Annotated in this window: 45 protein-coding genes and 2 pseudogenes (1 of these 47 running past the window's edge); 34 read left to right on the top strand and 13 right to left on the bottom strand. The window is 72.2% G+C overall.

The annotated features are described in order from the left end of the window. From ligA to gatB, 6 genes are all read left to right on the top strand, one after another. Positions 1 to 701: the 3' portion of an NAD-dependent DNA ligase LigA gene (gene ligA, locus ACIQ9E_RS03780; protein ID WP_403702868.1), read on the top strand. The gene continues 1,486 nt to the left of window position 1, outside the view; 701 of the gene's 2,187 nt are visible here — the last part of the coding sequence; its start codon lies off the left edge, out of view; the stop codon is at positions 699 to 701. 335 nt (positions 702 to 1,036) lie between these two features. Beyond that, positions 1,037 to 3,220 carry a putative bifunctional diguanylate cyclase/phosphodiesterase gene (locus ACIQ9E_RS03775; protein ID WP_403701479.1) on the top strand — a complete coding sequence of 728 codons (2,184 nt, stop codon included), beginning with the start codon at positions 1,037 to 1,039 and terminating at the stop codon, positions 3,218 to 3,220. Between the two features lie 232 nt (positions 3,221 to 3,452). Next, a complete protein-coding gene (gatC, locus tag ACIQ9E_RS03770; RefSeq protein WP_006346410.1) occupies positions 3,453 to 3,749 on the top strand; it encodes an Asp-tRNA(Asn)/Glu-tRNA(Gln) amidotransferase subunit GatC in 297 nt (98 codons plus the stop codon). A gap of 7 nt (positions 3,750 to 3,756) precedes the next feature. Then, a complete protein-coding gene (gene gatA, locus ACIQ9E_RS03765) occupies positions 3,757 to 5,250 on the top strand; it encodes an Asp-tRNA(Asn)/Glu-tRNA(Gln) amidotransferase subunit GatA (RefSeq protein WP_403701475.1) in 1,494 nt (497 codons plus the stop codon). Beyond that, positions 5,247 to 5,486: a hypothetical protein gene (locus ACIQ9E_RS03760; protein ID WP_006346408.1), complete on the top strand. Its 240-nt coding sequence runs from the start codon at positions 5,247 to 5,249 to the stop codon at positions 5,484 to 5,486. Before gatA ends, ACIQ9E_RS03760 begins: the two co-directional genes overlap by 4 nt. Positions 5,487 to 5,503: 17 nt before the next feature. After that, positions 5,504 to 7,015 (top strand): Asp-tRNA(Asn)/Glu-tRNA(Gln) amidotransferase subunit GatB, encoded by a 1,512-nt coding sequence (gatB, locus tag ACIQ9E_RS03755; protein ID WP_403701472.1) that lies wholly within the window; start codon positions 5,504 to 5,506, stop codon positions 7,013 to 7,015. Positions 7,016 to 7,603: 588 nt separating this feature from the next. Here gatB and ACIQ9E_RS03750 read toward each other — a convergent pair. Beyond that, positions 7,604 to 8,503 (bottom strand): hypothetical protein, encoded by a 900-nt coding sequence (locus tag ACIQ9E_RS03750; protein WP_403701469.1) that lies wholly within the window; start codon positions 8,501 to 8,503, stop codon positions 7,604 to 7,606. Between the two features lie 429 nt (positions 8,504 to 8,932). On the opposite strand from ACIQ9E_RS03750, the gene ACIQ9E_RS03745 reads away from it, so the two are divergent. The 5 genes from ACIQ9E_RS03745 to ACIQ9E_RS03725 all read left to right on the top strand — a co-directional run bounded on the left by ACIQ9E_RS03745 (position 8,933) and on the right by ACIQ9E_RS03725 (position 16,533). Further along, positions 8,933 to 11,227, top strand: a complete 2,295-nt coding sequence (locus ACIQ9E_RS03745; protein WP_403701466.1) for an MMPL family transporter — start codon at positions 8,933 to 8,935, stop codon at positions 11,225 to 11,227. A 2-nt stretch (positions 11,228 to 11,229) separates the two neighbouring features. Continuing rightward, positions 11,230 to 11,814, top strand: coding sequence for a GNAT family N-acetyltransferase (locus ACIQ9E_RS03740; protein WP_403701463.1), 585 nt, complete (start codon positions 11,230 to 11,232; stop codon positions 11,812 to 11,814). Between the two features lie 362 nt (positions 11,815 to 12,176). Further along, positions 12,177 to 12,944, top strand: a complete 768-nt coding sequence (locus ACIQ9E_RS03735; protein ID WP_403702865.1) for a GNAT family N-acetyltransferase — start codon at positions 12,177 to 12,179, stop codon at positions 12,942 to 12,944. Between the two features lie 242 nt (positions 12,945 to 13,186). Beyond that, the gene (locus ACIQ9E_RS03730) at positions 13,187 to 13,369 is read left to right on the top strand and encodes a hypothetical protein (RefSeq protein WP_366255284.1); all 183 of its coding nucleotides are present in this window, start codon (positions 13,187 to 13,189) and stop codon (positions 13,367 to 13,369) included. Positions 13,370 to 13,461: 92 nt separating this feature from the next. Next, positions 13,462 to 16,533: an AAA family ATPase gene (locus tag ACIQ9E_RS03725; RefSeq protein ID WP_403701460.1), complete on the top strand. Its 3,072-nt coding sequence runs from the start codon at positions 13,462 to 13,464 to the stop codon at positions 16,531 to 16,533. Between the two features lie 399 nt (positions 16,534 to 16,932). Here the strand turns inward: ACIQ9E_RS03725 and ACIQ9E_RS03720 are convergent, their stop codons facing one another. Both ACIQ9E_RS03720 and ACIQ9E_RS03715 read right to left on the bottom strand, forming a co-directional pair. Further along, positions 16,933 to 18,099 carry a PQQ-dependent sugar dehydrogenase gene (locus ACIQ9E_RS03720; RefSeq protein ID WP_403701457.1) on the bottom strand — a complete coding sequence of 389 codons (1,167 nt, stop codon included), beginning with the start codon at positions 18,097 to 18,099 and terminating at the stop codon, positions 16,933 to 16,935. A 178-nt stretch (positions 18,100 to 18,277) separates the two neighbouring features. Further along, entirely contained in the window at positions 18,278 to 19,291 is a 1,014-nt protein-coding gene (locus tag ACIQ9E_RS03715) for an aldo/keto reductase (RefSeq protein ID WP_403701454.1), read from the bottom strand. Positions 19,292 to 19,581: 290 nt separating this feature from the next. Between ACIQ9E_RS03715 and ACIQ9E_RS03710 the strand changes: the two genes are divergently transcribed. From ACIQ9E_RS03710 to serA, 6 genes are all read left to right on the top strand, one after another. After that, the gene (locus ACIQ9E_RS03710) at positions 19,582 to 20,529 is read left to right on the top strand and encodes a 2-hydroxyacid dehydrogenase (RefSeq protein WP_403701451.1); all 948 of its coding nucleotides are present in this window, start codon (positions 19,582 to 19,584) and stop codon (positions 20,527 to 20,529) included. A 513-nt stretch (positions 20,530 to 21,042) separates the two neighbouring features. Then, complete coding sequence (locus ACIQ9E_RS03705) at positions 21,043 to 23,880, top strand: putative bifunctional diguanylate cyclase/phosphodiesterase (RefSeq protein ID WP_403701448.1); 2,838 nt, start codon at positions 21,043 to 21,045, stop codon at positions 23,878 to 23,880. A 334-nt stretch (positions 23,881 to 24,214) separates the two neighbouring features. After that, positions 24,215 to 26,074, top strand: a complete 1,860-nt coding sequence (locus ACIQ9E_RS03700; protein ID WP_403701445.1) for an acetolactate synthase large subunit — start codon at positions 24,215 to 24,217, stop codon at positions 26,072 to 26,074. Positions 26,075 to 26,103: 29 nt separating this feature from the next. Further along, complete coding sequence (gene ilvN / locus ACIQ9E_RS03695; RefSeq protein WP_006346393.1) at positions 26,104 to 26,631, top strand: acetolactate synthase small subunit; 528 nt, start codon at positions 26,104 to 26,106, stop codon at positions 26,629 to 26,631. 149 nt (positions 26,632 to 26,780) lie between these two features. After that, positions 26,781 to 27,782 (top strand): ketol-acid reductoisomerase, encoded by a 1,002-nt coding sequence (gene ilvC / locus ACIQ9E_RS03690; protein ID WP_403701441.1) that lies wholly within the window; start codon positions 26,781 to 26,783, stop codon positions 27,780 to 27,782. Positions 27,783 to 28,217: 435 nt separating this feature from the next. After that, complete coding sequence (gene serA, locus ACIQ9E_RS03685) at positions 28,218 to 29,822, top strand: phosphoglycerate dehydrogenase (protein ID WP_403701438.1); 1,605 nt, start codon at positions 28,218 to 28,220, stop codon at positions 29,820 to 29,822. A 301-nt stretch (positions 29,823 to 30,123) separates the two neighbouring features. Here serA and ACIQ9E_RS03680 read toward each other — a convergent pair whose 3' ends face one another. Continuing rightward, positions 30,124 to 31,338: a PucR family transcriptional regulator gene (locus ACIQ9E_RS03680; protein WP_403701435.1), complete on the bottom strand. Its 1,215-nt coding sequence runs from the start codon at positions 31,336 to 31,338 to the stop codon at positions 30,124 to 30,126. A 190-nt stretch (positions 31,339 to 31,528) separates the two neighbouring features. Here ACIQ9E_RS03680 and ACIQ9E_RS03675 point away from each other — a divergent pair, with 190 nt between their 5' ends. The 3 genes from ACIQ9E_RS03675 to ACIQ9E_RS03665 all read left to right on the top strand — a co-directional run bounded on the left by ACIQ9E_RS03675 (position 31,529) and on the right by ACIQ9E_RS03665 (position 34,429). After that, complete coding sequence (locus ACIQ9E_RS03675) at positions 31,529 to 32,455, top strand: proline dehydrogenase family protein (protein WP_403701433.1); 927 nt, start codon at positions 31,529 to 31,531, stop codon at positions 32,453 to 32,455. A gap of 47 nt (positions 32,456 to 32,502) precedes the next feature. Then, positions 32,503 to 34,143, top strand: a complete 1,641-nt coding sequence (gene pruA / locus ACIQ9E_RS03670; RefSeq protein ID WP_006346385.1) for an L-glutamate gamma-semialdehyde dehydrogenase — start codon at positions 32,503 to 32,505, stop codon at positions 34,141 to 34,143. Positions 34,144 to 34,288: 145 nt separating this feature from the next. Next, a complete protein-coding gene (locus ACIQ9E_RS03665) occupies positions 34,289 to 34,429 on the top strand; it encodes a prevent-host-death family protein (protein ID WP_403701429.1) in 141 nt (46 codons plus the stop codon). Between the two features lie 125 nt (positions 34,430 to 34,554). Here the strand turns inward: ACIQ9E_RS03665 and ACIQ9E_RS03660 are convergent, their stop codons facing one another. The 5 genes and pseudogenes from ACIQ9E_RS03660 to ACIQ9E_RS03640 all read right to left on the bottom strand — a co-directional run bounded on the left by ACIQ9E_RS03660 (position 34,555) and on the right by ACIQ9E_RS03640 (position 38,012). After that, positions 34,555 to 34,869, bottom strand: a complete 315-nt coding sequence (locus ACIQ9E_RS03660) for an ArsR/SmtB family transcription factor (protein ID WP_403702862.1) — start codon at positions 34,867 to 34,869, stop codon at positions 34,555 to 34,557. Positions 34,870 to 34,972: 103 nt separating this feature from the next. Then, a complete protein-coding gene (locus ACIQ9E_RS03655; protein ID WP_403701426.1) occupies positions 34,973 to 35,485 on the bottom strand; it encodes an SRPBCC family protein in 513 nt (170 codons plus the stop codon). A 222-nt stretch (positions 35,486 to 35,707) separates the two neighbouring features. Then, a pseudogene (locus ACIQ9E_RS03650) lies at positions 35,708 to 36,262 on the bottom strand (lysophospholipid acyltransferase family protein); the annotation flags it as partial. A 314-nt stretch (positions 36,263 to 36,576) separates the two neighbouring features. After that, positions 36,577 to 37,440 carry a phosphatidate cytidylyltransferase gene (locus ACIQ9E_RS03645; protein ID WP_403701422.1) on the bottom strand — a complete coding sequence of 288 codons (864 nt, stop codon included), beginning with the start codon at positions 37,438 to 37,440 and terminating at the stop codon, positions 36,577 to 36,579. Further along, complete coding sequence (locus ACIQ9E_RS03640) at positions 37,437 to 38,012, bottom strand: phosphatidate cytidylyltransferase (protein ID WP_403701419.1); 576 nt, start codon at positions 38,010 to 38,012, stop codon at positions 37,437 to 37,439. Before ACIQ9E_RS03640 ends, ACIQ9E_RS03645 begins: the two co-directional genes overlap by 4 nt. A gap of 530 nt (positions 38,013 to 38,542) precedes the next feature. Between ACIQ9E_RS03640 and ACIQ9E_RS03635 the strand changes: the two genes are divergently transcribed. The 11 genes from ACIQ9E_RS03635 to ACIQ9E_RS03585 all read left to right on the top strand — a co-directional run bounded on the left by ACIQ9E_RS03635 (position 38,543) and on the right by ACIQ9E_RS03585 (position 51,005). Then, positions 38,543 to 38,674, top strand: coding sequence for a hypothetical protein (locus tag ACIQ9E_RS03635; protein ID WP_006346373.1), 132 nt, complete (start codon positions 38,543 to 38,545; stop codon positions 38,672 to 38,674). A gap of 106 nt (positions 38,675 to 38,780) precedes the next feature. Beyond that, on the top strand, positions 38,781 to 39,821 hold the full coding sequence (locus ACIQ9E_RS03630; RefSeq protein ID WP_403701416.1) for a 3-isopropylmalate dehydrogenase: 1,041 nt from the start codon (positions 38,781 to 38,783) through the stop codon (positions 39,819 to 39,821). 272 nt (positions 39,822 to 40,093) lie between these two features. After that, entirely contained in the window at positions 40,094 to 41,176 is a 1,083-nt protein-coding gene (locus tag ACIQ9E_RS03625; protein WP_403701414.1) for a branched-chain amino acid aminotransferase, read from the top strand. Between the two features lie 317 nt (positions 41,177 to 41,493). Continuing rightward, positions 41,494 to 42,174: an urease subunit gamma gene (gene ureA / locus ACIQ9E_RS03620; RefSeq protein WP_403701411.1), complete on the top strand. Its 681-nt coding sequence runs from the start codon at positions 41,494 to 41,496 to the stop codon at positions 42,172 to 42,174. Beyond that, the gene (locus ACIQ9E_RS03615) at positions 42,171 to 43,883 is read left to right on the top strand and encodes an urease subunit alpha (RefSeq protein ID WP_403701408.1); all 1,713 of its coding nucleotides are present in this window, start codon (positions 42,171 to 42,173) and stop codon (positions 43,881 to 43,883) included. Before ureA ends, ACIQ9E_RS03615 begins: the two co-directional genes overlap by 4 nt. Before the next feature lie 94 nt (positions 43,884 to 43,977). Beyond that, a complete protein-coding gene (locus ACIQ9E_RS03610; RefSeq protein ID WP_403701405.1) occupies positions 43,978 to 45,018 on the top strand; it encodes an agmatine/peptidylarginine deiminase in 1,041 nt (346 codons plus the stop codon). A 59-nt stretch (positions 45,019 to 45,077) separates the two neighbouring features. Further along, positions 45,078 to 46,094, top strand: a complete 1,017-nt coding sequence (locus ACIQ9E_RS03605; protein WP_403701402.1) for a hypothetical protein — start codon at positions 45,078 to 45,080, stop codon at positions 46,092 to 46,094. A 113-nt stretch (positions 46,095 to 46,207) separates the two neighbouring features. Beyond that, on the top strand, positions 46,208 to 46,906 hold the full coding sequence (locus ACIQ9E_RS03600) for a TetR/AcrR family transcriptional regulator (protein WP_403701400.1): 699 nt from the start codon (positions 46,208 to 46,210) through the stop codon (positions 46,904 to 46,906). Between the two features lie 104 nt (positions 46,907 to 47,010). Continuing rightward, complete coding sequence (locus ACIQ9E_RS03595) at positions 47,011 to 48,360, top strand: MFS transporter (protein ID WP_403701397.1); 1,350 nt, start codon at positions 47,011 to 47,013, stop codon at positions 48,358 to 48,360. Positions 48,361 to 48,653: 293 nt separating this feature from the next. After that, on the top strand, positions 48,654 to 50,258 hold the full coding sequence (cimA, locus tag ACIQ9E_RS03590) for a citramalate synthase (RefSeq protein ID WP_366255308.1): 1,605 nt from the start codon (positions 48,654 to 48,656) through the stop codon (positions 50,256 to 50,258). A 165-nt stretch (positions 50,259 to 50,423) separates the two neighbouring features. Next, positions 50,424 to 51,005, top strand: coding sequence for a DUF6309 family protein (locus tag ACIQ9E_RS03585; protein WP_403701393.1), 582 nt, complete (start codon positions 50,424 to 50,426; stop codon positions 51,003 to 51,005). Here the strand turns inward: ACIQ9E_RS03585 and ACIQ9E_RS03580 are convergent. From ACIQ9E_RS03580 to ACIQ9E_RS03570, 3 genes are all read right to left on the bottom strand, one after another. Continuing rightward, a complete protein-coding gene (locus tag ACIQ9E_RS03580) occupies positions 50,992 to 51,213 on the bottom strand; it encodes a DUF397 domain-containing protein (protein ID WP_403701390.1) in 222 nt (73 codons plus the stop codon). The genes ACIQ9E_RS03585 and ACIQ9E_RS03580 overlap by 14 nt on opposite strands. Further along, complete coding sequence (locus tag ACIQ9E_RS03575; RefSeq protein ID WP_403701387.1) at positions 51,210 to 52,031, bottom strand: Scr1 family TA system antitoxin-like transcriptional regulator; 822 nt, start codon at positions 52,029 to 52,031, stop codon at positions 51,210 to 51,212. Before ACIQ9E_RS03575 ends, ACIQ9E_RS03580 begins: the two co-directional genes overlap by 4 nt. Positions 52,032 to 52,183: 152 nt before the next feature. Next, positions 52,184 to 52,783 carry a YceI family protein gene (locus tag ACIQ9E_RS03570; RefSeq protein WP_403701384.1) on the bottom strand — a complete coding sequence of 200 codons (600 nt, stop codon included), beginning with the start codon at positions 52,781 to 52,783 and terminating at the stop codon, positions 52,184 to 52,186. A 232-nt stretch (positions 52,784 to 53,015) separates the two neighbouring features. On the opposite strand from ACIQ9E_RS03570, the gene ACIQ9E_RS03565 reads away from it, so the two are divergent. From ACIQ9E_RS03565 to ACIQ9E_RS03555, 3 genes are all read left to right on the top strand, one after another. Continuing rightward, positions 53,016 to 55,349 (top strand): polysaccharide lyase 8 family protein, encoded by a 2,334-nt coding sequence (locus ACIQ9E_RS03565; protein ID WP_403701381.1) that lies wholly within the window; start codon positions 53,016 to 53,018, stop codon positions 55,347 to 55,349. Between the two features lie 154 nt (positions 55,350 to 55,503). Further along, positions 55,504 to 57,087, top strand: coding sequence for an acyl-CoA carboxylase subunit beta (locus ACIQ9E_RS03560; protein WP_403701378.1), 1,584 nt, complete (start codon positions 55,504 to 55,506; stop codon positions 57,085 to 57,087). Positions 57,088 to 57,148: 61 nt separating this feature from the next. Then, positions 57,149 to 57,367, top strand: a complete 219-nt coding sequence (locus tag ACIQ9E_RS03555; RefSeq protein WP_403701376.1) for an acyl-CoA carboxylase subunit epsilon — start codon at positions 57,149 to 57,151, stop codon at positions 57,365 to 57,367. 139 nt (positions 57,368 to 57,506) lie between these two features. Here the strand turns inward: ACIQ9E_RS03555 and ACIQ9E_RS03550 are convergent. Then, positions 57,507 to 57,671, bottom strand: a pseudogene (locus ACIQ9E_RS03550) (ATP-binding protein); the annotation flags it as partial.

Below are 57,671 nucleotides of genomic sequence, written 5' to 3'. Positions count from 1 at the left end.
TGCTGCCGATCGTGGCGTACGTCCTCGACCAGGACAGCGGTCTCCCCAAGCGGGACCCGAAGACGGGGGAGGAGAAGACCGCCACCGTCTTCGCCAACCAGCAGGGCGAGGCCAAGAAGAACACCCTGGCGCTGCTGGAGAGCATCGAGGCGGCCAAGCAGCGGCCGCTCGCCCGGATCCTCACCGGACTGTCGATCCGCCATGTCGGCCCGGTCGCGGCGGAGGCGCTCGCCCGGGAGTTCCGGTCGATCGACCGTATCGAGCAGGCCGGTGAGGAGGAGCTGGCCGCCACCGAGGGCGTCGGGGCGATCATCGCGGCCTCCCTCAAGCAGTGGTTCGCGGAGGAGTGGCACCAGGAGATCCTCCGCAAGTGGCGGGCGGCCGGGGTGCGGATGGAGGAGGAGGGCGCCGACGAGGAGCAGGGCCCGCGGCCCCTCGAAGGCCTGACCGTCGTCGTCACCGGAACCCTGGAGAACTACACCAGGGATGGCGCGAAAGAAGCCCTCCAGAGACTCGGCGCGAAAGTGACCGGATCCGTTTCCAAGAAGACGGCGTTCGTGGTGGTCGGGGAGAACCCCGGCTCCAAGTACGACAAGGCGATGCAGCTCAAGGTCCCTGTTCTGGACGAGGGCGGCTTCGTCGTCCTCCTGGAGCAGGGGCCCGATGAGGCTCGTGAGGCTGCCGTGCCGCAAGAGGCGTGATACGGGGCGCGGGCCGGGGGCGCGCGCCGGGCGCTCACCCCCGGACGCACCGGGCGCACCCGGTGAGAACAAGACGTTCCGCACACGGCAGGAACGACCGGTAACAGTCACCCGTTCAGCGCATAGCAGATGGATAAGGGTGACCCGGTCGCATTCGGGCAAGAGCAGGAGAGCGCCGCTCGTCGGTGCCCGCCGCGCCCTACTGTTGAGAGGTGCGCCTGTCGTGCACGGCCGAGTGATGGGATTTCAGTCGTCGTGGCATGAGAACGGGTTCCACGGGAATCACCGGAACCATCGCGTAACGATCGGCACCGCCGGCTGTGAGAGGGACGGGAATGGAACCGACCGAGAGCGCCGCCCCGGTCCCGAGGCTGCGGGGGATCGCCGCCCTGTCGGGGGGTCCGGCGGGTCTGTCGCCCGGACTGCCCGCGGCCACCGTGGCCGGTGCCGGGATCGTCGTCTGCGCCGGGGTCTTCGCCGCCGTGCGGGACGGCCGGGCGCTCTTCCCCGGCTCCACCGCGGGCTGGTCCCTCGCGGTCCTCACCGGAATCGTCGTCGGCCATCTCGTCGCCCTCGGCCGGGACCGCTCGTGGGGCGGTACGGGCTCCGGCGCCGCGCTCACCCTCGCCGTGCTCCTCCTCTACGGCTGGGTCCCGGCCGTACTGGTCAGCCTCGCCGTCGTCGGGCTGGTCGGCGCGGTCCGGCGCAACCGGCGGCGGCCCGGTCTGCTCCACGGCGCGGCCGATGTCCTCGGCGTCGGCGCCGCGGGGTTCGTGCTCGCCCTGCTCGGCCGTCAACCCAGCGTGGAAACCCCCTGGTCACCGCTTGACTGGGGGATCGGGGCCGCGGTGGAAGTGGTCCTCGCGGCCACCGCCTATCTCGCCGTCACCCGGCTGCTGCTGTGGTATGCGCGGATCCCGCAGGTCCAGGGGATGCCGGGGGTGCCCACCGTCGCCAGGACGGCCCTGCTCCGCCAGGGTCTGCTCGCCGTCGCCCTGCTGGGCATCGCCCCCCTCGTCTGCGTGGTCGCCGTCGCCCGGCCCCTGCTGCTGCCGCTGTTCGCGGTGCCGCTGATCGCCCTGGACTCCGCGCTCCGGATCGCCCGGCTGCGGGCCGAGGAACAGCTCCGGGACCCGCTGACCGGCCTGCCGAACCGGCAGTGGCTGCTGGAGCGGACGTGGACCGCACTGGAGGACGCGGAGAGCAGCGGTTCCCGGGCCGCCCTCGTCCTGATCGACCTCGACCGCTTCCGCTCCGTCAACGACACCCTCGGTCATCTCGCCGGTGACCGGCTGCTCCTCCAGATAGCGCAGCGGCTCCGTCCCGCGCTGCCCCGCGGGGCCGAGGCGGCCCGGCTCGGCGGCGACGAGTTCGCGGTGCTGCTGCCGGCGACGGACTCCATCACCAGCGCCCAGCGGGTCGCCCGGCAGCTCGCCGCGGAGCTGTCCTCCCCGCTCGACCTCGACGGGCTCACGCTCGTGCTGGAGGCGAGCGCCGGGGTCGCCGTCTTCCCCGACCACGCGCGGGACGCGGAAGGCCTGCTGCGCCGCGCCGACGTCGCGATGTACCAGGCCAAGCGGGACCGGACCGGCGTCGAGGTGTACGAGTCCAAAAGGGACAGCAACACGCCCGACCGGCTGGGGCTCCTCGGTGATCTGCGCCGGGCCCTGGACGCCCGCGAAGTGGAACTCCACTACCAGCCCAAGGTCCGCTTCGACGGCCATGTCGCCGGACTGGAGGCGCTGGTCCGCTGGGTCCATCCCGAGCGGGGGCGGGTCCCGCCCGACGAGTTCATCGCGATCGCCGAGTCCTCCGGTCTGATGCCGCACCTCACGGAGTACGTCCTCGACACCGCGCTCGCGCAGGTGGCCAAGTGGCGGGCCCAGGGGCTGAAGGTCCCCGTCGCCGTCAACGTCTCGCCGCGCGACGTCCACAGCCCCGGGTTCGCGGGTTTCGTCGCCGCGCGCCTCGCCTGCCACGGAGTGCCTCCCGGGGCGCTCCAGCTGGAGATAACGGAGCATGTGCTCCTGGAGGATCCCCAGCGGGCCGCGGACACCCTCGCCGGGCTCACCGACCACGGGGTGCGGATGTCCCTGGACGACTTCGGCACCGGCTACTCCTCCCTGGTCCATCTGCGCCGGCTCCCGGTCAGCGAGCTGAAGATCGACCGTTCGTTCGTGGCCCGGCTCGCCGTCGACACCCAGGACGCGGAGATCGTCCGCTGCACGGTCGACCTCGCGCACTCCCTGGGGCTGCTCGTCGTCGCGGAGGGCGTCGAGGACGACGAGACCTGGGAGCGGCTGCGGGACCTGGGCTGTGACGCCGTACAGGGCTGGCTGGTGGCCGCGGCGATGCCGCCGCACGAGACCACGGCCTGGCTGCGGGCCCGAGGCGAGCGCGGCTGGCACCGCCAGCGCGATACCGCCGACCCGGCGGCCCCGCCGCCCGCCCAGCCCCCCGCCGAGGCCCCGGCGGCCGCGAACGCGGGCCGGCGCCCCGGCGAGCCCCTGGCGCCGTAGACCCGCGCCGCAGACCTGCGCCGTAGACCCGCGCCGGGGACCTGTGCCGGGGACCCGGCGCCACCGGGCCGGCGGGGCGCTCGGCCGGCCCCCGGCAGCCCGGGTGTGCCGCGGTGTCCGGCCGGGGAGACAGCCGGCTCACGCGATGCCCGTCAAACCGTTTCGTGAGCATGGGGCGCCGACCCATAGGATTGGGCCAAACACCCACACTCACCCTGATGAGGATCTCCGCATGCCTGGCATCACGCGCGAGGAGGTCGCCCACCTCGCCCGGCTGGCACGTCTGGAGTTGTCCGGCGAAGAACTCGACCACTTCGCAGGTCAGCTGGACGACATCATCGGCGCGGTAGCCCGTGTCGCCGAGGTCGCCGACCAGGACGTACCCCCGACCTCCCATCCGCTGCCGCTGACGAACGTCATGCGCGCGGACGAGGTCCGTCCGTCGCTCACGCCCGCGCAGGCGCTCTCCGGCGCCCCCGCCCAGGAGCAGCAGCGTTTCAAGGTGCCGCAGATCCTGGGGGAGGACTAGGAACGTCATGACGGACATCATCAAGCTCACCGCGGCCGAGATCGCCGCGAAGATCGCCTCCGGCGAACTGACGGCCGTCGAGGTCACCGAGGCCCATCTGGCCCGGATCGACGCGGTCGACGAGAAGGTCAACGCCTTTCTGCACGTGGACCGGGAGGGTGCGCTCGCCCAGGCCCGCGCGGTCGACGCCAAGCGGGCTGCCGGGGAGAAGCTCGGCCCCCTCGCGGGCGTCCCGCTGGCCCTGAAGGACATCTTCACCACCGAGGGCATCCCGACCACCGTCGGTTCCAAGATCCTCGAAGGCTGGATCCCGCCGTACGACGCCACCCTCACGCGCAGGCTGAAGGAAGCGGACGTCGTCATCCTCGGCAAGACGAACATGGACGAGTTCGCCATGGGCTCGTCGACCGAGAACAGCGCCTACGGCCCGACCGGCAACCCGTGGGACCTCACCCGGATCCCCGGCGGCTCCGGCGGCGGCTCCAGCGCCGCGCTCGCCGCCTACCAGGCCCCGCTGGCCATCGGCACGGACACCGGCGGTTCCATCCGCCAGCCCGCCGCCGTCACCGGCACGGTCGGCGTCAAGCCCACCTACGGCGGGGTCTCCCGCTACGGCATGGTCGCCTTCTCCTCCTCGCTGGACCAGGGCGGCCCCTGTGCCCGTACGGTGCTGGACGCGGCCCTGCTCCACGAGGTCATCGCGGGCCACGACCCGCTGGACTCCACCTCCATCGACGCCCCGGTGCCCCCGGTCGTCGAGGCCGCCCGCAACGGCAGCGTCGCGGGGATGCGCGTCGGCGTGGTCAAGCAGTTCCGCGGCGAGGGCTACCAGGCCGGGGTCGTCCAGCGCTTCGACGAGTCCGTCGCCCTCCTCAAGGAGCTGGGCGCCGAGATCGTCGAGCTGGACTGCCCCTCCTTCGACCTCGCCCTCTCGGCGTACTACCTGATCGCGCCGTCCGAGTGCTCCTCCAACCTGGCCCGCTTCGACGCCATGCGCTACGGGCTCCGCGTCGGCGACGACGGGACGAAGTCGGCCGAGGAGGTCACCGCGCTCACCCGTGAGGCGGGCTTCGGCGACGAGGTCAAGCGCCGGATCATGCTCGGTACGTACGCGCTCAGCTCCGGCTACTACGACGCGTACTACGGCAGCGCCCAGAAGGTCCGCACCCTGATCACCCAGGACTTCGAGAAGGCGTTCGAGCAGGTCGACGTGATCGTCTCGCCGACCACGCCGACGACCGCGTTCCCGATCGGGGAGCGCGCCGACGACCCGATGGCCATGTACCTCGCGGATCTGTGCACCATTCCGACCAACCTGGCCGGAAACGCCGCGATGTCCCTGCCGTGCGGACTGGCCCCCGAGGACGGTCTGCCGGTCGGCCTCCAGATCATCGCCCCGGCGATGAAGGACGAGCGCCTCTACCAGGTCGGCGCCGCCGTCGAGGCCGCGTTCGTGGAAAGGTGGGGACACCCACTGCTGGAGGAGGCACCGTCGCTGTGAGCGCATTCAGTAAGGCCAAGGGCTTCAAGAAGTCGAAGGCGGGCACGTACCTGTCCATCGGCACCACGGCGTTCGGCGTGCTCGGCGTCGTCAAGCAGGTGCGGAGCGCCCGCGACGAGCACGACACGCTGCGCCTGGTGGACGCCGTGATCACCGGCGCCGCCATCGTCACCGGCATCGCCCTGCTGGTGCGCGAGCTGAAGCGCATCGGCGACGACGACGTCCTGCTGGGCTGAGAGGGAAAGTTTCTCCTGTGACCATCACCGAACTGGTCTCGTACGACGCGGCCCTCGCCGCGTTCGACCCCGTCATGGGCCTTGAGGTCCATGTCGAGCTGGGTACGAAGACCAAGATGTTCTGCGGCTGCTCGACCCAGCTCGGCGCCGAGCCCAATACGCAGACCTGCCCCACCTGTCTCGGCCTGCCCGGCTCCCTCCCGGTCGTCAACGCGATCGGGGTCGAGTCGGCCGTCAAGATCGGCCTCGCACTCAACTGCGAGATCGCCGAATGGTGCCGATTCGCCCGGAAGAACTACTTCTATCCGGATATGCCGAAGAACTTCCAGACCTCCCAGTACGACGAGCCGATCGCCTTCAACGGCTATCTGGACGTCCAGCTGGAGGACGGCGAGGTCTTCCGCGTGGAGATCGAACGCGCCCATATGGAGGAGGACACCGGCAAGTCGACGCACGTCGGCGGGGCCACCGGCCGGATCCACGGCGCGTCCCACTCGCTGCTCGACTACAACCGGGCCGGTATCCCGCTCATCGAGATCGTCACCAAGCCGATCACCGGTGCCGGCGAGCGGGCCCCCGAGGTCGCCCGTGCGTACGTCGCGGAGCTGCGCGAGCTGATCCGCGCCCTCGGGGTCTCCGAGGCGCGTATGGAGATGGGCCAGATGCGCTGCGACGTCAATCTGTCGCTGATGCCCAAGGGCACCTCCGTCTTCGGCACCCGCTCGGAGACCAAGAACGTCAACTCGCTGCGCTCGGTCGAGCGGGCCGCCCGGTTCGAGATCCAGCGGCACGCCGCCGTACTGGAAGCGGGCGGGACGATCATCCAGGAGACCCGGCACTTCCACGAGGACGACGGCTCCACCACCTCGGGCCGGGTGAAGGAGGAGGCGGAGGACTACCGCTACTTCCCCGAGCCCGATCTGGTGCCGGTCGCTCCGGCCCGGGAGTGGGTCGAGGAACTGCGGGGCACCCTGCCCGAGCTGCCGCGGCTGCGCCGCAACCGGCTCCGTGAGGAGTGGGGTGTCTCCGAGCACGATATGCAGTCCATCCTGAACGCGGGCGCGGTCGAGCTGATCGTGGCCACGGCGGACGCGGGCGCCCCTTCGGACCAGGCGCGCAAGTGGTGGATGGGCGAGCTGGCCCGGAACGCCAACGAGTCGGGCCGGGCCCTGGACGAGCTGCCGATCTCCCCGGCGCAGGTCGCCCGGGTGGCCGCGCTGGTCGCCGCCGGTGACCTCAACGACAAGCTGGCGCGCCAGGTCATCGAGGGCGTGCTCGCGGGCGAGGGCGACCCGGACGCGGTCGTCGAGAAGCGCGGTCTGAAGGTCGTCTCCGACGACGGCGCGCTCGGACAGGCCGTCGACGACGCCATCGCCGGAAACGCGGCGATCGCGGAGAAGATCCGCGGCGGCAAGGTGGCGGCGGTCGGTGCCCTGGTGGGTGCGGTCATGAAGGCCACCCGCGGCCAGGCGGACGCGGCCCGGGTCAAGGAGCTGATCCTCGACCGGCTCGGTGTGACCGAGGGCTGACGGTCGCTGCCGCGCCGGAGCGGCTTTCCCGCGGAGGAGAAGGGCGGTCCCGCTCAGGGTCCGCCCTTTCGCCTGCCGCTGGGCGAGCGGGGGTACGGCGCCGGCCCGTGCCGGCCCGGCAGGCCCGCGCCCGTGCCGGCCCCGCGGGCCCGAGCCCGTCCGAGCCCGCAGGCCCCCCGGGCCCATGCCCGGGTCCCGGCCCTGCCGGGCCCGCGGGCCCGCGCCTGTGCTGGGATCCGCTGGTGCCGAGCCCGTGGGCTTGCCGGGCGCAGGCTCGCCGGGCCCGGCCCGTGCCGGGACCCGCGGGGGCCGGGCCCGGGGCCCCCGGGCCCGGCCGTGCCCGAGCCGGGCCCGCAGGCCCGCCGAGCCCCGCCCGTGCCGGGATTCGCTGGTGTCCGGTCCGCCGGGCCGCAGGTGTCCGGGTCCGTGGTGGCCCCGGTCCGATTCCCAGGTGCGCGGGTCGTCCCGGGGCTCGGGGAGGCGGGGCCGTACCGGCGGTGCGACGGTGCGGGCGGGGCGCGCTGTCCGCCCGCAGGCAGCGGGCCGTGCCCGCGCCCCGTGCGGCGGGGCCGGACCCGGGCGGGCCCGTCAGGTGCGGATGCCCAGGCCCGGGAGGAGGAGCGTGCCGCGGTCGCGGCAGCTCGCGTCGCGGACCCGGAGCTGGGACGGGGCCGAGGTGCCGCGGGCGTACAGCTCGGCGAGGACGGTTCTGGCCGCCTCGGCGGTCTGGGGGCGGTCCGGATCGGGGAACTCCGCCTGCCACCAGCCGCGGTCGTGGGAGTGCCAGCCGCGGGAGCGCATCACGTCGCCGCGCTCCGGGGAGTCCCCGCCGTCCCGGTCGTCGACGGAGACGAGCAGGCCGTCCCCGCGGGCGTACGAGAGATGGAACCGGCGGCCCCGGTCCGCCGAACTGGTCAGGGTGAACGCGGCCCAGTCGTCGCCCACCTGCACCGGGAGCTGCTCCACCCAGGCGGCGAGCAGCAGTTCCAGGGCGCTCGCGAAGTGGTCGAGCCCGGCGACCGGCCGCCCGGCCGGATAGTCGGCCGGGGGCTCGCCCGGACCGTTGCGGTCGAGGCGCCACAGATACGGCAGCAGTCCGACGCCGTGCGGTTCGGCCGGGGACCAGGCGCCACCCCAGTCGAACGAGCGCCGCTCGGCCGCTTCCAGCACGTCGGTGTCGTGGACGGACAGCAGGGCCCAGGTCCCCGCACCGCTCAGCAGCACCGTCCGCCGGGGGTCGCGCCAGCGGATGTCGGGCCCGCGCGCCGAACCCCCGTGGAGCGTCGGCTCACCGGTACGCGCCACAATCGCCCCGTACACCGCGCCGAAGGCCTCCCGGCGGTCCCGGAGCGACGCACCCGGCTCGAAGGAGAGCACCGGCACCGGATCGCGGCCGATGAACTCCCCCGGCGTCTCGTGCAGCGCACGGGCGAACGCGGCGGCCGTGCCCGGGTCCCGGATCAGCTGGTGGCCCCCCGTGGTCTCCATAGCACCCATCGTGCCAGCCGCCGCCGACAGCGGTGCCGCCGCGCCCCGGTTCAACGGGCACCGCGTGCCCCGCCGTTCACCGTCGCCGCCGCGGGGGCGGGTGGGCACCGGCGCCGTACCCCGGGGAAGGGAACCTCCCCGCAGCCTGCCGGAAGAGCGCCGAGGAGAGGCCTCGACAGCCACTGCGGAGGGGCCGAGGAAGAGCCCGGGAGGGGCCCGGGAGCGGTCAGGACGCGGTCAGGGACGGCCGGTGCTGTGAGGAAGCCCACGAAAAGTACCCCAAAGGGGCAAACGATCACGATTGGCTGGCAGAGTGCCCTCAAGGGCAGGGCCGTTGCCCCGCCCGGACTTCTGTGAGCTTCTTCGCGTTCTTTGCGGGCTGTTCCCACTCCCGGCCAAAGATCCACGAACCACCAGGGAGCACGTCCGTTGGCAGCCATCGCCCGGTGGTGCATCACGCACCGTCTCGCCGCCGTCCTCCTCTGGCTCACCGCCTTCGCGGGCGTCGCCGCGGCCGCCGCCGTCGCCGGAACCGCGTACTCCACCGATTACGACGTCCCCGGCACCGAATCGAGCCGGGCCGCCGCGCTCGTCGAGGAGGGCTTCCCCGGCTCGACCGGCGAGGGCGACACCGTCGTCTGGCACAGCGAAAGCGGCAGTGTCCGCGCCCCCGCCGTCCGGGAGCGGATGTCCGGTCTGCTCGACGAGATCTCCGGTCTCGACGGCGTGGCCGCCGTCAACAGCCCGTACGCCGCCGAAGGAGCGGACCGGATCAGCCCCGACGGCCGTACGGCCTACGCCGGGATCGTCTTCGACCGGCCCGCGGGCGATCTGCCCCGCTCCCAGATCACCCAGGTGCTGAAGGCCGCCGAAGCCGCGTCGGGAGACGGCCTCCTGGTCGAGGCCGGCGGCCCCGCCGCCGGGCTCACCGAATCGTCCCCCGGGCATCTGGCGGAGGCCGTCGGAGTCGCCGTCGCCGCGGTGGTGCTCTTCCTCGCCTTCGGCTCCCTCGCCGCCAGCCTGCTGCCCATAGCCACCGCGCTGGTGTCCGTGGGCACGGCGTACGCAGGCACCGTCCTGCTCGGCCATGTCATGACAGTGGCGGACTTCGCCCCCATGCTGGGCATGCTCATCGGCCTCGGCGTCGGCATCGACTACGCGCTCTTCATCGTCACCCGCCACCGCAGGGGACTGCGGTCCGGGCTGCCCGTCGCCGAGGCGGCGCGGAACGCCGTCGCCACCACCGGCCGGGCCGTCGTCTTCGCCGGGGCGACCGTCTGCATCGCCCTGCTCGGCATGCTGATACTCAGGCTGGGCTTCCTCAACGGCGTCGCGATAGCCGCCGCGCTGACCGTCGTCCTGACCGTGGCCGCCTCCGTGACCCTGCTGCCCGCCCTGCTGTCGTACATCGGACCCCGGGCCCTGAGCGGACGCGAACGGCGGCAGCTCGCCGAGCACGGTCCCCGTCCGGAGCTGCCCACCGGCTTCGCGGCCCGCTGGGCGGTCTTCGTGGAGCGCCGCCCCAAGCTGCTGGGGGCCGTGGCGCTGGTGGTGATGGCGGTACTGGCCCTGCCCGCTTTCTCCCTCCATCTCGGCACCTCCGACCAGGGCAACAACCCGGCGTCCTCGACCACCCGCCAGGCCTATGACCTGCTGGCCCACGGCGGCCCGGGACAGGGCGAGGGCGGCGGCTTCGGCCCCGGCGTCAACGGCCCCCTGACACTGGTCGCCCGGATCGACGGCGGCGCCGACCGGGCGGCCATGGACCGGCTGCCGGAGGCGCTGCGGGGCGCGCGGGGGGTGGCGTCGGCGGGCCCGGTCGCGTACAGCGGAAACGGCGGTACGGCGGTCCTCACCGTCGTCCCGGACTCGGCCCCGCAGTCGAAGGCCACCAGCGAACTGGTCGACCGGCTCCGCACGGATCTGCTGCCCCGGGCGACCGCAGGAACGTCCCTGTCCGTCCTGGTCGGCGGGGTGACCGCCGGATACGACGACTTCGCCGAGGTCATCGTCGGCAAACTGCCGCTCTTCGTGGGTGCGGTCGTCACCTTCGGCTGTCTGCTGCTGCTTCTCGCCTTCCGGTCCGTCGGGATCCCGCTGAAGGCCGCCGCGATGAACGTGGCGGCCGTCGCCTCGTCCTTCGGCGTGGTCGTGGCCGTCTTCCAGTGGGGCTGGGGCAGCGAACTGCTGGGGCTCGGCCGGGCCGGACCCATCGAACCCTTCCTGCCCGTGATCATGGTTTCGGTGCTCTTCGGCCTCTCCATGGACTACCAGGTCTTCCTGGTCAGCCGGATGTACGAGGAGTGGCTGGAGACCGGCGACAACCGGCGGGCGGTACGGGTCGGACTCGCCGAGACCGGCCGGGTCATCAACTCCGCCGCGGTGATCATGATCTCGGTCTTCCTCGCCTTCGTCCTCAGCGGCGAACGGGTGATCGCCATGTTCGGCATCGCGCTCGCCGTCGCGGTCGCACTGGACGCCTTCGTCCTGCGGACCCTGCTGGTGCCCGCGCTGATGCACCTGCTGGGCGGCGCCAACTGGTGGCTGCCGGGGTGGCTGGCCCGGGTGCTGCCCCGCATCACTATCGAGGGGCACGATCCCGGCCACCGTGCGAAGATCCCCGGGCAGTCGGATGCGCAGGCCGGAGCGGGGCGGCAGGCCGCGCGCCCGGTTCACGGCGCGCATACGGGCGCCCCGCACGACGTATCACGAGGGAATGGATGACCATGTTTGCGATACCCCTTGAGCCCCGGGACGGCGAGACGGCCGAACTGCGGCCCCTGGAGCCGTGGCAGGCCGAGGAGTTTCTCGCCCATGTCGACCGGGGGCGGGACTACATCGGCCGGTACATCGGCTTCGCCGACGCCGCCAAGGACCTGGCGGGCGCCCGGACGCTGCTCCAGCGGTACGCGGACCGGCAGGCGGCCGACGGCGGCCGGATCTTCGGCATCTGGCTGGACGGGACCCTCGTCGGCGGGGTGCTCTTCGTCTCCCTCGACACCGGTACGGGCGCCTGCGAGGCCGGCTGCTGGCTGGAGCCCGCGGCGGTCGGGCGCGGGCTGGTGACCCAGGCCGCGCGGATCCTCTTCGACTGGGCCGTCGACGTGCGCGGTATGCACCGCGTCGAATGGGTCGCCGCGTCCGTGAACACGGCCAGTGTGAACGTCGCCCGGCGGCTGGGGATGCAGCGGGACGGCGTGCTCCGCGAATCCTTCGTCCACCGCGGCGAGCGGTACGACATGGAGGTGTGGTCGGTGCTCGCTCCGGAGTGGCGCGAACTGCGCGCCGGGAAGGCGACGACGGAGGGCTGAGCGGGTCCGTCCCGGTAAACCCGGTGGAGGGGCGGCCGGTCCGGTGCTGCAATGGGCGGATGACGCGTACCGACCCCACCGACCCCCCAGGCCGCACCGATCGCACCGATCGCACCGATCCTGCCCATCGCACCGATCGCGGCGGCGTCGCGGCGGCGGAGGCGGCACGTCCCGCCGACCGCACCCGCCACCCGCGGGGGGACGGCCGTACGGACCCCGGCACCGGTACGGATACGGGTACGGACACGGATGCGGGTACGGACACGGATGCGGGTACGGATACGGATGCGGGTCCTGGCGGGGGCACCGGCGCCGACCGGGACCTCGATCCGGCCGCCCTCCTCGACCTCTTCGACCGCCGGATGCGCCGGGACGCCGTCGACGACACCCCGGGCTGCCGGATCGAACGCGTCGGGGGCGTCGTACGGAGGACCGGACCCGACTGGAACGGCATCCTCTGGTCGGCGCTCGACGAGACCACCGCCGACGCGGCGATCGCCGCCCAGGCCGCCCACTTCGAGGCCCTCGGGGTGGCAGCCGAGTGGAAGCTCTACTCCCACGACCGGCCCGCCGACCTCGCCGGCCGGCTGCTCGCCGCGGGCTTCGCCCCGGAGGACGAGGAGACCCTCATGGTCGCCTCCGTCGCGGGGCTGCCCCGGGCGGCCGTCCTCCCCGACGGCGTACGTCTCGTCGAGGTCACCGACCCCGAGGGCGTGGAGCTGATGGACCGGGTCCACCGGGCCGCCTTCGGCGGGTCCCCCCACGGGATGCGCGAGCAGCTCCTGGGGCAACTGGGCCGGGACACCGCGGTGCTGACGCTGGTGCTCGCCGGGGACGTACCCGTCTGTGCGGCCCGGATGGAACTCCACCCCGGCACCGGGTTCGCGAGCCTGTGGGGCGGCGGCACCCACCCCGACTGGCGCGGCCGGGGCATCTACCGCGCCGTCGTCGCCCACCGCGCCGGGACCGCCGCGGCCCGGGGCTACCGCTGGCTCCAGGTCGACGCGAGCCCCCGGAGCCGCCCGATCCTGCAACGCCTGGGCTTCCGGGCGCTGGCCACCACCACGCCCTTTCTCCGCCCGGCACCCTCCGCCCGGGCGGCCGCCACCGGGTCCCCGGCCGCCGGCTGAGAAGACCCGAGAAGACCCGAGAAAACCCGAGAGGGCCCGAGGAGAGCTGAGGAGCGCTGAGGGGTGCTTCTGAGGGGGTGCTTAGGCCCGGGACCCCCTCGGCCCGGGGCGGCAAGGGCCCTTCTAAGGCGTACGGCGCCCGGGGATACCGCAGTCGCCCCATGCGGCGGCACCGGCTGGGACCGGAGAGTAGTGGCACGGCGGAAAACCGCCGGAACCGCCACCCGCCGAGGGAGCACCCCGTGTCCGATCACCTCTTCCACACCCACCCCGCCCTCCAGGCATCGGCACTGCGCCGCGAGGAGCTGATCCGCCGGGCGAACGAGCACCGGCTCGCCCGCCGCGCCCGCCGCGCGGCCAGACAGGCCGCCAAGGACGAGGAGGGCCGGGTGACAGGGGCCGTCCGATTCACCGTCGCCGCCTGAGCGGCCGTCCGGTGACCGGGCGCAACGCCACCCCCGGAAGGCCGTCCACAGGGCAGCCCACCGGGGGTGACTCCGTATCGGACGAATGTGCGATGCTCGGCGGCGTGGAGACCAGGTACGTCAGTCCGGTGTTCGTAGGACGCGCCGGTGAGTTCTCGCTGCTCACCGGCGCGCTGAGCCGTGCCGCCGGGGAGGGCGGAGGGCCGCCCGGCGGAGATCCCCAGGCCCTGCTCGTCGGCGGTGAGGCGGGCGTCGGCAAGACCCGGCTCGTCGAGGAGCTGTGGGAGGAGTCCTGCCGCAGGGGAGCGGCCGTCGCCGTCGGCGGCTGTATCGAGATCGGCGCCGACGGACTGCCGTTCGCCCCCTTCTCCGCCGCGCTGCGCTCCCTGCGCAGGCTGATGCCCGAGGAGATGGCCGCCGCGGCCGCCGGCCATGAACAGGAACTGGCCCGGCTGCTGCCCGAACTCGGCGAGGCCCCGCGCACCGAGGGCGGCCGCCACGGCGACGAGGAGCTGGCCCGGCTCTTCGAGCTGACGACCCGGCTGCTGGAACGGATCTCCGCGGAGCGCACGGTCGTCCTCGTCCTGGAGGACTTGCACTGGGCGGACGCGTCCACCCGCCATCTGATCACCTATCTCACCCGCGCGCTGCGCCGGGGCAGGATCCTCTTCCTGGTGACGTACCGCTCCGACGACATCCACCGCCGCCACCCCCTGCGGCCGTTCCTCGCGGAGCTGGAGCGGACCCGGACCGTGCAGCGCATCGAACTCACCCGGTTCAACCGGGCGGAGGTACGGCGCCAGCTCACCGGGATACTCGCCGCCGAGCCCGAGCCCAAGATGGTGGACAGCATCTTCGAACGCTCGGACGGCAACGCCTTCTTCGTCGAGGAGCTGGCCCGCAGTTTCGCCCAGGGCAGCCCCTGCGGACTGCCCGACTCCCTCCGCGACATTCTGCTGGTCCGGGTCGAGGCGCTGCCCGAACGGGCCCAGCGGGTGGTGCGGATCCTCGCCGAAGGCGGCTCCACCGTGGAGTACGGACTGCTGCTCGCCGTCGCGGGACTCCCCGAGGACGATCTGATCGAGGCGCTGCGGGCCGGTGTCGAGGCCCGTATCCTCCAGCCCACGGCCGACGGCACCGGATACCGCTTCCGGCACTCCCTGGCACGGGAGGCCGTCAGCGACGATCTGCTGCCGCCGGAGCGTTCCCGGCTCAACCGGGCCTATGCGCTGGCCCTGGAGGCCGATCCGGCGCTGGTCGCGGACGAGGAGCGGGCCATGCGGCTCGCCGGTTACTGGTACCACGCGCACGATGCGGCGAAGGCACTGCCCGCCGTGCTCGGCGCGGCCGTCGAGGCCCGCCGCCGTCACGCCTACTCGGAGCAGTCGTGGCTGCTGGAGCGGGCGATGGAGCTGTGGGACTCCGTACCGGCCGCCATCCGGGCCGAACTGCGGCCCGTCGACTACGCGGAGGCGTATCCGCCGTGCGGCTGCGACCCCGAGACCACGCCCCTGCGCTTCCTGGACCTGATGGCGGAGGCCACCGTCGCGGGGAAGCTCGGCCGGGACCGCGAGCGGGCGCTGAAGACCGCCCGGCGGGGGCAGCGGCTGGCGCTCGACGAGGGCGATCCGCTGCGGGCCGCCTGGTTCTGCGTCCAGCGGTCGAGCCTGGTCTCGGCGGTCGGCCGGGGCAACGGCTGGGCGGAGCTGGACGAGGCCCAGGAGCTGGTGCGCGGGCTGCCGCCGTCGGCGGTGCACGCCCAGGTACTCGCGGAGGTCGCGCACTGGTGCCGGGTCCATGCGCCGGGACACGACGGTCTCGCCACCGCCGAACGGGCCGTGGAGTACGCCCGGATGGTCGGTGACGAGGAGACCGAGCTGTCGGCCCGGCTCTCCCTCGGTGGATTCCTCACCGACGCCGGGCATATCGAGGAGGGCCTCGCCGAGATGTACGCGGTCAAGGACCGCGCCCTGGAACGCGGTATTCCCAGGCTGATCGCCTCCAGCCATGTGAACCTGCCGTACGTCCTGGAGAGCGTCGGGCGCTCCGCGGACGCCGTCGCCCTGCTGGAGGAGGGGCTGAAGATTGCCTCCCGCCACGGGCTGCTGAGTTCCGAGGCGTGGGTACTGGGCAATCTCGCCGAGTCCTACTACACGCTGGGCCGCTGGGACGAGGGGCGAGCCGCGGCCGAACAGGCCCTGGAGGTCGGCAAGGGGCCCAAGCCCCGCGGCTGGGCCGCCTTCGTCCTCGCCCTGCTGGGGCTCGGCCGGGGCGACCTCGCCGCCGCGCGCTCCCTGATCAGGGAGGCCCGGGACCATTTCGGCACCGAAGGCCCGACCCCGCAGAGCGCGCTCGCCCTCGGCCTGGTCGAGATCGGAGTCGCCGCGGCGGAGGTCCGGATCGCGGACGCCCGAGCCGCGTTCCCGGACATCCCCGGGGAGGGGTTTCCGGCCGGGTCCTACCGCTACGCCTGGCCGCTGCTGCGGGCCGCGGCCACGGCGGAGGCCGATGCGCGCGGGCTGCCCGCCGCCGACGAGGGCCGGGAGGAGAGCCTCGGCCGGATCGGCTCACTGGCCCGGGGACTCGCCGCCACCGTCCCCCTCTGGACGGGCCATGACCGCTGGGTCCGCGCCGAGGTGCGCCGCGCCCGGGGCGAGGACACCCCCGGCGACTGGGAGGAGGCGGCCACGGCCTTCGAGGAGGCCGGCTTCCCCTACGGACTGGCGATGGTCCGCCACCGCTGGGCCGAGGCCCTGCTGCCCGCGGACCGCGACCGGGCCGGGCAGCTGCTGCGGGCCGCCGCCCGCACGGCCGCCGAACTCGGCGCGCGCCCGCTCACCGAGGATATCGCCCTGCTCGCCCAGCGCGCCCGGATCGGCCTCTCCCCGGAGCAGCCCGCCGGACCGCCGGGCGGTGCTCCCGCTCCCGGGCCGCTGCTGGGCCTCACACCCCGCGAGGAGGACGTCCTCCGGCTGGTCGCCGCGGGCCGCAGCAACCGTCAGATCGCCGAGGAGCTGTACATCTCCCCGAAGACGGCAAGTGTCCATGTCTCCAACATCCTGGGGAAGCTGGGTGTATCGGGCCGCGGCGAAGCGGCGGCGGTGGCCCACCGGCTCCGCCTCTTCCCGCCGGAGCCCGAGCCGGAGCCGGTACCGGTGGCCTGACCCTGACCCTGACCCTGACCCTGACCCTGACCCTGACTCGGACCCGGTACCGGTGACCTGACCCTGACCCTGACCCTGAGCCTGACTTGGGCCCGGTACCGGTGGCGTGCCCCCGTCTCCGGAGGCGGTCCCGGAGGACGCCGGTCCGGCCCCGGACCGCGGCGTCGCCCGGGGCCCGGCCTGCGCGGCCCGGCCTGCGCGGCCCGGCCTGCGCGGCCCGGCCTGCGCGGCACGGACGCCTCTCAGCGGCCGCCTCAGTGGGACGGCGGCGGGCCCTGGCGGTCCGGGCCCTGGCGGTCCGGGCCCGGGCTGCCGGGCTCCCCTGCCCGTCCGTGCCTGTTCCGCCGGGCCGGCGGATACCGCTGCACGGGTCACGCTCGATGCCCGTACCGACCGCTGTCAGCGCACCTCCAGTCTCAGCACGCGATCGTCCCCCGACTCCGGTGAACCCCGGCCGTCCGTCTCACTGGTGATCAGCATCAGCCGGCCACCGTCCGTCGCCAGAACGGTGCGCAGCCGGCCGTACTTCTCTTCGAAGAACGCCTGGGGATCGGCGGAGGGTTCCGCTCCGGCGAGAGGGATGCGCCAGAGCCGCTCACCCCGGAGCCCGGCCATCCAGAGCGAACCCCGGGCGTAGGCGAGCCCGCTCGGAGACGCCTCGTCCGTCTTCCACTGGGCGACCGGGTCGACGAACGCCGGGTCACCGGACTTGCCTTCGGCCTTCGGCCAGCCGTAGTTCTTCCCGGGCCGGATCAGATTCAGCTCGTCCCAGGTCTTCTGCCCGAACTCGGAGGCCCAGAGCCGTTTGTCGTCGTCCCAGGCCAGGCCCTGCACATTGCGGTGGCCCAGCGAATAGACCAGCGATCCGGGAGTCGGATTGCCCGGGGCGGGCCGCCCGTCGGGAGTCATCCGGAGAATCTTGCCGCCCAGGGACTCCGGGTCCTGCGCGAGACCCGTCTCCCCGATCTCGCCCGTGCCCGCGTACAGCATCTTGTCGGGGCCGAAGGCGATCCGTCCGCCGTTGTGCACGACGCCCTTGGGGATGTCCCGCAGGATGGTGTCGGGGGCGTCGAGCTGCTGGCCCGCAGGTCTGCGCTCGTCGTACCGGAGACGGGCGATCCGATTGTCGGACTCGGTGGTGAAGTAGGCGTAGACGCGGCGGTCCGCGGCGAAGGAGGGCGAGAGCGCCAGACCGAGCAGTCCGCCCTCGCCGCTGGCCGCGACACCGGGCACCGAACCGATCTCGGTCACCTTCCCCGTCTCCGCGTCGACCCGGCCGATCGTCCCTTGGTCGCGCGAGGCGACCAGCAGATCGCCGTCCGGCAGAGCGACCGCGCCCCACGGCGACTTCAGCCCCGTCGCGACCGTCGCGACCACGGTCGCCGACCCCTTGGCCGGGGGGCCGGACGGAGAGGCGCTCGCGGCCGCACCCGGTGACGAGGCGTCCGGGGATCCGGTCGCGCGTCCCTTCAGACCGTCCGCCGGAATGCCGCCCGATGAGGAGCAGGCGGTGCCCGCCAGCAGCACGGCCGCGGCCAGCGCGGTCCTCACACCAGCACGTCGCACGATTCCAATCCCTTCGACGGGCTCCAGCGGAGCGGGTGACTACCTTTCCTACACCGCCCGCGCCTCCGGGGTTCCCGATCGCCTCCCCCTTTTTCCTCACAGCCCCCGACCGGCCCCGACTACCCCCGGTCGCCCGGGTCCGGGCCCGCCGCCCCCTCACCCCACCGGCCCGGGAGGGTCAGTCCCAGGACCCCAGGGCCGCCGGCAGCCCCCGGATCTCCGCCTCGTCGCGTTCCGTGAGCCGTACCCCCACCGCACCGGCGTTCTCCAGCGCCCACCGCTCCCGCTTCGCCCCCGGTACGGGCACCACGTGCCGCCCCCGCGCCAGCACCCACGCCAGTGCCACCTGCGCCGGGGTCACCCCCGGCCCGTGCCGTCCGGCTATCCGCCGCAGCCCGGCCACCAGCGGCTGGTTGGCCGCCATCATCTCCGCCGTGAAGCGCGGGTGGCGGGCCCGCGGATCGTCCGGCTCGAAGCCGCCGCCAGGAGTGAGCGTGCCCGTCAGAAAGCCGCTGCCCAGCGGCCGCGCGGCCAGAAATCCGACCCCGCGCGTCTCGCACCACGGCAGCAGTTTGACCAGCGCCTCCGGCGACCAGACCGACAGCTCCGCCTGGACCGCGCCGACCGGGAACACCTGCTGGAGCCGTTCCAGCAGCCGGATCGTGCCCTCGTACGGGTCACCGGGCACCGCACCGCGCCGGAACCCGTACGCCGCCCGTGCATCCGCCGCGCACAACCCGAGCGCCCGCACCTTCCCGGCGGTCACCAGCTCCGCCATCGCGCCCCAGGTCTCGTCGACCGGCACCTCCGGATCGGGCCGGTGCAGCTGGTAGAGGTCGATCACATCGGTCTGGAGCCGCCGCAGCGACGCGTCACAGGCCCTGCGGACATATCCGGGACGCCCGTTGGCCACCACGTGCCCGTCGCCGACCAGCAGCCCGACCTTGGTCGATACGAAAGCGTCCGCCCGGCGCTCCCTCAGAGCCCGGCCGATCAACAGCTCATTGGTGAACGGGCCGTACATATCGGCCGTGTCCAGCAGGGTGGACCCCGCGTCCAGTGCCGTGTGAACCGTCCGTACGGACTGGTCCCCACGCCGCTGCGAAGCGGTGTACGCCCAGCTCATCGGCATACACCCCAGCCCCACCGCACCCACCCGCAACGCCGCCGCGCCGATCGTCCTGCGCTCCACCCGCCCGTGCCCTCCGCTTCCCCTCGTCCGCCGCCGGACGCCCACCAAACTAACCAACTCCCCTGCCGGTTCACCGCCCGCCGTCCCGGACCGGCCTCCCGGCGGCCGGATCCCGGCCCCGGCAGCGCGCCCCGTACCGCTCCGGAGGGCCACCGGGACACCACCGGATGACCATCGGGAGACCACCGGGCACCGGACCGGTCTGCCGCCGCGGCCGGCCGCGGCGGGCACGCGGTCCGGACCGCGGGCGGTCCGACGTGATCCGCCGGACCCGTCCTAACCTCGTGACCATGACTGCTGATGTGTGGCTGCCCATACCTGCCGACGAGATCGACGGCCTGCCGCCCGCCGGGTCCTCCGGCCTCGTCTACCGCCACTGGGACGGTGCACCGGACTATCCGGCGGACCCGGCCGACTGCGTCTTCTACACGGTCCCCTATCTGAGCGGGACGGAGGCCGCGGTCCGCCCGATGCCCGAGATGTCGTCCGTCCAGGTGGTCCAGACACTCTCCGCAGGGACCGACCATGTCGAGCCGGGGCTCGGAAGCCTTCCTTCCGGTGTACGCCTCTGCAACGCCCGAGGGGTGCACGAGGCGTCCACGGCGGAGCTGGCGCTCGCCCTGACCCTGGCGTCCCTGCGGGATATCCCCGGCTTCGTCCGGGGCCAGGACGCCCATGAATGGCGGGCGGGTTTCTACCCGGCACTCGCCGATCGCACGGTGATGATCATCGGATACGGGTCCATCGGCGCCGCGATCGAAGACCGGCTCGCGCCCTTCGAATGCGCGCGGATCCTGCGCATTGCGCGCTCGGCCCGCACCTCCGCGCGCGGTCCGGTGCGCCCGTTCACCGATGCGGCCGCCCTGCTGCCCCACGTCGATGTGGTGATCCTCTCGACCCCGCTGAACGAGCGGACCAAGGGCCTGGTGGACGCCGCCTTCCTGGCCGGGATGAAGGACGGCGCCCTGCTCGTGAACGTCGCCCGCGGCCGGGTGGTCGACACCGACGCCCTGCTGGCCGAAGTGCGGAGCGGACGGCTCACCGCCGCACTCGACGTCACCGACCCCGAGCCGCTGCCGCCGGGCCATCCGCTGTGGCAGGCGCCGGGAGTGCTGATCAGCCCGCATGTCGGGGGCTCCACCTCGGCGTTCCTGCCACGGGCCAAGAGGCTGCTGGCCGCCCAACTGACCCGGTTCGCGGCCGGAGAACCCCTCGACAACGTCGTCCTCACCCTCTGAAACTCCCCGTAACCCTCCAAATTCTCCGAAGCCCTCCCAGCTCGCTCAGAATCTCCGAATTCTCCGCACCGGCGCCCCGCCGCCGTCCCCGGCCCCCGGCCGGGGACAGCGGCGGCCGATGAGAACCCGCCACCCCCATCCGGCCCGCCCCCGCCGTACTTGACGTCACAGCCGGAAACACTGCGAAGTCATCCGATCGCCCCGCGCGTCCTCATCCCCATATGCGGTCACTGAGAGTAGAGGCACTATGTCCCTGAGTGACGATCCTGGTGTAAAGTCCCGACTTGGGGGCCGCACCCGCATGGGGTGGTGCAGCGTGACGGCCCGACTGCCGAACGGATTTCGAGGGGGGCGACGGGCGATGTACGGCCAATGGCGACAGACCACGGATCCAGCACGGCGAGGGCGCCGACGACGGCCTTCGGCAAGCGAACCGACCCGGACCCCGCTTCCGGTTGCGGGTCCGCTTCCGCTTCCGGCCGTGGTGCCGGTGCCGGTCCCGGGAGCGGGCCGGTGACCGCCGGGGAGGCGGTGGCGGCCCCCCGGACGGGCCCCGCCGCGGGCGGTGTCGCCGCCCCCCTCCTCCTCGCCGTCGTCTGCGCGGGATACGCGGTCGGCGCGGTCCTCGGCTGGGGCTCCCGGGAACTGGCCCTGTTCATGGGCGACTTCGGGCTCAGCGCCGCGGCGCTGGTCGCCGCGGTCTCCTGCTTCTGCTACGCCCGCCGGCTGCCGTCCCGGCTCCGCCCGGCCTGGCTGCTCTTCGCGCTCTCCTCCCTCATGGCCGCGATCGGAAACGCCGTCTGGGGCTGGTACGAGGTGGTCCTGGACCGGCCGGTGCCCAGCCCGTCCGCCGCCGATGTGTTCTTCCTCTGCTTCGCGCCGCCCGCGATCGTCGGCCTGCTCGTCCTGGCCAAACGGCCGGTCACCCGGGCCGGCTGGTTCTGTCTCGCCCTCGACGCCTGGCTCATCGGCGGCTCCCTGCTCACCATCTCCTGGAGCCTGGCCCTCGCCCACACGGCACATGTCCAGGGGCAGAGCGTGGCACCCGCCGCGCTCGCGCTCGCCTATCCGATGCTGGACATCGTCCTCGTCAGCATGGTCCTGGCCCTGCACTTCCGGCGCTCCGGCGGAAACCGCTCCGCGGTCAACACCGCCGTCGCCGCCTTCGCCCTGACCGTCGTCTCCGACGCGCTGTTCACCTCACCGCTGCTCCGGGAGACCTACCGCTCGGGCCAGCTGCTGGACGCCGGATGGTTCGCCGGTTCGCTGCTGCTCGCCTACGCGCCCTGGGGCGTGCGCAGACCGGCGGAGCCGCCGCGCCCGCCGCGCGGCCCGCTCCAGTCGACCCGGCCGGTCGCGGGCTCCCTGTCCGCGCTGACGCCTTATCTGGCCGCCGCCGTGTGCACGCTGGGGATCCTCTACCACGTCGTCGAGGAGCGCCGGGTCGACCGGGTCGTGGTCATCACCGCCTGCACGGTCGTCCTCGCCCTGGTGGTACGGCAGGGGATCATGCTCGTCGACAATGTCTCCCTCACGACCGAGCTGGCCCAGAAGGAGAACCACTTCCGCTCCCTCGTCCAGGGGTCCAGCGACGTCATCATGATTGCCGCGCCCTCCGGGGTGCTGCGGTACGTCAGCCCCGCCGCATCCGGTGTCTACGGGCGCGACGCCGAGGAGCTGATCGGCTCCGAGCTGGCCTGTCTGCTCCACCCCCAGGACCTCGGCCGGGTCGTCCACGAGGTGCGGCGCTTCCTCGCCGCCTCCCCGGCGGACGAGCCGACGATGCGCATCGAGTGCCGCTTCCGCTCCGGCGGCGGCGAATGGCTCCATGTCGAATCCACCGTCAACCGCCACCAAGGCGGACTGATCTTCAACTGCCGGGACGTCACCGAGCGGGTCAGACTCCAGGCCCAGCTGCAGCACAGCGCCGAGCACGATCCGCTGACCGATCTGCCCAACCGGGCGCTGTTCACGGAGCGGGTCCGCCGGGGCATCGGCGGCCGCCGCTCCGGTGATGCGGGCACCGCGGTGCTCTTCATCGATCTCGACGGATTCAAGGGCGTCAACGACCGGCTCGGCCACCAGGCGGGCGACGAACTGCTGATCGGCGCCGCGAACCGGCTGGCCGAGTCCGTGCGCTCCGGGGACACCGCCGCCCGGCTCGGCGGCGACGAGTTCGCCGCCCTCATCCTGGGCGACGGCGCCCGCGACCCCGCCTCCCGGGAGGCCCAGGTCCTGGAGATCGCCGAACGGCTGCGCCTCACGCTCTCCCAGCCGTACCGCATCGACGGCCAGGACGTCCGGGTCGCCGCCTCCATCGGGGTGGCTTTCGCCGAACCCGGTATCGGCCCCTCCGATCTGATGCGCAACGCCGACCTCGCCATGTACCGGGCCAAGGCGGGCGGCAAGGACCGGGTCGAGCTGTACGCCCCCCAGATGCAGGCCGAAGTCGTCCGCCGCACCGAACTCGCCGCCCGGCTGCGGACCGCCCTCCACGAGGGCGAGTTCGCCCTGCTCCACCAGCCCGTGGTGAGCCTGGCCAGTGGCCGGATCGAATCGGTCGCCGCCCAGGCCCGCTGGCGCTCGGCCCACGGCATCCTCTTCACCCCCGGCGAATTCCTGCGGGTCTCCGGCGACGCCGACCGCGCCGACGAGCTGGGCCGCTGGCTGCTGGAGGAGTCCGTCGCCCAAGCCGCGGAGCGGGGCAGACTCGGCCACCACACCCCGGTGACGGTCCGGGTCTCCAGCCGCCGCCTCCTGGACCGCTCCCTGCCTCCCGGCGGTATCGAGCGGATGCTGGCCCGGCACGGTCTGCCGTCCCGGGCGCTGATCGTCGAACTGTCCGACCCCGACCCCCGGCTCCGCCAGGACTCCCGGTCCTCCTTCGACGAACTGGAGCAGCGGCTGATGGCACTGCGCAGAATCGGCGTCCGGATCGCCCTGGACGGCTTCGGCAGCGGCCACGGCGCGATCGACGCCCTGCGCCGGCTCCCGGTGGACATCCTCAAACTGGACCGCGGCCTGGTCGACGGGATCGTGGAGTCCTCCCGGCTGCACAAGATCACCGGCGGGTTGCTGAGAATCGCCGGCGATCTCGGGATGGAGTCCGTCGCCGAGGGGGTGGACCTGCCGGAGCAGGTGCTCGCCCTGCGGGCGATGGGCTGCACCCATGGCCAGGGCGCGGCTTTCTCCGGCGCTCTGGACGAGTACCGGCTGCGCCGTGCCCTGGTCAGGGAGGACTGCCCGGTGCCGGGCGGGGCCGCTCTGCCGGTGCTGACGGGGGGTGCGGGAGGTGGCTCGTTCCGCATGCGCAACGGCTCACATAATGAGACGCGCGTCCCACCGGCTTGACAGTGGCAGCGCGTCGGGGAGAGGGTCAGTGCCATGCGCACCCGAATTCTCGTACTTGGACAGCGCGTCGGCTGAGCGGGTTCTCCACCAGAACCCGTGGACACCTCCCGACGCGCTCCCCTCGCTTGCCTCACGGCACGAGGGGTTTTTTGTTGCACAAGCACCGGGCGGCGAACCGGAGCCAAGCGGCAGAAGGCCGAGCAAAACACCCCCGATACCCGGCACCACCCCGAGACACCTCAGTACCCCGAGACACTCCGCACCACCGCCTCACCAGCAGTACTCCGCAGCACCCCGCAGCACCCTTCAGCGAATCCTCCGCTTCGAGAAGAGAATGCCGATGACCGAGCAGGCCACCGGGGCCCCCCATCCCCAGCCGCGCGCCCGTACGGGCGGACAGCCGACCGTCGCGGTCGAGCACGTCACAGGCGCGCAGTCCCTCATCCGCTCTCTTGAAGAAGTGGGGGCCGACACCGTCTTCGGTATCCCCGGCGGAGCCATCCTCCCGGCCTACGACCCGATGATGGACTCCACCAAGGTGCGCCACGTCCTGGTCCGGCACGAGCAGGGCGCGGGCCATGCCGCCACCGGATACGCCCAGGCGACCGGGAAGGTCGGGGTCTGCATGGCCACCTCGGGCCCGGGCGCCACCAATCTGGTCACCCCGATCGCCGACGCGCATATGGACTCCGTCCCGCTGGTCGCGATCACCGGCCAGGTCGCCTCCCACGCGATCGGTACGGACGCCTTCCAGGAGGCGGACATCGTCGGTATCACCATGCCGATCACCAAGCACAACTTCCTGGTCACCAAGGCCGAGGACATCCCGAAGACGATCGCGGAGGCCTTCCACATCGCCTCCACCGGCCGCCCCGGACCAGTCCTCGTCGATATCGCCAAGGACGCCCTCCAGGCACGGACCACCTTCTCCTGGCCGCCCGCCCAGGACCTGCCCGGCTACCGGCCCGTCACCAAGCCGCACGCCAAGCAGATCCGCGAGGCCGCGAAGCTGATCACCGAGGCCAAGCGGCCGGTGCTGTACGTCGGCGGCGGAGTCATCAAGGCCCGTGCCACCGCCGAGCTGAAGGTCCTGGCGGAGCTGACCGGTGCCCCCGTCACCACCACCCTGATGGCCCTCGGCGCCTTCCCCGACAGCCATCCGCTGCATGTCGGCATGCCCGGGATGCACGGCTCCGTCACCGCCGTCACCTCCCTCCAGAAGGCCGATCTGATCGTCGCGCTCGGCGCCCGCTTCGACGACCGGGTCACCGGCAAGCTGGACAGCTTCGCCCCGTACGCCAAGATCGTCCACGCCGATATCGACCCGGCGGAGATCGGCAAGAACCGCACCGCCGACGTTCCGATCGTCGGGGACGCCCGCGAGGTCATCGCCGATCTCGTCCAGGCAGTGCAGGCCGAGCAGAGCGAGGGCCGGCGCGGCGACTACACCGCCTGGTGGAAGGACCTCAACCGCTGGCGGGACACCTACCCCCTCGGCTACGACCAGCCCGGGGACGGCAGCCTCTCCCCGCAGCAGGTCATCCAGCGCATCGGGCAGCTCGCCCCCGCGGACACCATCTACGCGGCCGGAGTCGGCCAGCACCAGATGTGGGCCGCCCACTTCATCAACTACGAGCAGCCCGCCACCTGGCTGAACTCCGGCGGCGCCGGAACGATGGGCTACGCGGTCCCCGCCGCCATGGGCGCCAAGGCGGGCGCCCCCGACCGCACGGTCTGGGCCATCGACGGCGACGGCTGCTTCCAGATGACCAACCAGGAACTCACCACCTGCGCGCTGAACAACATCCCCATCAAGGTCGCCATCATCAACAACGGCGCCCTCGGGATGGTCCGCCAGTGGCAGACCCTCTTCTACAACCAGCGCTACTCCAACACCGTGCTGCACTCGGGCCCCGACGCCGCCCCCGGCGGTCCGAGCGCGGGCACCCGCGTCCCGGACTTCGTCAAACTGTCCGAGGCGATGGGCTGCTACGCCCTGCGCTGTGAATCCCCCGAGGACCTGGACAAGGTCATCGCCGAGGCCAACGCGGTCAACGACCGGCCCGTGGTGATCGACTTCATCGTCCACGAGGACGCCATGGTCTGGCCGATGGTGGCCGCCGGCACCTCCAACGACGAGGTCATGGCCGCCCGCGGGGTCCGCCCCGACTTCGGCGACGGCGAAGACGACTGAGCGACCAGAGAGAGACGGAAGACCCACCCATGTCAACCAAGCACACGCTCTCCGTCCTGGTGGAGAACACCCCGGGCATCCTCGCCCGGATCGCCGCCCTCTTCTCCCGCCGCGGCTTCAATATCGACTCCCTTGCCGTCGGCGTCACGGAGCACCCCGACATCTCCCGCATCACCATCGTGGTGGGTGTCGAGGACCTCCCCCTGGAGCAGGTCACCAAGCAGCTCAACAAGCTCGTCAACGTGTTGAAGATCGTCGAGCTGGAACCCAGCGCCGCGATCCAGCGCGAACTGGTCCTGGTGAAGGTCAGGGCCGACAACGAGACCCGCTCCCAGATCACCGAGATCGTCCAGTTGTTCCGCGCCAAAACCGTGGACGTCGCACCCGAGGCCGTGACCATCGAGGCCACCGGGTCCAGCGATAAACTGGAGGCCATGCTCCGGATGCTGGAGCCGTACGGCATCAAGGAACTGGTCCAGTCCGGCACGATCGCCATAGGGCGTGGCGCCCGGTCCATCACCGACCGGTCCCTGCGCGCCCTGGACCGTACGGCCTGACGGCCCGACGCCCGGTCCGATCCGGCCGGGGGCCCGCGCCCCCGGCCATAGCACCCGGGGTCCGCGCCCGTATCGCGAGACCCCCCACCGCACCTTCCCCTCCCCGCCGTACGGTGGGACGCACCATCAGCACTCAAGGAGACATTCCAGTGGCCGAGCTGTTCTACGACGACGATGCCGACCTCTCCATCATCCAGAACCGCAAGGTCGCGGTCATCGGCTACGGCAGCCAGGGCCACGCCCACGCGCTGTCGCTCCGTGACTCGGGCGTCGACGTCCGAGTCGGTCTGCACGAGGGCTCCAAGTCCAAGGTCAAGGCCGAGGAGCAGGGTCTGCGCGTCGTGACGCCCGCCGAGGCCGCCGCCGAGGCCGACGTCATCATGATCCTGGTTCCGGACCCCATCCAGGCCCAGGTCTACGAGGAGTCGATCGCCCCGAACCTCAAGGACGGCGACGCCCTCTTCTTCGGCCACGGCCTGAACATCCGCTTCGGCTTCATCAAGCCCCCGGCCGGGGTCGACGTCGCCATGGTCGCCCCCAAGGGCCCGGGCCACCTGGTGCGCCGTCAGTACGAGGAGGGCCGCGGCGTTCCGTGTATCGCGGCGGTCGAGCAGGACGCCTCCGGCAAGGCCTTCGAGCTGGCGCTGTCGTACGCCAAGGGCATCGGCGGCACCCGGGCCGGCGTCATCAAGACCACCTTCACCGAGGAGACGGAGACCGACCTCTTCGGCGAGCAGGCCGTGCTCTGCGGCGGTACCGCGGCGCTGGTCAAGGCGGGCTTCGAGACCCTCGTCGAGGCCGGTTACCAGCCGGAGATCGCCTACTTCGAGTGCCTCCACGAGCTGAAGCTCATCGTCGACCTGATGTACGAGGGCGGCCTGGAGAAGATGCGCTGGTCGGTCTCCGAGACCGCCGAGTGGGGCGACTACGTCACCGGTCCGCGGATCATCACCGACCAGACCAAGGCCGAGATGAAGAAGGTCCTCGCCGAGATCCAGGACGGCACCTTCGCCAAGAACTGGATGGACGAGTACCACGGTGGTCTGAAGAAGTACAACGAGTACAAGACGCAGGACGAGAACCACCTGCTGGAGTCCACCGGCAAGGAGCTGCGCAAGCTCATGAGCTGGGTCGACAACGACGAGGCCTGAGCCCGGTGCGAGGGGCCGGGACGCGGCGCGGAAGCGCGGTGTCCCGGCCCCTCGCCGTTGCGCGCAGCGAAGCCCGCGGTGGCCGGAACGGGGGCCTTCGCCGTGTCCGCACCGGAGTCCGCGGGGCCCGGGACCCGGGTCCGCCGTGGTCGGAACCCTCGTTCCGGCGGTACGGAATCCGTGGCTCCGGCGGTGCCGGGAACGGCCCTTCGGCCGCGTTGACCACTTCGTCCAGCCTCGGACGGGTGATCCTGCCGAGAAGGCACAAGACTCCGTGCCGGTCACCACTACACTTCTCAACAACACGCGTCAGGCCCACAGTGTCGTGCGTCTTCCACGCGGCTAGCCCCTCCACCGCCTGCGGCCGTCGGGACGGCCGTCTCCCGCCGTGGCCCTCAGGCACGGGCGGGACCCCTTGGACTTGTGAGGACTCACGTGAGCGCTGAGCTTGCCCGTAAACCCGTCGTACTCATCGCCGAAGAGCTGTCGCCCGCCACCGTGGACGCGCTCGGTCCGGACTTCGAGATCCGTCACTGCAACGGCGCCGACCGCGCGGAGCTGCTGCCCGCGATCGCCGATGTGGACGCGATCCTGGTCCGCTCGGCGACCAAGGTCGACGCCGAGGCCATCGCCGCCGCGAAGAAGCTGAGGGTGGTCGCCCGGGCCGGCGTCGGTCTGGACAATGTGGACGTCTCCGCCGCCACCAAGGCCGGTGTCATGGTGGTGAACGCCCCCACCTCGAACATCGTCACCGCCGCCGAGCTGGCCTGCGGTCTGCTGGTCGCCACCGCCCGCAATATCCCGCAGGCCAACACCGCCCTGAAGAACGGCGAGTGGAAGCGCTCCAAGTACACGGGCGTGGAGCTGGCGGAGAAGACCCTCGGTGTCGTCGGGCTCGGCCGGATCGGTGTGCTGGTGGCCCAGCGGATGTCCGCGTTCGGGATGAAGATCGTCGCGTACGACCCCTATGTACAGCCCGCCCGCGCCGCCCAGATGGGTGTCAAGCTGCTCACCCTGGACGAGCTTCTCGAGGTCGCCGACTTCATCACGGTCCATCTGCCGAAGACGCCGGAGACCCTCGGGCTGATCGGCGACGAGGCGCTGCACAAGGTCAAGCCGACGGTCCGGATCGTCAACGCCGCGCGCGGCGGGATCGTCGACGAGGAGGCGCTGGCCTCGGCGCTGAAGGAGGGCCGGGTCGCCGGCGCCGGTCTGGACGTCTATGCGAAGGAGCCGTGCACGGACTCCCCGCTGTTCCAGTTCGACCAGGTCGTCTGCACCCCGCACCTGGGCGCGTCCACGGACGAGGCACAGGAGAAGGCCGGTATCGCCGTGGCCCGTTCGGTGCGCCTGGCGCTCGCCGGTGAGCTGGTCCCGGACGCGGTCAACGTCCAGGGCGGTGTGATCGCCCAGGATGTGAAGCCGGGGCTGCCGCTGGCCGAGCGCCTCGGCCGGATCTTCACCGCGCTGGCGGGCGAGGTCGCGGTCCGGCTCGATGTCGAGGTGTACGGCGAGATCACCCAGCACGACGTCAAGGTGCTGGAGCTGTCCGCGCTGAAGGGCGTGTTCGAGGACGTCGTGGACGAGACCGTCTCGTACGTCAACGCGCCGCTGTTCGCGCAGGAGCGCGGGGTCGAGGTCCGGCTGACCACCAGCTCGGAGTCCCCGGACCACCGCAATGTGGTCACCGTCCGGGGCACGCTGTCGGGCGGCGAGGAGATCGCGGTCTCCGGCACGCTGGCCGGCCCGAAGAACGTCCAGAAGATCGTCGCCATCGGTGACCACGACGTGGATCTGGCGCTCGCCGACCACATGCTGGTCCTGCGGTACGAGGACCGTCCGGGTGTCGTCGGCACCGTCGGCCGGATCCTGGGCGAGGCCGGGCTGAACATCGCCGGGATGCAGGTGTCGCGGGCCGAGGAGGGCGGCGAGGCGCTGGTCGTGCTCACGGTCGACGACACCGTGCCGCAGCCGGTCGTCGCGGAGATCGCGGAGGAGATCGGCGCGGTCTCGGCGCGCTCGGTGAACCTCGCCGACTGACCGCCGGCCGAAACGCGGCGTAGGCAGCGAAGGCTACGAACGCCACCCCGTCCGCACGTCCCCGGGCCCCGCTCCCTCCGAGGAGCCGGACCCGGGGACGTTTCCGTATCCCGGCTTCAGCGGTCAGGCGCCGCCGGGCCGGTCGGGGTCGCGGACCGGTCCCCGCGCAGGAGTACGAGGGCGAGCGGCGCCCCCGCGAGCAGCAGGGCGCCGCCGGCGAGGGCCGCCGGCCGCCTACCGGGGAAGCGCCGCTCGGAGACGCGCCGGACGCGTGCCGGTCAGGGAAGCGCCGGTCCGGGGCTTACAGCCGTGCCGTCTTCAGCACCATGTGCAGCAGCAGCCGGTGCTCCCCGTCCGCCAGGTCCAGACCGGTGAGCTGCTCCACCCGTGACAGCCGGTAGTAGAGCGTCTGGCGGTGGATGCCGAGTGCGGCGGCCGTCCGGCTCGCCTGGCCCGCGCAGTCGAGGAATACCTCGGCCGTCCTGGCCAGTTCCCGGTGGGCCGGGCTCAGCAGGGGCCGGACCGCGGGATCGTCGGCGGCCGGTCCGTCCGCCAGCGCCGTCAGCAGGCGGTACGGGCCGATGGCCCGCCACTCGGTGATCCGCGGCGCCCCCGGATCGGCGTGCGCGGCCCGCGCCGCGGCACCGGCCTCGTACCAGGCGGTGTTCAGCTGTACGAGCCCGGTGCGCGGGGCCGCGACCCCCGCGGCGGGCCCGCCGCGGCCGCCGACGAGCTGTTCCGCCACGGCCAGCGCGGGTCCGGTGGTGTCCGCGGAGCGCAGCCGTACCAGCGCCGCCAGAACCCGCGACGAGGGGGCGGACGGCGCCGTGGGCTCCGCCGTACGGGTGGCGGGGGCGGCCTCCGGCGCCCAGGGGACGCTCAGCGTGCAGAGGGCGGCGACGCCGGGCAGCGACCTGGCCGACGGGGTGTCCGGCGCGGTCCACGGCGCCACGCACACCACCGCGTGCGGACCGTCCGTCCCCCGGTCGGGCCCGCCCAGCGCCGTCCGCAGCGCCGCCACCGCCATGTCGTACTGCCAGCCCCGTTCGGCCGTCAGCGCCGCCCGCAGTTCGCGCGCCGTATCGGTGTCGGCCCGCTCCTCGTCGGCGAGCAGGGTGCCGATCCGGCCCGCCACCTCCATCGCCGCCGCGAGCTGCTGGTCCGTGGGCCCCGGGACGGTGTCCAGCAGCCAGACATAGCCGAGGACGACACCCCGATGGCGTACGGGAAGGCAGAGCCGGTCGCGGTAGACGCCCGCGTCCGGGGCGGCCGGGATCCGGACCGGGCCGGTCGCCCGGGTGATGCCGAAGCCCTCGAACCAGGCGCGGACCGCCGGGGTGGAGCGGCGGGTGAGGATCGACCGGGTGCGCACCGGGTCGAGCTGCGACTCGTCGAACGCGCTGTCGCTGTCGTGGGCGCCGAAGGCGATCAGCCCGAAATCGCGGTTCTCCAGCGTCGCCGGGGCCGCCAGCAGCGCCGAGATCTCGTCGACGAGGTCCTGATAATCACCCTTCACTCGGACATTCTGGCACGTCTCCCATCTTCCTTCAGACAAGTGTCTGAGATCCCGGCCACGGATGCGTGACAGGTGTCGATGGCCGAGGATCGGAGCGATCCTTAGATTTCACGGTGGTTCTTCGTGCCGTTCCGGACCGGTTTCCCCGCGGTCCGGCACGGCCTGCTCGTACATCTCCGTGGAGGTCCCCGTGCTGGGTCCCGTGATCCTCGCCGCGTCGCGCAGCGACAAGATGCGCCGTGTCATCTCGGCCGCTCCGGTCACCAAGCCTGTGGTGAACCGTTTCATCGCCGGCGAGACCGTGGACGAGACGGTTCCGGTCGTCCGGGACGCGGCCGCCCGCGGTCTGGAGGTCACCCTCGACGTCCTCGGTGAGGACATCACCGACGCGTCGGAGGCGCTGCGCGCCCGCGACGCCTATCTGGAGCTGATCGAGGCCCTCAAGCCGCTCGGCCTCGGTGAGCGCGCCGAGATGTCGGTGAAGCTGTCCTCCTTCGGCCAGGCGCTGCCCGGCGGCCACGAGCTGGCGCTGAAGAACGTCACCCCGGTCGTCGAGGCCGCCGCCGAGATCGGCACCACGGTCACCCTCGACATGGAGGACCACACCACCGTCGACTCGACCCTGGCGATCCACGCCGAGCTGCGCGAGCGTTTCCCCCGTACGGGCGCCGTCGTCCAGTCGTACCTCTTCCGCACCGAGGACGACTGCCGGATGCTCGCCGAGGCCGGTTCCCGGGTCCGGCTGGTGAAGGGCGCCTACAAGGAGCCCGCGTCCGTCGCCTACCAGAACAAGGCCGAGGTCGACAAGGCGTACATCCGCTGCCTGCGGATCCTGATGGAGGGCGAGGGATACCCGATGATCGGGTCGCACGACCCGCGCATCATCTCCATCACCCAGGAGCTGGCCCGCCGGGCCGGCCGCAAGCTCGACGACTACGAGTTCCAGATGCTCTACGGCATCCGCGAGGCCGAGCAGGCCCGGCTGGCGGCCGAGGGCCACCGGATGCGCGTGTACATCGCGTACGGCACCGACTGGTACGGCTACTTCATGCGCCGTCTCGCCGAGCGCCCCGCCAACCTGGCGTTCTTCCTGCGCTCCCTCGCCACCCGCGGCTGACCCGGCCCCCGAACACGCACGTCACGAACGAAGGAGAGTCGGCACTCATGGACGCTGTCACCCAGGTCCCCGCACCGGTCAACGAGCCGGTCCACTCCTACGCGCCCGGCAGCCCGGAGCGCGCCCGCCTGGAGGCGAAGCTCAAGGAGCTGGCCGAGAACCCCGTCGAGCTGCCGATGACCATCGGCGGTGAGCGCCGGATGGGCGGCGGCGAGCGGGTCGACGTCGTGCAGCCGCACAACCACCGGGCCGTCATCGGCACCTTCGCCGGGGCCACCGAGCAGGACGCCCGGGACGCGGTCGACGCCGCCCTGGCCGCCGCTCCGGCCTGGCGCGCGATGTCCTTCGACGACCGTGCCGCGATCATCCTGCGCGCGGCCGAGCTGCTGGCCGGCCCCTGGCGCGAGACGCTGGCCGCCTCCACCATGCTGGGCCAGTCCAAGACCGCCCAGCAGGCCGAGATCGACACGCCGTGCGAGCTGGTCGACTTCTGGCGGTTCAATGTCGCCTACGCCCGCGACCTGCTCGCCGAGCAGCCCCCGGCGAACTCCCCGGGCGTCTGGAACCGGCTGGACCACCGTCCGCTGGAGGGCTTCGTCTACGCGATCACGCCCTTCAACTTCACCGCCATCGCGGGCAACCTGCCCACCGCACCCGCCCTGATGGGCAATGTGGTGGTCTGGAAGCCGTCCCCGACCCAGACCCACTCCGCCGTGCTGCTGATGCAGCTCCTGGAGGAGGCCGGGCTGCCGAAGGGCGTCATCAACCTGGTCACCGGTGACGGAATCGCCGTCTCCGAGGTCGCCCTCAACCACCCCGCGCTGGCCGGTATCCACTTCACCGGCTCGACCCGCACCTTCCAGCACCTGTGGAAGACGGTCGGCGGCAACATCGAGAAGTACCGCTCCTACCCCCGGATCGTCGGCGAGACGGGCGGCAAGGACTTCGTCGTCGCCCACCCGAGCGCCGACCGTGCGGTGCTGAAGACCGCGCTGACCCGTGGGGCCTTCGAGTTCCAGGGCCAGAAGTGTTCGGCCACCTCCCGCGCCTACCTCCCGGCGTCGATCTGGAACTCCGGCTTCAAGGAGGAGTTCGCGGCCGAGGTCGACGGGATCGCCATGGGCGATGTCACCGACCTGTCGCACTTCGTCGGCGCCGTGATCGACGACCGTGCCTTCGCGAAGAACAAGGCCGCGATCGACCGGGCCAAGGCCGACCCGACCTGCGAGATCGTCGCGGGCGGCACATACGACGACTCGGTCGGCTACTTCGTCCGCCCGACCGTGATCCTCTGCACCGACCCGGGCAACGAGGTCTTCACGGACGAGTACTTCGGCCCGATCCTCGCGGTGTACGTCTACGAGGACGAGTCGCCCGAGGGCTACGACGCGATGCTGGACCAGATGGAGTCGGTGTCCGCGTACGCCCTGACCGGCTCGGTCATCGCGAACGACCGCGCCGCCGCCGCGCACACGATGGAGAAGCTGCGGTACGCCGCGGGCAACTTCTACATCAACGACAAGTCGACCGGTGCCGTCGTCGGCCAGCAGCCCTTCGGCGGCGGCCGTGCCTCGGGCACCAACGACAAGGCGGGCGCGCCGCAGAACCTGATGCGCTGGACGCTGACCCGCGCCATCAAGGAGACGCTGGTGGCGCCGACCGAGTACGGCTACCCGCACATGGGCTGACCCGCCCAGGGCCCCGGCCCGGAGGGTCACCCCCTCAGACACCGCCCCCGAACCGGCCCCCACGCCGGTCCGGGGGCGGTTTCCATTTCCCCTTCCCGACGATGGGCGGCAGCGTACGGTCACCGATCACGGGCAGCCCGCAGCCGTGCTGATCAACCCGCAGGAGTTGGCGGATCCGGAGGATGCTCCGGCCCTGGCGCTCCATCGGGAGCGCCTGAGGTCCGGCGGTACGGCGCCGGTCCCGCATGTCGAGGTGCGGGCCCGCCTCGGGCTGGACCCCGGGTGATGTATTCGATCGTCCGGGACGAAGCCGCGATCGACTCGGCGGCTCGGTTTCGCATGGGCCGCTGGAAGAGCCGCGGCTCGGCCGATCCGCCCGGCCCGCCCCCCGACGGGCCGGGCGGAGCCCGGTCAGTCCGTTCCCGGGGTCTCCGCGAGGCGTTTGATCGCGTCGAGACGGGAGTCCCAGTCGGACGCCACCCGGGTCATCCAGCGGGCCGCCGCCGTCAGCCGCTCCGGGCGGACCGTGAAACGGGTCTCCCGGCCGGCGCGGCGGGCGCCGACCAGACCGGCGCGGTCGAGGATGCCGAGGTGCTTGACGATCGCCTGGCGGCTGACGGGCAGTTCGGCGGCGAGGACCGTGGCGGTCGCGCTGCCGTGGCCGGCGAGGGAGTCCAGTATCCGGCGGCGCATCGGGTCCGCCAGCGCGGACAGCACCTCCGACATGGATGCGGACACGGCGTCCGCCGCCGCGGGATCCGGTGGGACGGCCCCCGGGGGCGGGTGCCCGCCGCCCGGGGTGCCGGTGCCAGTTGTCATACGCTGATTCTCACCCGTCCGTTCCGGCGCCCCCGTCCACACCGTCCGTCTCCCCGGTCTCGGCGTACTTCCTGATGTTGGCCAGCTGGTCCGCCCAGCCGTTCACATGGCTCTCGTACAAGGCTGCGGCACGGCGCTCCTCGGTGATCCGCAGACCGGCGAAGCCGGTCTCGACGACCCGCAGCCGGGTGCCCTCGCCGACCGGGGTGAGGGTGAACTCGACGAGGGTCGAATTGCCCTCGTCGGTCTGCTCACCGGGGTACGCGGACGCCCAGCGGTAGGCGAACCTGCGCGGCGGCTCCACCGTGACGATGGTGGTCGGGAACTTTCCGTCGGCGCCGTGGTCCAGGAGCATCGTGCCCCCGGGGCGCAGATCCACCGGGGCCGGCTCCCCGTGTCCGAACCAGGCGCCGACATGCTCGGGTTCGGTGAGCACCGCCCAGACCCGCTCCGGCGGCGCCGCGATGTCGATCTCCTTCTCGATACGGTCCCGCTCCCGGGCCGCGGTGGTGTTCTCACTCATGGTCGTGCCTCCTGCTCCGGCTCCCTGAAAACTAACGTGCTACCTCATGGTTGCACTTCGTCGGAGATAGTGCAACCAGTTGGTTGCTCTTTCTGTCGGGGGTCAGCCGCGGGCCGCCGCGATCAGGGACACCAGCAGCGCCAGCGGCGGTCCCCAGCGGGAGGCGGCGACCGTCGCCGCCCGGCCCTTGGGCGGGTCCGCATCCGCCGCCCGGCCCGGACCGTGCAGCGCGGTCACCTCGGCGCGGGCCCGGTCCGGGCCGACCGAGGGGTGCAGCGGAGCGCCGATCCGTACCCGTACCGGATGAGGGCGCAGCCTGCCGTGCTTGGGCAGCAGCCGGTCCGTGCCCGTGATCCCCACCGGTACCACCGGAACCCCCGCTTCCGAGGCCAGTACCAGTGCGCCCCGGTGGAACGAGCCGGGCACGCCGTCGCCGCGGGTGCCCTCCGGGAAGAGCACCACCGCCCGTCCGGACCGCAGTTCACCGGTCATCGCGAGCAGATCGCCCATGCCCCCGCCGGTCCGGCGCACCGGGAAGCCGGCCGCCAGCCTGCGGCAGATCCGGCGCCGCCACGGCGAGGCGAACCAGTAGTCGGCCGCCGCGGCGATCGCGGGAGTGTGCCGGGCGTCGAGCGCGGCGAGCAGGGCCGCCGTATCGGCGTGGGAGCTGTGGTTGGCGACGACGACGCAGCCGCCGCGCGGCAGCCGTCCGCGGCGTTCGACACCGCCGGTGAGCTGGAGGACGTACCACCACAGGGCGCGCCGCAGGGCGGCGGCGGTACGGGACCGCGACGGCGCACGGTTGCCGGTGGAGGGCGCCGGGGGGTCGGACGCGGGCCCGGGGCCGGGGCCGGGGTCGCGGCCGGGGGCTGCGCAGGCACCCGGGTGCGGGCCCGGGTCCGGGTGCCTGCCGGAGTCCGTGCCCGGTCCGGAGTCCGAGCCCGTGCCAAGGCCCGGTGCCGCGTCCGTGCCGGAGTCCGGGCACCGCGGGTCCGAGCCCGGTCCGGAGTCCGGTGCCGCGCCCGTGCCGGAGCCCGCACCCGGGCCCGTCCCGGGGAGACCGCCGCCTCCGCAGGGCGGCCCCGCGCCCGTCATGCCGTCACCACCGCGGCCAGCAGCAGGGCGGGCAGCAGGGAGTCGATCCGGTCCAGCAGACCGCCGAAGCCGGGCAGCCAGTCGCCCGCGTCCTTGACGCCCGCCTCCCGTTTGACCATCGACTCCAGCAGATCGCCCAGGACGCAGCCGGCCAGCACCGCCGCCCACAGAGCCGGGGAGAACGCCCCGACCGCGAGCAGCACCGCCCCGGTCGCGATCGCGGCACCGGCCACCCCGGCCCAGGTCTTGTTCGGGGAGAGCGGCGACAGCGGACGGGCCGCCGGGCCGCGCCGCCCCAGCGCCGTACCGCCGCACCAGGCGCCGACATCCCCCAGCGCCACCGCCAGACCCACCGCGACCGCGGTCTCCCCGAGCGTCACCAGACCGGTTAGCGCCAGCGGGATCCACAGCAGGCCGAAGGCGGTCCCGGCGGCCCGGGTGAAACCCGACGTACCGTCACCCGACAACACGGACGGCAGCGCAGCCGCGAGCAGCAGCACCCCGCCGGTCCGCGCGTCCAGAGCCGACGGCGCCTGCCACGCCAGCCCCGGCAGCACCACCGCGGCGGCCGTCAGCACCGCCTGATCGGCCCGGGACAGCCCCGCGAGGCGTACGTATTCGGCCACCGCGATCACCCCCAGCCCGGCCGCCAGCGCGAACGCCCCGCCCGCGCCGAGGAACAGCGCCCCCAGATAGACCGGTGCCGCGATCGCCCAGGTCCGCCAGCGGCGGCGCAGTTCGGTACGCATCCGGATCCGGGCGGGCAGCGCGGCCACCGCCAGTCCGCTCGCCCCCAGCGCCCCCGCGACCAGGGGGATCGCCCGTCCGAGGGTCTCGCCCGCCACCAGTGCCCCGCTCATCGGGCCAGTTCCTTCCGGAGCCGGGCCAGCCGCAGCAGCGCGGTCAGCGCCGAGCCCGCGGCCAGTACCGCCAGAACCGGTACGGCCCAGCCGGATGCCGCCGCCACGACCACCAGCAGACAGCGTTCCGTCTTGCCGACTGGACCGCCGTTGAGCCGCGGGGCTCCGGCCGCCGCGCCCGCCAGCGACACCCACGAAGGGAGGGTCGCGGCGAGCCCGGCGGCGGCCACCAGCCAGAGCGGGGCGAGTGTCAGAAACCCGGCCAGCACCAGCAGATCCGCCGCCCGGTCGCCCAACTCGTTGTGGAGCGCGCCGCGCGGGCCGGTCCTGCCGGTGTCCCGGGCGACGGCACCGTCGAGGTTGGCGCAGGCCAGCCGGGCCGCGAGCAGGACCGCGACCGGCAGCGCGGCCAGCGGGGCGGGCAGCAGGGCGAGGGCCGCGGCGGCACCGGCGGCGCAGCCGGCACCGGCGGCCGTGAGGGCGTCGGGGGACACCCCGCGCCGGACCAGTACGCCGCGGACCCCGGCGAGCCGGGACGCGTACCAGGGCTTGAGAGCGTAGAGGCCGTTCATGGCGCCCACTGTTCTCCGATGGCCGGATTTCCGTCATGGGGTGGATACTCAGATCGGAGATTGAGTACCTGCGCCGGGCGCCGGGTGTCGGGCCGGTGCCCTGTCGCGGCCGTGTGGCCGGCCGCCCTCGGCGAGACCGCGGCCAAGGCTTACGGCTTCGGCGCGCTCTCCGCTCCCAGGGCGAGCCGTACCGCCGCCGAGCCGCAGCCCTTCGGGCCCGACCGCCCTCCGGCCCCGTACCCCTCCGGCCGTAGCCCCGTATTCACACCTTCGAGTGAGCCCGGGGCTCCGCCGCACCCCGCCATGACCTGCGGTTTCCATGATCTCCGTCTCAGATAGTAGGAAGTCCGACTACTTGTGGAGACAGAAGCGCGTCGCTGGCTTAACTTTGTAGAAGCCGAACGTCCCGCTGGAACCAGCGATGGGCGGTCCGGGCCCGTGCCCCTTCCGCAGGCGATCCCTGCGCGGCACGCCCCCGCCCCCACCCGGCGCCCTCTCGACAGCCCCGTGATTCCCAGGAGTCGGTCACCATGTCCGCTGAGACCGTTCGCCGCGTCCGCGTCCGCCACCCCCGTACCACCGAGTCCGACCGCCGCAACGCCGCCGCCGCCCTCCAGCGCGCGCTCGACCGGCGCGACAACGGCGGTTCCACGGGGCACTGACTCCCGGCAGTGCCCCCTGCCCGCCGTCAACCGTCCGGGAAGCGGGCCCTGTCCAGCAGGTGGACAGCCCGTGTCATGGGGTGGGATGGCGAGTAGGGTGCCCTTCATGCCCCGCAGCCTCAACATCGCAGTCATCCCCGGCGACGGCATCGGCAAGGAAGTCGTCGCCCAGGGACTGAAGGTCCTGACCTCCGTCCTCCCGCAGGACGTCAAGCTGGAGACCACCGAGTACGATCTCGGCGCCCAGCGCTGGCACCGCACCGGGGAGACCCTCCCGGACGCGGAGCTGGAGGCCCTCAAGGGGCACGACGCGATTCTGCTCGGTGCCATCGGCGACCCCTCCGTGCCCTCGGGCGTCCTGGAGCGAGGTCTGCTGCTGAAGCTGCGGTTCGCCTTCGACCACTACGTCAACCTGCGGCCGTCGAAGCTCTTCCCGAACACGGCGACGCCGCTGGCCGGCCGTCCCGAGATCGACTTCGTGGTGGTCCGCGAGGGCACCGAGGGCCCGTACACGGGCAACGGCGGCTCCCTGCGCACCGGTACGCCCGCCGAGGTCGCCACCGAGGTCAGCCTGAACACGGCGTACGGTGTCGAGCGCGTCGTCCGGGACGCCTACGAGCGCGCCAACGCCCGCCCCCGCAAGAAGCTGACGCTGGTCCACAAGAACAACGTCCTCGTCTACGCGGGTCATCTGTGGAAGAACATCTTCGACCGGGTGGGCCAGGAGTACCCCGAGGTCACCACCGACTATCTGCACGTCGACGCGGCGACGATCTTCTTCGTCACCCAGCCGGAGCGCTTCGACGTCATCGTCACCGACAACCTCTTCGGTGACATCCTCACCGACCTCGCCGCCGCCGTCACCGGCGGAATCGGCTTGGCGGCCTCCGGCAACATCAACCCGACGGGCGCCTTCCCGTCGATGTTCGAACCCGTCCACGGCTCCGCCCCCGATATCGCGGGGACCGGCAAGGCCGACCCGACGGCGACGATCCTCTCCGTCGCCCTCCTCCTGCGCCACCTCGGCTTCGACGCCGAGGCCGTCCGCATCGAGGAGGCCGTCTCCGCCGACCTGGCCGACCGCGACGGAAGCTTCCGCACGACGGACGAGATCGGCGACGCGCTCGCGGTACGCGTAGCGGACTGACCCGACGAAGCTCACGAAGCCGCCGGGTCGCACACAGCGCCCGGCGGCTTCTTCCGTGCGGCCTCCGGGTGCCTCCACCAACAGACCCATAGCAGCCGGACCGCGCCTTCACCCCGTACCACCCGTTTCGGGTCACCGCCCCCGGGGGCGATAATCGAACCGGGCCGTGGTCCACGGGAATGCTCGGACGTCCTAGCACCGTATGAACACCGTATGCGGGCGCCGGGGTGAGCGTGTGCGGTCCGCCCATCAACGGTGAAGGAACTGCACTCATGACGACGATCGAGCTGAAGCCCTCCGCTAACCGGCTGTCCGCGGCCGAGCGGGAGGCGATCATGGCGAACCCGGGGTTCGGCCGCCACTTCACCGACCATATGGTGACGATCAGGTGGACCGAGGGCCGCGGCTGGCACGACGCCCAGCTCACGCCGTATGCCCCGCTCTCCATCGACCCGGCCAATATGACCCTGCACTACGCGCAGGAGATCTTCGAGGGCCTCAAGGCGTACCGCCGTCCCGACGGCTCCGTCGCCACCTTCCGCCCGCAGGCCAACGCCGAGCGTTTCCAGGTCTCGGCCCGCCGGCTCGCGATGCCGGAGCTACCGGTCGAGACCTTCATCGAGGCCTGTGACGCCCTGGTCCAGCAGGACAAGGACTGGGTTCCGGAGCACGGCGGCGAGGCCTCCCTCTACCTCCGGCCGTTCATGATCGCGGCCGAGAACGGGCTGGGGGTCCGCCCGGCCAACGAGTACCTCTTCATCGTCATCGCCTGCCCGGCCGGGCCGTACTTCACCGGCGGCGTCGTGCCGGTCTCGGTCTGGCTCTCGGAGAACTACGTCCGCGCCGTTCCCGGCGGCATGGGCTTCGCCAAGACCGGCGGCAACTACGCGGCGTCCCTGCTCGCCCAGGCCGAGGCCGCCGAGGAGGGCTGCGACCAGGTCGTCTGGCTGGATGCGCTGGAGCACCGCTGGGTCGAGGAGATGGGCGGCATGAACCTGTACTTCGTGTACGGGGACAAGATCGTCACGCCCGAGCTGACCGGGTCGCTGCTGGCCGGGATCACCCGCGACTCGCTGCTCACCCTGGCCCGCGATCTGGGGTACGAGTCCGAGGAGGGCCGGATCTCCACCGAGCAGTGGCGGCGCGATACCGAGAACGGCACCCTGACCGAGGTCTTCGCCTGCGGTACGGCGGCGGTGATCACGCCGGTCGGCCGGGTCAAGTCCGCCTCCGGGGAGTGGCTCCAGAGCGGTGGCGAGCCCGGCGAGCTGACGATGAAGCTCCGGGAGAAGCTGCTGGCCATCCAGACCGGCGCGGCGGCCGACGAGCACGGCTGGATGCACGAACTCGGCTGATGCCGGTGGCCCGGTGGCCCGGTGGCCCGGCGGCCTCGGCGGGCCGGTGGCCCGGTGGCGGGGTGAGCCCGTGAGTCCGTGGCCCCGTGAGCCCGCGGCCGGATAAGCCGTACACCGGCCCCGGCTGTCCCCGTCCCGTCCCGTCCGGAGAAGTGCGCCTGCCCCCGTTCCCGCCGCCCGGCGGGAACGGGGGCAGTGCCGTATCCGGCCCCGGCGCGCCCACCGCGGCTTAGAGCGGTGCTCGAAAACACTCCCGCCGATCCTTCTCATCCCGGCGTCCACTGTTTAGAGTGGCGCTCAAAAGGAGGTACGGCGGGATGCGACTCACCCCAACGGAACGGGACCGGCTGCTGCTCTTCAGCGCGGCCGAGCTGGCCCGGGCGCGCCGGGCGCGCGGTCTGAAGCTGAATGTGCCCGAGGCGACCGCGCTGATCGCGGACACGGTGTGCGAGGCGGCCAGGGACGGCCGCCGGCTCGCCGAGGCCGTCGATGCGGCCCGGTCCGTGCTCGGTCCGGACGATGTACTGCCCGGAGTGGCCGATGTGGTGACCGAGGTCCATGTGGAGGCGGTCTTCGACGACGGTTCCCGGCTCGCCGTGGTCTCCGACCCGATCGGCGGCACCGCGGGTCCCGCCGCGCCCGGCGCGATCCTGCCCGGCCCGGCGGATCCCGCGCCGGAGCCGGACACGGTGCTGACCGTCCGCAACACCGCCGAGGTGCCGATCAGCGTCACCTCGCACTTCCACTTCTTCGAGGCCAATCCGCGCCTCGACTTCGACCGTTCGGCGGCGTACGGCATGCGGCTGTGCGTACCGGCCGGTTCGTCCGTCCGCTTCGACCCCGGCGGCAGCAGCGAGATCGGTCTGGTCCCCATCGGCGGCGCCCGGATCGCCATCGGCTTCGCGGGCCTGGTCGACGGGCCGCTGGACGCGCCCGGCGCGAAGGACGAAGCCCTGCGCAGGGCGGCGGCCTGCGGCTATCTGGGGGCGGACCGATGAGCGCGGTTCCCCGTCCGGGTGGTGGGATCGACCCGTACGAATACGCCTCGGTCCACGGCCCGCGCGCCGGCGACCGGGTGGTGCTCGGCGACACCGGGCTGGTGGTCCGGGTCGAATCCGACTCCCAGCACCCCGGGGACGAGTTCCTCGCGGGCTTCGGCAAGACCGCCCGCGACGGACTGCACCTCAAGGCGGCGGCCGTCCGCGAGACCTGTGACGTCGTCATCAGCAACGTCCTGGTCATCGACGCGGTCCAGGGCATCCGGAAGGTGTCGATCGGGATCCGCGAGGGCCGGATCACCGGAATCGGCCGGGCGGGCAATCCGGACACCCTCGACGGGGTCGACGTGGTCACCGGCACCGGCACCACGATCGTCTCCGGGGAGGGGCTGATCGCCACCGCCGGTGCCGTGGACACCCATGTCCATCTGCTCTCCCCGCGGATCATGGAGGCTTCCCTGGCCTCCGGTGTCACCACGATCATCGGCCAGGAGTTCGGCCCGGTCTGGGGCGTCGGCGTCAACTCGCCCTGGGCGCTGAAGCACGCCTTCGGCGCCTTCGACGCCTGGCCGGTGAACATCGGCTTCCTCGGCCGCGGTTCCTCGTCGCACGCGGCGCCGCTGGTGGAGGCGCTGGCCGAGGGCGGGGCCTGCGGTTTCAAGGTCCACGAGGACATGGGCGCCCACACCCGCGCGCTGGACACCGCCCTGCGGGTGGCCGATGAGCACGATGTCCAGGTCGCCCTGCACAGCGACGGGCTGAACGAGTGCCTGTCGGTGGAGGACACCCTGCGGGTGCTGGAGGGCCGGACGATCCACGCCTTCCATATCGAGGGCTGCGGCGGCGGGCACGTCCCCAATGTCCTCAAGATGGCGGGCGTACCGAACGTGATCGGCTCCTCCACCAATCCGACGCTCCCCTTCGGCCGGGACGCGGTCGCGGAACACTACGGAATGATCGTCTCCGTCCACGATCTGAAGACGGACCTGCCCGGTGACGCCGCCATGGCCCGGGACCGGATCCGGGCCGGGACCATGGGCGCGGAGGACGTCCTGCACGATCTCGGCGCCATCGGCATCACCTCGTCCGACGCCCAGGGCATGGGCCGCGCCGGGGAGACCGTGCGCCGTACGTTCGCCATGGCGGGCAAGATGAAGGCCGAGCTGGGCCCGCTCGCGGGCGACGGCCCGCACGACGACAACGCCCGCGTACTGCGCTATATGGCGAAGCTGACGATCAACCCGGCCATCGCGCACGGGCTCTCCCACGAGATCGGCTCCATCGAGACCGGCAAGATGGCGGATATCGTCCTCTGGCAGCCGCGCTACTTCGGTGCGAAGCCGCAACTGGTCCTGAAGTCGGGTTTCCCCGCCTACGGTGTCACCGGCGATCCGAACGCGGCCACCGACACCTGCGAACCGCTGGTGCTCGGACCGCAGTTCGGGGCGTACGGAGCGACCCCGGCCGACCTGTCGGTCGCCTTCGTCGCCGGGGCCGCCGTCGCGGCGGGCAACGATCTGCTGCCGACCCGGCGCCGCCGGGTCGCGGTCCGCGGCACCCGCGGGATCGGCCCGGCCGATCTGCTGCTCAATTCCAGGATCGGCGATGTCGCCGTGGACTCCCGCAGTGGTCTGGTCACCCTCGACGGCGATCCGATCCGCTCCGAAGCCGCCGAATCGGTCTCTCTCAACCGCCTCTACTTCCTCTGATTCCCCCGCAGCCCCCCCCGCAGCACGTCCTCAGCACCCGCAGCACGTCCTCAGCACCCCGCAGCGCCACGCCCAGCACCACTGGAGTATCCCGATGTTCCGTATGCCGCCCGAATGGGCGCCCCATGAACGCACCTGGATGGCCTGGCCCGGCCCCAACCCCACCTTCTCCGACGGCGGCGAACTCGACGGCTCCCGGCGCGCCTGGGCCGCCGTCGCCCGCGCCGTCCGCCGCTTCGAACCGGTCACGATGGTGGTCGGCCCCGGGCAGAGCGCCGGGGCCCGGGCCCTGCTCGGCCCGGACGTCGATCTCGTCGAACGGGAACTCGACGACGCCTGGATGCGGGACATCGGGCCGACGTTCGTCAGCGACGGGACCCGGCTCGCCGCCGTGGACTGGGTGTTCAACGGCTGGGGCGCCCAGGAGTGGGCCCGCTGGGAGCACGATGCGGAGATCGCCCGTGCCGTGGCCGGTCTGGCGGACGTCCCCGTCCACGGTTCCCCGCTGGTCAACGAGGGCGGCGGTATCCATGTCGACGGAGAGGGCACGGTCCTGCTGACCGAGACGGTCCAGCTCGGCCCGGAGCGCAATCCCGGCTGGACCAGGGGACGGGTCGAGGCCGAGATCCACGCCCGGCTCGGCACCAGCAAGGCGATCTGGCTGCCGCGGGGCCTGGCCGCCGACTATCCGCCGCACGGCTACGGCACCCTCGGCCATATCGACATCGTCGCCGCCTTCGCGGGCCCCGGGGTGATCGTCGCCCACACCCAGCCCGACCCGGCCCACCCCGACCACGGCCCCTGCGCCCGGAACGTGGAGTTCCTCCGTACGCAGACCGATGCGAAGGGGCGGCCGTTCGAGGTCGTCGAGGTGCCGGCGCCCACCGCCGTCCGCGGTGAGGACGGCCACTGGGCCGACTACTCGTACATCAACCACTACGTCTGCAACGGCGGTGTGGTGCTCTGCGCCTTCGACGATCCGCGCGACGAGGAGGCGGCGGCCGTCTTCCGGCGGCTCTACCCCGACCGCGAGGTCGTCCTGGTCGACGCCCGGACGATCTTCGCCGGGGGTGGCGGGATCCACTGCATTACCCAGCAACAGCCCGCGGTGGGCGGGGACACCAGGGGAGAATGAGGCGGTGGACGGCCCCCGGGGTACGGAGGGGGCCGTTCCTCCACTGGAGGTGAGTGAGCATGTCCCCAACCGCAGACGGCTCCGGGGCGATCGCCCCCGGCAGCACGGACCGCGCCGAGTTCGAGGCGGACACCCGGGCCCACCGGCAGCTGTACTGGACCACCGAGCCCGCGGAGCTGATCGCGACCGTCACCGGGCATATCGCGGCGGGCCGGACCCTGCCGGCCGGAGCCGCCGCCGGTGCGGACGCTCTCCCCGCGGCGGATGCGGACGGTGCCGGGGTGGCGGCGGCCGTCGCCGAAAGCCTGCTGCTCGTGGGACGGCTCGAACTCCTGGGCCGCCATGACCCGGAGGCCGCCCGCCCCGCCCTCCAGGAGGCCCGTACGACGGCCGTCGCCGCCGGTGAACCACTGCTGGCGGCCGCCGCCCTCGGCCTGCTGGCGCTGGTGCCCGCCGACGGGCGGGCGGAGGCGGCGGCCGAATCCTTCACCGCCGCCCGGTCCCTGCTCGCGCACGCCGGTACCGGCGCCGCCGGGCTGCTCGACTGGCTGGAGGCCGTCGAGGCCGAGCGCGCCAACCGGGACGGGGAGCACGAGAAGGCCATCCGGCTGATTTCCCGGGTCGAAGGGGCCCGGGTCCGGTCGGAGGACCGGCCGTTCCCGCCGTGGCTCGACTGGTGTACGACGGCCCGGATCGGCATCCTCAAGGGCCGGATCCAGCTCGCCGCCGGTCTGGTGGCGCAGGCCAGACGTACCCTGCTGTACGCGATGGCGACGGTACGCCCCGACGACCACGGCCAGCGGTCGCTGATCTACGCGGGCCTCGCCGCCGTCGAAGCCGCGGACGGCCAGGCGTACGAGTCCTGCGGCTACGCCTGCCGGGCGCTGGAGCACATCGAGGCGGGCGGCGATGTGATGGGCGTGCGGGCCGGCCTGGAGGAGTATCTGCACGACTCGTGCGTCCAGGACCTCTACGAGAGCCTGGCGTTCTCCCCGTCCGAATCCGTGGTCCCGGCCGGCACCGGCGAGGTCACCCGCCGGGGCACGAGTGCCGGACGGGCCCCGGGAATCCGGTAGAACGTACAGGTGAATCACTTGCCGGGGGCGCCACTGCGGGCGCGTGACACGGGATCGTCGGACAGCGGTACGAGGCCGACCGGGCCGGTCGCGCCGGTCGCGAGGTCCGGCCGGTGACCCCGCCCGTCCGGAGGCGCAATATCGCCCCGCCGCGCGAGTCCGTCCTCGCCGCGGCCATGGCCACCATCGCGGAACACGGCCTCGATGCGCTCACCATGGCCGGTCTGGGCCGGGACGTCGGCATGAGCAGCGGCCATCTCCTCTACTACTTCGGCACCAAGGACGAACTCCTGCTGCGGACGCTGGAGTGGAGCGAAGGGCGGCTCGGCGCCGAACGGGCCGCGCTGCTCGCCCGGCAGGCACCGGCCGCCGAGAGGCTGACCGGCTATGTGGAGCTGTACGTCCCCGACGGGCCGCGCGATCCGCACTGGACCCTCTGGCTGGAGGTGTGGAACCGCTCGGCCGGAGCGGCGGAGTCCGCGCGGGCCCGGCAGTCCGCGATCGAAGGCGCCTGGCACCGGGATCTGGTCGCCCTGCTCGCCGAGGGCATTTCGCACGGCGAGTTCCGCCGGGTCGACCCCGACCGTTTCGCGGTCCGCCTGCGGGCCCTCCTCGACGGCCTGAGCGTCCATGTCGCGGTCGCCCTCCCGGGCACCAGCCGCCACCAGGCCCTTGCCCACGTCAGTGAATTCCTTGCGGATTCGCTCCTGCTGCCAACCCGTGGCGAGCGGGGGCGCGAGGGAGAGACCCAGGGGCGCGAGGAACTGCGCGAACAACCCCAACGGCGGGACAGCCGTACCCAAGGCTCATGAGAACGGCGCTCTCACCAGCAGGGGAACGCAACGCACACAAGTAGGCGTGATCGTTGCCGCCGCAACCCTTCTCGGCCGCCGGGCCCTCCGGCACCGTTCCGCCCATGGGACAAGGCCACTGGAAGAAGATCTGGGTCGGCTCCGCCGGGAACCTCGTCGAATGGTTCGACTGGTTCGTCTACGCCGGCTTCGCCACCTACTTCGCGGGCGCGTTCTTCCCCGAGGGCAATGACACCGCCAAGCTCATGAACACCGCCGGTATCTTCGCCGTCGGCTTCTTCATGCGGCCGGTCGGCGGCTGGCTGCTCGGCCGGGTCGCGGACCGCAGGGGACGGAAGACGGCCCTGACCCTCACGGTCACCCTGATGTCCGCCTCCGCCGTGCTGATCGCCGTCGCCCCTACCTACGCCGTCGCCGGATACGGCGGCGCCGCCGTGCTGCTGGTCGCCCGGCTGCTCCAGGGGCTCTCGGTCGGCGGCGAGTACGCGGCCAGCGCCACCTATCTGACCGAGGCGTCCGCGCCCGGCCGCCGTGGTCTGGCCTCCAGTTTCCAGTACGTCTCCATGACCGCGGGCCAGATCCTGGGCCTCGGCATCCTGCTCACCCTCCAGAGCACGATGTCCGACGACGCGCTGCACAGCTGGGGCTGGCGCATCCCGTTCGTCATCGGGGCGCTGGGCGCGGCCGTCGTCTTCTATCTGCGGCGCGAGATGCTGGAGACGGAGGTGTACGAGCAACTGGACGGCCCGGACGGCCCACAGGCAGCCGCCGCGGAGAACGGCACGATCCGGGCGCTGCTGGCCCACAAACGGGAGGCGTTCCTCGTCGTCGCGCTGACCATGGGCGGCACCGTCGCCTACTACACGTACACCACCTACCTGACGAAGTACCTCTCCAATTCCGCGGGGCTCCCCAAGCAGACCGCCACCCTGGTCTCCTTCTGCGCGCTGATCGTCTTCGCCTGTCTCCAGCCGCTCGCGGGCGCTCTCTCCGACCGGATCGGCCGCCGCCCGCTGCTGATCACCTTCGCCCTGGGGTCCACCTTCCTGACCGTCCCGATCATGACCCTGCTGAAGCAGGCGGGCTCCTTCTGGCCCGCTTTCGGGCTCTCCCTGCTCGCCCTGGTGGTGATCACCGGCTATACGTCCATCAACGCCTGTGTGAAGGCGGAGCTGTTCCCGACCGGAGTCCGGGCGCTGGGCGTGGCCCTGCCGTACGCCGTCGCCAACGCCCTCTTCGGCGGCACCGCCGAATATGTGGCGCTCTGGTTCAAACGCTCCGGCGCCGAGTCCGGCTACTACTGGTACGTCGCGGGCTGCGCGGCGGTCTCCCTCGTCGTCTATCTCACCATGCGGGAAACCCGCGACATCGACCTCGCCACGGTGGGCAAGGGACACACCGCAGCCCCGGCCCCGGAACCCGCCAAGGCCCCGGCGCCCGGTCCCGCATCGTGAGACAGCGGGGCGGCCCGCCGGACCCCTGTGGCAGGATGCGACCGTGCCTACTCTCGCCATGATTATCGGCAGCAGGCGCGCCGGTCCGCAGTGACGGCCCCGTACGTATCCCGTACGACGCCGCCACCGTGTCCCCAGACCCGCGCGCAGACCTCTCGCATCCGCGAGGGGTTTTTTTGTTCTCCACTCCGTTACCGGCCCCACTCCCCGCCGGAAACGGACAGCGCGAGAGGATAGGGACAAGTGGAGCCAGAAGTTCCGGGAGCCACTCATTCGACAGGAGCAGAACCAGCATGACGACGAAGCCGACGACGGACGACAGCTTCCACGTCTTCGACACCACACTCCGTGACGGCGCGCAGCGCGAGGGCATCAACCTCACGGTCGCGGACAAGCTGACCATCGCCCGGCACCTGGACGAATTCGGCGTGGGGTTCATCGAGGGCGGCTGGCCGGGGGCCAACCCGCGGGACACGGAGTTCTTCGCCCGCGCCCGCCAGGAGATCGACTTCAAGAACGCGCAGCTCGTGGCCTTCGGCGCCACCCGCAGGGCCGGGGCGACCGCCGCCGACGACCCCCAGGTGCAGGCGCTCCTCACCTCCGGCGCGCCCGTGATCACCCTGGTCGCCAAGGCCCACGACCGCCATGTCGAACTGGCGCTCCGCACCACCCTCGACGAGAACCTGGCGATGATCCGGGACACCGTCTCCCATCTGCGGGAGCAGGGCCGCCGGGTCTTCGTCGACTGCGAGCATTTCTTCGACGGCTACCGCGCCAACCCCGCCTACGCCAAGGCTGTCGTCCGCGCCGCCGCCGAAGCCGGCGCCGATGTCGTCGTGCTCTGCGACACCAACGGCGGCATGCTGCCCGCCCAGATCCAGGCCGTGGTCGCCACGGTCGTCGCGGACACGGGTGCCCGGCTCGGCATCCACGCGCAGGACGATACGGGCTGCGCCGTCGCCAACACCCTCGCCGCCGTCGACGCGGGCGCCACCCATGTCCAGTGCACGGCCAACGGCTACGGCGAGCGCGTCGGCAACGCCAACCTCTTCCCGGTCGTCGCCGCGCTGGAGCTGAAGTACGGCAAGAAGGTGCTGCCCGACGGCGCGCTGGCCGAGATGACCCGGATCTCCCACGCCATCGCGGAGGTCGTCAACCTCACCCCCTCCACCCACCAGCCCTATGTCGGCGTCTCCGCCTTCGCCCACAAGGCCGGACTGCACGCCTCCGCCATCAAGGTCGACCCCGACCTCTACCAGCACATCGACCCCGAGCTGGTCGGCAACACCATGCGGATGCTGGTCTCCGATATGGCGGGCCGCGCCTCCATCGAGCTGAAGGGCAAGGAGCTGGGCATCGACCTCGGCGGCGACCGGGAACTGGTCGGCCGGGTCGTCGAGCGGGTCAAGGAGCGGGAGGCCCAGGGCTACACCTACGAAGCCGCGGACGCCTCCTTCGAACTGCTGCTGCGAGCCGAGGCCGACGGGCGGCCCCCGCGCTACTTCCGTACCGAGTCGTGGCGCGCCATCGCGGAGGACCGCCCCGACGGCAGCCACGCCAACGAGGCCACGGTGAAGCTCTGGGCGAAGGGCGAGCGGATCGTCGCCACGGCCGAGGGCAACGGCCCGGTGAACGCCCTCGACCGGGCCATGCGGGTCGGCCTGGAGCGCATCTACCCCCAGCTCGCAAAGCTGGAGCTGGTGGACTACAAGGTCCGCATCCTGGAAGGCCGGCACGGCACCGAGTCCACCACCCGGGTCCTGATCACGACCGGTGACGGCAAGGGCGAGTGGGCCACGGTCGGCGTCGCGGAGAACGTGATCGCCGCCTCCTGGCAGGCGCTGGAGGACGCGTACACCTACGGGCTGCTGCGCGCGGGCGTCGAACCGGCGGAGTGACCCGGCCCCGACCGACCGCCCGGACACCGATGAAAGTCGGCCAAAGTACGGGCGGGCGGGAGTGCGTGGGTGGGCCACGGGGATACGCTCCCCGGCTGTCCCACCGTGATCGTTCCGGGGTTCCGGAACGGGCCGCGGCCCCGGCATGAGCAAAGGCGTCCCTGTATGCGAGTCCTCGCCAGCGTCCCCTTCGAGCACGTCCTGGCCACCTTCACCCGGAACCATCCGTACGTTCCGGATGAGGCGGGCAACACCAACGACGAGGCCGAGGAGAACCTCTGCCACGCCCAGCTCGAATTGGGCCACTGGCACCATGTGCGGCTCGACCGGGTCGAGGTGCTGGACGTGGTGCTGCCGTGGCATACGGGGGAGTACGGCGAGACCGAGCTGATCGCCCCGGAGGGGACGACGGTCGCGGCGGCCGTGGCCCGGCTCCGGGCGCTGGGGCAGTCGTACGGGCGGGGCAATCCGGACTGCGCGGCCCGGCTGGCGCACCACGCGGAGGCTCCGATGACGCCGGTCTATCTGTCGGCCCGCGCGGTGCCGGGGCCGGACTACGAGCGGCTGGCGGTACGGGAGGGGCTCATCCATCTCGACGGGCTGCACCGGCTGCTGGCCTGGGAGCTGTCCGGGCGGCTCGCGGCGGGCGCGACGGTGGAGGCGTATACGGCGAGCGCCGCCCGGAGCCATGTCGGCCAGGTCCGGACGGCGCTCGGCAGCACGGGGGAGGGCGTCAGCGGGCGCTGAGGAACGCCTTCCAGGCGGCGGGGGCGACGGTCAGCATCGGCCCGTCCTGGACCTTGGAGTCCCGGATATGGACGGCGGCGTGGTGGGCCGCGATCTCGACGCAGTCGCCGCCCTGGCTGCCGCTGTAGCTCGACTTCCGCCACTCATAGGCGATCTCGACGCAGTCGCCGCCCTCGTCGCCGCTGTAGCTCGACTTGAACCAGATCATGTCTCTCCTAGCAACGCGTCCAGCAAGTCCATGCTCTCCCCGGGGGAGAGGGCCTGTGAACGCAGCATCCCATACTTGGCCAGGAGCACACTGGCGTCATCCGGATCATCGGCCAGGAAGCTCACCTGCTGCCCTTCCACATAGGCGAGTTGGTCGTGATCCGGAGTTTCCAGGAGAACCATGGGGCCATCGAGACCGGCATGGCGCTTGGCCCGGGTCGGCATGATCTGGAGCCCCAGAAAGGGGAGTTCGGCGACCTGTCGCAGATGCTGGTTCTGCTCGCGGAGCACCTGCTCACCACCGACTGGGCGGTAGAGGATGGACTCCTCCAATAGGAAGTTGCACATCGGCCGGGGTTTCCGCTGGAGCACTTCCTGTCGCTCCAGCCTGGCCTGGACCCACTCCTCCAACTCGTCTTCGTCCAGCGGGGGATAGAGATTGGAGAAGACCGCCCGCATGTAGTCGGTGGTCTGGAGCAGCCCAGGGACGACCTGGTTCTGATACGAGAGCAGCGTCAGGGCCTCCTGTTCGTAGTCCACGAAGTCCTGCGCGAAGAGCGGGAAGCGCTCCCGCGGTGGAACGTTCTTCACCCCGGACGCCAGAGCCCCCTTCGTATGGAGGAGTTCGTCCAGCCGCTCCGCGAGGTCCAGTTTCAGCGCCCTGCGCCCCTGTTCGATGGAGGCGATGGTTTCGACGTCGAGTTCGAGTACCTCGGCCAACTGGGCCTGGGTGTACCCCGCGGCCTTCCGCAGGGTGGCCAGTTGTGCTCCGAGGACGTGCCATGAGGTGCCCCGCTTGGGGCGTTTCGCGTTTTGCATGGTTGCTTCATTTCCCACTACGGCACGCGATCGACCGGAAACTCCGCGTACAAAAAAACTGTACGGGTGCGGTACGGGTCCCGGACACGACAGAGCGCGCCCACCCCGCCGGGGTAAGGACGCGCTTCTGTCGGTGCTGGACGGGCGGGCCGTCAGGCCTTCTTGATGGCGGAGATGTCGAGGTTGAGCTTGACCTTGTCGCTGACCATGACGCCACCGGTCTCCAGAGCGGCGTTCCAGGTCAGACCCCACTCGGAGCGCAGGATGGTCGCGGAGCCCTCGAAGCCCACCCGGTGGTTGCCGTAGACGTCGGTCGCGGCGCCGTTGAACTCCAGGTCGATGGTGAGCGGACGGGTCACGTCCTTGATGGTGAGGTCCCCGAAGATCCGGTAGTCGTCGCCGCCGGCCGCCTCCGCGCGGGTGGAGCGGAAGGTCATCAGCGGGAACTGCTCGGCGTCGAAGAAGTCGGCGCTGCGCAGGTGGTTGTCGCGGTCCGCGATGCCCGTGTCGATGCTGGTGATCCGGACGTCGATGCTGGCGCTGGAGTCGGCCGGGTCGGCGCCGTTCAGGACGAGCGTGCCCTCGTAGTCGTCGAAGCCGCCGCGGACGTTGGTGACCATCGCGTGCCGGACCTGGAAACCGATCTGGCTGTGCGCCGGGTCGATCACGTACTCACCGGACACGGCCGCCAGCGCGGGGTCGACGGGGGCGGCGGACTCGGCGGTGTCGGACTTGCGGTTGAAGAGGCCCATGACGAACTCCTGAGAGGGGGGTGGTGAAGAGGTTGTTTAAGCTTCAACGAGAACGACTGTAGCGAAATTCCGTTGAAGCTTCAACATCTTCCATGGAATTCACCCGGATGGCCCGCTGTGACGGCGTCCGGGCGGGGTGCAAGCGCTTTCAGTATCGGCGCCGGACCCGTTGTCGTCCCGGCGACACCCTGCCGACGATGGGTGCGCCCCCTCTACGCCCCCGGAGGTCCCCGTGCCCCAGCCGCCCCCGCCCTTGTCCCGCCGGGCCTTCGTCACCGCCGCCGGACTGGCCGGGGCCGCCGGGGCCCTCGCCGCCGCGGGCCCGCCGCCCCCGGATCCGTACGAACTCCTCCGGCACCGCTGGCTGGAGATCGGCCTCGGCAGCGGCTACGACCCCGCCGCCGAGCCGTACGCCTCCCGGATCGCGGAGACCACCCGCCTCGCCGCCGCCCACCGCGCCGCCCTGGCCCCCGGCCCCGGCTCCCTCTGGCCCGACCTGCCCTTGCTCCCGCCCGCGCCGCCCGCCCACATCACCCGCAGCTTCGCCCGCCTCTGGACCATGGCCCAGGCGTACACGTACGGAACCGGCGACGGGCCCGGGCTCCTCGCGGACACCGTCCACGGCCTCGGCCGGCTCACCGCCCTCGCCTACCACCCCGGCACCGAGCCCCGCGGCAACTGGTGGGAGTGGCGCATCGGCAGCCCCCGCCTCCTGATGGACCTCGTCGCCGTCCTCCACGACCACCTCGCCGCCGACACGGTCGCCACCGCCTGCGCCGCCGTCGACCACTTCGTCCCCGACAGCCTCCTCACCGACTACTCCGGCATCTCCACCGGCGCCAACCGCGTCGACCTCTGCCGCTCCACCGCCCTGCGCGGGATCCTCGGCCGCGCCCCCGACCGGATCGCCCTGGCCCGTACCGCGCTCTCCCCGGTCTTCCCGTACGTCACCGAAGGCGACGGCCTCTACGCCGACGGGTCGTACGTCCAGCACACCCGCGTCCCCTATACCGGCACCTACGGACAGGTCCTGCTCGACGGGCTCGCCCGGCTCTTCGCCCTGCTCGACGGCTCCCCCTGGGAGATCACCGACCCCGCCCGCCGCAACGTCCTCGACAGCGTCGACCGCGCCTTCAGCCCGCTGATCCACAACGGGCTGATCATGGACAGCGTCAACGGCCGGGCGGTCAGCCGGGGCCTGGCCCGCGACGACGACCGCCGGATCCTGCGCGGCGACCACTACCACGGGCACGCCGTGATCGCCGCGATCGCGCTGCTCGCCCGCGGCGCCCCGCCCGCCGACCGCGACCGCTGGTACGCCCGGATCAAGGGCTGGGCCGCCCGTGACACCACCGGCTCCCTCCTCACCTCGCCCCGGCACGGCACCGCCGATCTGGCGCGGCTCGCCACGGCCGCCGCCGCCCCCGTCCCGACCGCCCCCCAGGCCACCGGCCACAGCCTCTTCGCCGCCATGGACCGGGCCGTGCACCGCCGCCCCGGCTGGACCGTGAACATCGCCATGGCCTCGGAACGCACCGCGTACTACGAATGCGGGAACGGCGAGCACCCGCGCGGCTGGCACACCGGCGCCGGAATGGTCCTCTGGTGGCCCGAGCACAGCCTCGGAGACCAGTACACGGACTGGTTCTGGCCCACCGCCGACCCGTACCGGATGCCCGGCACCACCGTCTCCACCCGGCGGCTCGCGGACTTCGAGGGCGGAGAGTGGGGCGAACCGCGGCCCGCCGCGCGCTGGGCCGGGGGTGCCACCGACGGCACGTACGCCGCCGTCGGCCAGGATCTGCGGGGACTGGGCTCCACCCTCCGGGCCCGGAAGTCCTGGTTCTGCGCCGACGACGCCGTCGTCTGCCTGGGCGCGGGCATCACCTGCACCGACGGCGTCCCGGTCGAGACCGTCGTCGACCACCGCAGTCTCGGCGCGTCCGGCCGGGCCCGCTTCCGGTACGGCGCCCGCTGGGCCCATCTGGAAGGCCACGGCGGCTGGGTCCTGCCCGGCGGCACCCGCCGGCTCCACAGCCGCCACGAGGACCGCGGCGGAGCCTGGGCCGATATCAACACCGGCGGCAGCACCGAACGGGTCACGCGCCGCTACCGCACGCTCTGGCTGGACCACGGCACCGATCCGGTCGACGCCTCGTACCTCTATCTCCTGATGCCGGGCGCGAGCCCCGCCCGTACCGCCGCCCGGGCCGCCGACCCGCACTGGCTGACCGTCCTCGCCAACGACGCGCGCTGCCAGGCGGTAACCCTCCCCTCCCTCGGGCTGACGGCCGCGAATTTCTTCGCCACCGGAACGGTTGGCCCGCTGACCGCATCGGCGCCCCTGAGCGTCCTGATCAGGGAGCAGGGCCGCGAAGCCGCGCTGTCGCTGGCGGATCCGGAACGCTCCCGCTCACCCGTGGAACTCGTCTGGCGGCGGCCCGTACGAGCCGTGGAGAGCCGGGACCCCGCCATCGAGGTACTCGCCACCGGCGCCGCCGTTCGGCTGAGACTCCATCCCGGCACGGCGGGCACGAGCCGAGGCTGCCGGGTGGCACTCGGCTGAACGGATTATGGGATTCCTACAAACAGCAGTGGTCCCCGGCTGGCGACTGGGGTGATGCGCCCGGGGCTTCTGTGAGGGATTCACAGGAGAATCGGCCCGAGACTGTACGGTGTGAACGGCGGAAAAATTGCAGCCCTGTCCTTAGGGTCGATACATGACCCTTGTCGACGAGACCCCCAGCGAGCCCACCGACGCACGCGGGCGCGTGGCCGAGCTGCACGACCTGCGGGAGCAGGCGGTCCGCGGACCGAGCGACCGCGCGACCGAGGCGCAGCACGCCAAGGGCAAGCTGACCGCGCGCGAGCGGATCGCGCTCCTGCTGGACGAGGGCTCCTTCCACGAGGTCGAGCAGCTCCGCCGGCACCGGGCCACCGGCTTCGGCCTGGAGGCCAAGAAGCCGCACACCGACGGTGTCGTCACCGGCTGGGGAACGGTCGAGGGACGGACGGTCTTCGTCTACGCCCACGATTTCCGGATCTTCGGCGGTGCGCTGGGCGAGGCCCACGCCACCAAGATCCACAAGATTATGGACATGGCGATCTCGGCGGGCGCGCCGCTGGTATCGCTGAACGACGGCGCGGGCGCCCGGATCCAGGAGGGCGTTTCGGCGCTCGCCGGATACGGCGGCATCTTCCAGCGCAACACCCGGGCGAGCGGTGTCATCCCGCAGATCTCCGTGATGCTCGGCCCGTGTGCGGGCGGCGCCGCCTACTCGCCCGCGCTCACCGACTTCGTGTTCATGGTCCGCGAGACCTCCCAGATGTTCATCACCGGTCCCGACGTGGTGAAGGCCGTGACGGGCGAGGAGATCACCCAGAACGGCCTCGGCGGTGCCGATGTCCACGCCGAGACCTCGGGCGTCGCCCACTTCGCGTACGACGACGAGGAGACCTGCATCGCCGAGGTGCGGTACCTCCTCTCGATGCTGCCGCAGAACAACCGGGAGAACCCGCCGCACGTGGCGGCCACCGACCCGGTCGACCGCCGCTCCGACGTCCTGCTGGACCTGGTGCCCGCCGACGGCAACCGCCCGTACGACATGCACAAGGTCATCGAAGAACTCGTCGACGACGGCGACTTCCTGGAGGTCCACGAGCGCTGGGCCCGGAACATCGTCTGCGCCCTGGCCCGGCTCGACGGCCAGGTCGTCGGCATCGTGGCCAACCAGCCGCAGACCCTCGCCGGGGTCCTGGACATCGAGGCCTCCGAGAAGGCCGCCCGCTTCGTCCAGATGTGCGACGCCTTCAACATCCCGATCGTGACCCTGCTGGACGTCCCCGGCTTCCTCCCGGGCGTCGACCAGGAGCACGGCGGGATCATCCGGCACGGCGCCAAGCTGCTCTACGCCTACTGCAACGCCACCGTGCCCCGGATCTCCCTGATCCTGCGCAAGGCCTACGGCGGCGCGTACATCGTGATGGACTCCCAGTCCATCGGCGCCGACCTCACCTACGCCTGGCCGACCAACGAGATCGCGGTCATGGGCGCCGAGGGCGCCGCCAATGTGATCTTCCGGCGGCAGATCGCGGACGCCGAGGACCCCGAGGCCATGCGGGTGCGGATGGTCAAGGAGTACAAGTCCGAGCTGATGCACCCCTACTACGCCGCGGAGCGCGGACTGGTCGACGACGTCATCGACCCGGCCGAGACCCGGGCCGTGCTCGTCGCGTCCCTGGCGATGCTCCGCACCAAGCACGCCGATCTGCCGTCCCGCAAGCACGGCAACCCGCCGCAGTGACCCGCCTCAGCAAGCCGCGCAGCCACCGACCGGACCCCATCGCGAAAACGGAGCACACACGATGAGCACCCAGTCCGTCCGAGCCACGGACCCGTCCGTCCTGCGCGTGGAGAAGGGGCACTGCGAGCCCGAGGAGCTGGCCGCGATCACCGCGGTGCTGCTGGCCCGCGCCGCCGCCGCGCCGCAGACCGCCGACAGCGCCCACGGCCGTACCGCCGCGCCCTGGAGCCGTCCCGAGCGGCAGCGGGCCTTCCAGCTCTCGCACAGCTGGCGGGGCTGACCGCCCCACGCCGTACTGAGCGCGCCCCGGCCCCGGATCCGTCCGGGGCCGGGGCGTTCGGGCACCCGCGGCCGGAATCACAGCGCCCCCGTCCCCCTCCGGTGAGGGGGACGGGGGCCGCATACGTCTCGGACCGGACCTACCGGAGCCGTGCCATGAGGGCGTGTTCGACGAGGGTGATGAGGGCGCTCTTCGCGTCGGCGCGATGGCGGGCGTCGGTGGTGATGATGGGGGTGTCGGGTCCGATCTGGAGGGCTTCGCGGACTTCTTCGGGGGTGTAGGGCTGGTGTCCGTCGAAGCCGTT

Origin of the sequence: Streptomyces sp. NPDC094448, from assembly GCF_044763775.1 — a bacterium.
Taxonomy (GTDB): Bacteria; Actinomycetota; Actinomycetes; order Streptomycetales; family Streptomycetaceae; genus Streptomyces.
Note: the sequence above shows the minus strand (reverse complement) of the source record. Positions and strands in the feature narration are given on the sequence as shown.

Coding starts and splice junctions, on each gene's coding strand:
- ACIQ9E_RS03775 (WP_403701479.1), top strand. CDS start 1,037: ATGGAACCGACCGAGAGCGCCGCCCCGGTCCCGAGGCTGCGGGGGATC.
- gatC (WP_006346410.1), top strand. CDS start 3,453: ATGCCTGGCATCACGCGCGAGGAGGTCGCCCACCTCGCCCGGCTGGCA.
- gatA (WP_403701475.1), top strand. CDS start 3,757: ATGACGGACATCATCAAGCTCACCGCGGCCGAGATCGCCGCGAAGATC.
- ACIQ9E_RS03750 (WP_403701469.1), bottom strand. CDS start 8,503: ATGGAGACCACGGGGGGCCACCAGCTGATCCGGGACCCGGGCACGGCC.
- ACIQ9E_RS03740 (WP_403701463.1), top strand. CDS start 11,230: ATGTTTGCGATACCCCTTGAGCCCCGGGACGGCGAGACGGCCGAACTG.
- ACIQ9E_RS03735 (WP_403702865.1), top strand. CDS start 12,177: ATGCGCCGGGACGCCGTCGACGACACCCCGGGCTGCCGGATCGAACGC.
- ACIQ9E_RS03725 (WP_403701460.1), top strand. CDS start 13,462: ATGCTCGGCGGCGTGGAGACCAGGTACGTCAGTCCGGTGTTCGTAGGA.
- ACIQ9E_RS03710 (WP_403701451.1), top strand. CDS start 19,582: ATGACTGCTGATGTGTGGCTGCCCATACCTGCCGACGAGATCGACGGC.
- ACIQ9E_RS03700 (WP_403701445.1), top strand. CDS start 24,215: ATGCCGATGACCGAGCAGGCCACCGGGGCCCCCCATCCCCAGCCGCGC.
- ilvN (WP_006346393.1), top strand. CDS start 26,104: ATGTCAACCAAGCACACGCTCTCCGTCCTGGTGGAGAACACCCCGGGC.
- pruA (WP_006346385.1), top strand. CDS start 32,503: ATGGACGCTGTCACCCAGGTCCCCGCACCGGTCAACGAGCCGGTCCAC.
- ACIQ9E_RS03660 (WP_403702862.1), bottom strand. CDS start 34,869: ATGTCGGAGGTGCTGTCCGCGCTGGCGGACCCGATGCGCCGCCGGATA.
- ACIQ9E_RS03655 (WP_403701426.1), bottom strand. CDS start 35,485: ATGAGTGAGAACACCACCGCGGCCCGGGAGCGGGACCGTATCGAGAAG.
- ACIQ9E_RS03645 (WP_403701422.1), bottom strand. CDS start 37,440: ATGAGCGGGGCACTGGTGGCGGGCGAGACCCTCGGACGGGCGATCCCC.
- ACIQ9E_RS03640 (WP_403701419.1), bottom strand. CDS start 38,012: ATGAACGGCCTCTACGCTCTCAAGCCCTGGTACGCGTCCCGGCTCGCC.
- ACIQ9E_RS03635 (WP_006346373.1), top strand. CDS start 38,543: ATGTCCGCTGAGACCGTTCGCCGCGTCCGCGTCCGCCACCCCCGTACC.
- ACIQ9E_RS03630 (WP_403701416.1), top strand. CDS start 38,781: ATGCCCCGCAGCCTCAACATCGCAGTCATCCCCGGCGACGGCATCGGC.
- ACIQ9E_RS03625 (WP_403701414.1), top strand. CDS start 40,094: ATGACGACGATCGAGCTGAAGCCCTCCGCTAACCGGCTGTCCGCGGCC.
- ureA (WP_403701411.1), top strand. CDS start 41,494: ATGCGACTCACCCCAACGGAACGGGACCGGCTGCTGCTCTTCAGCGCG.
- ACIQ9E_RS03615 (WP_403701408.1), top strand. CDS start 42,171: ATGAGCGCGGTTCCCCGTCCGGGTGGTGGGATCGACCCGTACGAATAC.
- ACIQ9E_RS03610 (WP_403701405.1), top strand. CDS start 43,978: ATGTTCCGTATGCCGCCCGAATGGGCGCCCCATGAACGCACCTGGATG.
- ACIQ9E_RS03605 (WP_403701402.1), top strand. CDS start 45,078: ATGTCCCCAACCGCAGACGGCTCCGGGGCGATCGCCCCCGGCAGCACG.
- ACIQ9E_RS03595 (WP_403701397.1), top strand. CDS start 47,011: ATGGGACAAGGCCACTGGAAGAAGATCTGGGTCGGCTCCGCCGGGAAC.
- cimA (WP_366255308.1), top strand. CDS start 48,654: ATGACGACGAAGCCGACGACGGACGACAGCTTCCACGTCTTCGACACC.
- ACIQ9E_RS03585 (WP_403701393.1), top strand. CDS start 50,424: ATGCGAGTCCTCGCCAGCGTCCCCTTCGAGCACGTCCTGGCCACCTTC.
- ACIQ9E_RS03580 (WP_403701390.1), bottom strand. CDS start 51,213: ATGATCTGGTTCAAGTCGAGCTACAGCGGCGACGAGGGCGGCGACTGC.
- ACIQ9E_RS03575 (WP_403701387.1), bottom strand. CDS start 52,031: ATGCAAAACGCGAAACGCCCCAAGCGGGGCACCTCATGGCACGTCCTC.
- ACIQ9E_RS03570 (WP_403701384.1), bottom strand. CDS start 52,783: ATGGGCCTCTTCAACCGCAAGTCCGACACCGCCGAGTCCGCCGCCCCC.
- ACIQ9E_RS03560 (WP_403701378.1), top strand. CDS start 55,504: ATGACCCTTGTCGACGAGACCCCCAGCGAGCCCACCGACGCACGCGGG.
- ACIQ9E_RS03555 (WP_403701376.1), top strand. CDS start 57,149: ATGAGCACCCAGTCCGTCCGAGCCACGGACCCGTCCGTCCTGCGCGTG.